The 57671-nt window shown below is 36.6% G+C and carries 55 protein-coding genes, 8 tRNA genes and 2 pseudogenes (2 of these 65 running past the window's edge); 25 read left to right on the forward strand and 40 right to left on the reverse strand.

Annotated features, from left to right (window positions below; translation table 11 throughout):
- A protein-coding gene (locus HUS24_RS14660; RefSeq protein ID WP_173912719.1) for an Ig-like domain-containing protein crosses the window boundary here: on the reverse strand, positions 1-69 show its 5' end (the start). The gene continues 8187 nt to the left of window position 1, outside the view; only the first 69 of its 8256 coding nucleotides appear in the window; it begins with the start codon at positions 67-69; the stop codon falls past the left edge of the window.
- Positions 70-222: 153 nt separating this feature from the next.
- On the opposite strand from HUS24_RS14660, the gene HUS24_RS14665 reads away from it, so the two are divergent.
- The 3 genes from HUS24_RS14665 to lon all read left to right on the forward strand — a co-directional run bounded on the left by HUS24_RS14665 (position 223) and on the right by lon (position 4023).
- On the forward strand, positions 223-642 hold the full coding sequence (locus tag HUS24_RS14665) for a hypothetical protein (RefSeq protein WP_173912720.1): 420 nt from the start codon (positions 223-225) through the stop codon (positions 640-642).
- 219 nt (positions 643-861) lie between these two features.
- On the forward strand, positions 862-1473 hold the full coding sequence (locus HUS24_RS14670) for a 5-formyltetrahydrofolate cyclo-ligase (RefSeq protein ID WP_173912721.1): 612 nt from the start codon (positions 862-864) through the stop codon (positions 1471-1473).
- 123 nt (positions 1474-1596) lie between these two features.
- Positions 1597-4023 (forward strand): endopeptidase La, encoded by a 2427-nt coding sequence (lon, locus tag HUS24_RS14675; protein WP_173912722.1) that lies wholly within the window; start codon positions 1597-1599, stop codon positions 4021-4023.
- 325 nt (positions 4024-4348) lie between these two features.
- Here lon and HUS24_RS14680 read toward each other — a convergent pair whose 3' ends face one another.
- The gene (locus HUS24_RS14680) at positions 4349-5296 is read right to left on the reverse strand and encodes a M20/M25/M40 family metallo-hydrolase (RefSeq protein ID WP_173912723.1); all 948 of its coding nucleotides are present in this window, start codon (positions 5294-5296) and stop codon (positions 4349-4351) included.
- Between the two features lie 140 nt (positions 5297-5436).
- On the opposite strand from HUS24_RS14680, the gene rlmH reads away from it, so the two are divergent.
- From rlmH to HUS24_RS14705, 5 genes are all read left to right on the forward strand, one after another.
- Complete coding sequence (rlmH, locus tag HUS24_RS14685; RefSeq protein WP_171531627.1) at positions 5437-5919, forward strand: 23S rRNA (pseudouridine(1915)-N(3))-methyltransferase RlmH; 483 nt, start codon at positions 5437-5439, stop codon at positions 5917-5919.
- A 111-nt stretch (positions 5920-6030) separates the two neighbouring features.
- Entirely contained in the window at positions 6031-6807 is a 777-nt protein-coding gene (locus HUS24_RS14690) for a dioxygenase (protein ID WP_173912724.1), read from the forward strand.
- A gap of 144 nt (positions 6808-6951) precedes the next feature.
- Entirely contained in the window at positions 6952-7731 is a 780-nt protein-coding gene (locus HUS24_RS14695) for an META and DUF4377 domain-containing protein (protein WP_173912725.1), read from the forward strand.
- 93 nt (positions 7732-7824) lie between these two features.
- On the forward strand, positions 7825-8256 hold the full coding sequence (locus HUS24_RS14700; protein WP_173912726.1) for an META domain-containing protein: 432 nt from the start codon (positions 7825-7827) through the stop codon (positions 8254-8256).
- Between the two features lie 84 nt (positions 8257-8340).
- Positions 8341-9090 (forward strand): META domain-containing protein, encoded by a 750-nt coding sequence (locus tag HUS24_RS14705; RefSeq protein ID WP_173912727.1) that lies wholly within the window; start codon positions 8341-8343, stop codon positions 9088-9090.
- 61 nt (positions 9091-9151) lie between these two features.
- On the opposite strand, the gene gdhA is transcribed toward HUS24_RS14705, so the two are convergent.
- On the reverse strand, positions 9152-10495 hold the full coding sequence (gene gdhA / locus HUS24_RS14710; RefSeq protein ID WP_173912728.1) for an NADP-specific glutamate dehydrogenase: 1344 nt from the start codon (positions 10493-10495) through the stop codon (positions 9152-9154).
- Between the two features lie 315 nt (positions 10496-10810).
- On the opposite strand from gdhA, the gene HUS24_RS14715 reads away from it, so the two are divergent.
- The 3 genes from HUS24_RS14715 (at position 10811) to HUS24_RS14725 (ending at position 12870) form a co-directional block, all read left to right on the forward strand.
- Complete coding sequence (locus HUS24_RS14715) at positions 10811-11605, forward strand: RnfABCDGE type electron transport complex subunit B (protein ID WP_173912729.1); 795 nt, start codon at positions 10811-10813, stop codon at positions 11603-11605.
- A gap of 2 nt (positions 11606-11607) precedes the next feature.
- Complete coding sequence (gene nth / locus HUS24_RS14720) at positions 11608-12294, forward strand: endonuclease III (protein ID WP_173912730.1); 687 nt, start codon at positions 11608-11610, stop codon at positions 12292-12294.
- A 114-nt stretch (positions 12295-12408) separates the two neighbouring features.
- Positions 12409-12870 carry an N-acetyltransferase gene (locus HUS24_RS14725; RefSeq protein WP_173912731.1) on the forward strand — a complete coding sequence of 154 codons (462 nt, stop codon included), beginning with the start codon at positions 12409-12411 and terminating at the stop codon, positions 12868-12870.
- 1 nt (position 12871) lies between these two features.
- Here the strand turns inward: HUS24_RS14725 and HUS24_RS14730 are convergent, their stop codons facing one another.
- From HUS24_RS14730 to HUS24_RS14750, 5 genes are all read right to left on the reverse strand, one after another.
- A complete protein-coding gene (locus HUS24_RS14730; RefSeq protein ID WP_254433874.1) occupies positions 12872-13231 on the reverse strand; it encodes a hypothetical protein in 360 nt (119 codons plus the stop codon).
- A gap of 15 nt (positions 13232-13246) precedes the next feature.
- Positions 13247-13465 carry a hypothetical protein gene (locus HUS24_RS14735; RefSeq protein WP_173912732.1) on the reverse strand — a complete coding sequence of 73 codons (219 nt, stop codon included), beginning with the start codon at positions 13463-13465 and terminating at the stop codon, positions 13247-13249.
- Between the two features lie 103 nt (positions 13466-13568).
- Positions 13569-14219: an adenylate kinase gene (gene adk / locus HUS24_RS14740; protein WP_217424362.1), complete on the reverse strand. Its 651-nt coding sequence runs from the start codon at positions 14217-14219 to the stop codon at positions 13569-13571.
- A 75-nt stretch (positions 14220-14294) separates the two neighbouring features.
- A complete protein-coding gene (locus HUS24_RS14745) occupies positions 14295-15611 on the reverse strand; it encodes a hypothetical protein (protein ID WP_173912734.1) in 1317 nt (438 codons plus the stop codon).
- A 53-nt stretch (positions 15612-15664) separates the two neighbouring features.
- Positions 15665-16192 (reverse strand): hypothetical protein, encoded by a 528-nt coding sequence (locus tag HUS24_RS14750; protein WP_173912735.1) that lies wholly within the window; start codon positions 16190-16192, stop codon positions 15665-15667.
- Positions 16193-16470: 278 nt separating this feature from the next.
- Between HUS24_RS14750 and mrdA the strand changes: the two genes are divergently transcribed.
- Both mrdA and rsmD read left to right on the forward strand, forming a co-directional pair.
- Complete coding sequence (gene mrdA / locus HUS24_RS14755; RefSeq protein ID WP_173912736.1) at positions 16471-18510, forward strand: penicillin-binding protein 2; 2040 nt, start codon at positions 16471-16473, stop codon at positions 18508-18510.
- Entirely contained in the window at positions 18488-19063 is a 576-nt protein-coding gene (gene rsmD / locus HUS24_RS14760; protein WP_173912737.1) for a 16S rRNA (guanine(966)-N(2))-methyltransferase RsmD, read from the forward strand. Before mrdA ends, rsmD begins: the two co-directional genes overlap by 23 nt.
- A 47-nt stretch (positions 19064-19110) precedes the next feature.
- On the opposite strand, the gene HUS24_RS14765 is transcribed toward rsmD, so the two are convergent.
- The gene (locus HUS24_RS14765; protein WP_173912738.1) at positions 19111-19359 is read right to left on the reverse strand and encodes a hypothetical protein; all 249 of its coding nucleotides are present in this window, start codon (positions 19357-19359) and stop codon (positions 19111-19113) included.
- A gap of 303 nt (positions 19360-19662) precedes the next feature.
- On the opposite strand from HUS24_RS14765, the gene HUS24_RS14770 reads away from it, so the two are divergent.
- Positions 19663-20448, forward strand: coding sequence for a YdcF family protein (locus tag HUS24_RS14770; protein ID WP_173912739.1), 786 nt, complete (start codon positions 19663-19665; stop codon positions 20446-20448).
- A 49-nt stretch (positions 20449-20497) separates the two neighbouring features.
- On the opposite strand, the gene HUS24_RS14775 is transcribed toward HUS24_RS14770, so the two are convergent.
- From HUS24_RS14775 to HUS24_RS14820, 10 genes are all read right to left on the reverse strand, one after another.
- Positions 20498-20962 carry a DUF2750 domain-containing protein gene (locus HUS24_RS14775; RefSeq protein ID WP_173912740.1) on the reverse strand — a complete coding sequence of 155 codons (465 nt, stop codon included), beginning with the start codon at positions 20960-20962 and terminating at the stop codon, positions 20498-20500.
- An 85-nt stretch (positions 20963-21047) separates the two neighbouring features.
- Positions 21048-21123: transfer RNA gene (locus HUS24_RS14780), tRNA-Val, on the reverse strand.
- A gap of 124 nt (positions 21124-21247) precedes the next feature.
- Positions 21248-21324 (reverse strand) — tRNA-Asp (locus HUS24_RS14785).
- A gap of 57 nt (positions 21325-21381) precedes the next feature.
- Positions 21382-21457, reverse strand: a tRNA-Val gene (locus HUS24_RS14790).
- 95 nt (positions 21458-21552) lie between these two features.
- Positions 21553-21629: transfer RNA gene (locus HUS24_RS14795), tRNA-Asp, on the reverse strand.
- A gap of 32 nt (positions 21630-21661) precedes the next feature.
- Positions 21662-21737, reverse strand: a tRNA-Val gene (locus HUS24_RS14800).
- A 97-nt stretch (positions 21738-21834) separates the two neighbouring features.
- Positions 21835-21911: transfer RNA gene (locus HUS24_RS14805), tRNA-Asp, on the reverse strand.
- Positions 21912-21956: 45 nt separating this feature from the next.
- A tRNA-Asp gene (locus HUS24_RS14810) sits at positions 21957-22033 on the reverse strand.
- Between the two features lie 24 nt (positions 22034-22057).
- Positions 22058-22133 (reverse strand) — tRNA-Val (locus HUS24_RS14815).
- Between the two features lie 249 nt (positions 22134-22382).
- Positions 22383-22751 carry a YbaN family protein gene (locus tag HUS24_RS14820; RefSeq protein WP_173912741.1) on the reverse strand — a complete coding sequence of 123 codons (369 nt, stop codon included), beginning with the start codon at positions 22749-22751 and terminating at the stop codon, positions 22383-22385.
- Positions 22752-22874: 123 nt separating this feature from the next.
- Between HUS24_RS14820 and HUS24_RS14825 the strand changes: the two genes are divergently transcribed.
- The 3 genes from HUS24_RS14825 to dapE all read left to right on the forward strand — a co-directional run bounded on the left by HUS24_RS14825 (position 22875) and on the right by dapE (position 25238).
- The gene (locus HUS24_RS14825; protein WP_173912844.1) at positions 22875-23690 is read left to right on the forward strand and encodes a DUF1853 family protein; all 816 of its coding nucleotides are present in this window, start codon (positions 22875-22877) and stop codon (positions 23688-23690) included.
- A gap of 120 nt (positions 23691-23810) precedes the next feature.
- Positions 23811-23954, forward strand: a complete 144-nt coding sequence (locus tag HUS24_RS14830) for an entericidin A/B family lipoprotein (protein ID WP_323809361.1) — start codon at positions 23811-23813, stop codon at positions 23952-23954.
- A 150-nt stretch (positions 23955-24104) separates the two neighbouring features.
- On the forward strand, positions 24105-25238 hold the full coding sequence (gene dapE, locus HUS24_RS14835; protein WP_173912742.1) for a succinyl-diaminopimelate desuccinylase: 1134 nt from the start codon (positions 24105-24107) through the stop codon (positions 25236-25238).
- 46 nt (positions 25239-25284) lie between these two features.
- Here dapE and HUS24_RS14840 read toward each other — a convergent pair whose 3' ends face one another.
- The 6 genes from HUS24_RS14840 to pilG form a co-directional block, all read right to left on the reverse strand.
- The gene (locus HUS24_RS14840) at positions 25285-25746 is read right to left on the reverse strand and encodes a hypothetical protein (protein ID WP_173912845.1); all 462 of its coding nucleotides are present in this window, start codon (positions 25744-25746) and stop codon (positions 25285-25287) included.
- 9 nt (positions 25747-25755) lie between these two features.
- A complete protein-coding gene (locus tag HUS24_RS14845; protein WP_173912743.1) occupies positions 25756-30270 on the reverse strand; it encodes an Hpt domain-containing protein in 4515 nt (1504 codons plus the stop codon).
- 136 nt (positions 30271-30406) lie between these two features.
- Entirely contained in the window at positions 30407-32479 is a 2073-nt protein-coding gene (locus HUS24_RS14850) for a methyl-accepting chemotaxis protein (RefSeq protein ID WP_173912744.1), read from the reverse strand.
- A 49-nt stretch (positions 32480-32528) separates the two neighbouring features.
- Complete coding sequence (locus tag HUS24_RS14855; RefSeq protein WP_173912745.1) at positions 32529-33062, reverse strand: chemotaxis protein CheW; 534 nt, start codon at positions 33060-33062, stop codon at positions 32529-32531.
- A 2-nt stretch (positions 33063-33064) separates the two neighbouring features.
- Positions 33065-33433, reverse strand: a complete 369-nt coding sequence (locus tag HUS24_RS14860) for a response regulator (protein WP_065994145.1) — start codon at positions 33431-33433, stop codon at positions 33065-33067.
- A gap of 26 nt (positions 33434-33459) precedes the next feature.
- Positions 33460-33837: a twitching motility response regulator PilG gene (gene pilG, locus HUS24_RS14865; RefSeq protein WP_173912746.1), complete on the reverse strand. Its 378-nt coding sequence runs from the start codon at positions 33835-33837 to the stop codon at positions 33460-33462.
- 352 nt (positions 33838-34189) lie between these two features.
- On the opposite strand from pilG, the gene HUS24_RS14870 reads away from it, so the two are divergent.
- Together HUS24_RS14870 and HUS24_RS14875 are read left to right on the forward strand one after the other, a co-directional pair.
- Positions 34190-34765, forward strand: a complete 576-nt coding sequence (locus HUS24_RS14870; protein WP_173912846.1) for a hypothetical protein — start codon at positions 34190-34192, stop codon at positions 34763-34765.
- A gap of 205 nt (positions 34766-34970) precedes the next feature.
- The gene (locus tag HUS24_RS14875) at positions 34971-36686 is read left to right on the forward strand and encodes a proline--tRNA ligase (protein ID WP_173912747.1); all 1716 of its coding nucleotides are present in this window, start codon (positions 34971-34973) and stop codon (positions 36684-36686) included.
- Between the two features lie 63 nt (positions 36687-36749).
- On the opposite strand, the gene HUS24_RS14880 is transcribed toward HUS24_RS14875, so the two are convergent.
- From HUS24_RS14880 to HUS24_RS14890, 3 genes are all read right to left on the reverse strand, one after another.
- Entirely contained in the window at positions 36750-37832 is a 1083-nt protein-coding gene (locus HUS24_RS14880; protein ID WP_173912748.1) for a hypothetical protein, read from the reverse strand.
- Between the two features lie 173 nt (positions 37833-38005).
- Complete coding sequence (locus HUS24_RS14885; RefSeq protein ID WP_173912749.1) at positions 38006-39349, reverse strand: hypothetical protein; 1344 nt, start codon at positions 39347-39349, stop codon at positions 38006-38008.
- A gap of 242 nt (positions 39350-39591) precedes the next feature.
- Positions 39592-39918: a hypothetical protein gene (locus HUS24_RS14890; protein WP_173912750.1), complete on the reverse strand. Its 327-nt coding sequence runs from the start codon at positions 39916-39918 to the stop codon at positions 39592-39594.
- A 319-nt stretch (positions 39919-40237) separates the two neighbouring features.
- On the opposite strand from HUS24_RS14890, the pseudogene HUS24_RS14895 reads away from it, so the two are divergent.
- Positions 40238-41459, forward strand: a pseudogene (locus tag HUS24_RS14895) (IS3 family transposase).
- Between the two features lie 43 nt (positions 41460-41502).
- Here the strand turns inward: HUS24_RS14895 and HUS24_RS14900 are convergent.
- The 5 genes from HUS24_RS14900 to HUS24_RS14920 form a co-directional block, all read right to left on the reverse strand.
- On the reverse strand, positions 41503-43788 hold the full coding sequence (locus HUS24_RS14900) for a DUF6160 family protein (RefSeq protein WP_173912751.1): 2286 nt from the start codon (positions 43786-43788) through the stop codon (positions 41503-41505).
- A gap of 51 nt (positions 43789-43839) precedes the next feature.
- Positions 43840-44484: a hypothetical protein gene (locus HUS24_RS14905; protein WP_173912752.1), complete on the reverse strand. Its 645-nt coding sequence runs from the start codon at positions 44482-44484 to the stop codon at positions 43840-43842.
- A gap of 10 nt (positions 44485-44494) precedes the next feature.
- Positions 44495-45892 carry a hypothetical protein gene (locus HUS24_RS14910; protein WP_173912753.1) on the reverse strand — a complete coding sequence of 466 codons (1398 nt, stop codon included), beginning with the start codon at positions 45890-45892 and terminating at the stop codon, positions 44495-44497.
- Between the two features lie 349 nt (positions 45893-46241).
- A complete protein-coding gene (dcd, locus tag HUS24_RS14915; protein ID WP_173912754.1) occupies positions 46242-46811 on the reverse strand; it encodes a dCTP deaminase in 570 nt (189 codons plus the stop codon).
- 113 nt (positions 46812-46924) lie between these two features.
- The gene (locus HUS24_RS14920; RefSeq protein WP_173912755.1) at positions 46925-47518 is read right to left on the reverse strand and encodes a LysE family translocator; all 594 of its coding nucleotides are present in this window, start codon (positions 47516-47518) and stop codon (positions 46925-46927) included.
- Positions 47519-47876: 358 nt separating this feature from the next.
- On the opposite strand from HUS24_RS14920, the gene HUS24_RS14925 reads away from it, so the two are divergent.
- On the forward strand, positions 47877-48416 hold the full coding sequence (locus HUS24_RS14925) for a DUF2062 domain-containing protein (protein WP_173912847.1): 540 nt from the start codon (positions 47877-47879) through the stop codon (positions 48414-48416).
- Here the strand turns inward: HUS24_RS14925 and HUS24_RS14930 are convergent.
- From HUS24_RS14930 to HUS24_RS14945, 4 genes are all read right to left on the reverse strand, one after another.
- Entirely contained in the window at positions 48404-49216 is an 813-nt protein-coding gene (locus tag HUS24_RS14930; protein WP_173912756.1) for a hypothetical protein, read from the reverse strand. The two genes, HUS24_RS14925 and HUS24_RS14930, sit on opposite strands and share 13 nt — an antisense overlap.
- Positions 49217-49356: 140 nt before the next feature.
- Positions 49357-49713: a hypothetical protein gene (locus HUS24_RS14935; protein WP_173912757.1), complete on the reverse strand. Its 357-nt coding sequence runs from the start codon at positions 49711-49713 to the stop codon at positions 49357-49359.
- 72 nt (positions 49714-49785) lie between these two features.
- Positions 49786-51066, reverse strand: a complete 1281-nt coding sequence (gene apbC / locus HUS24_RS14940) for an iron-sulfur cluster carrier protein ApbC (RefSeq protein WP_173912758.1) — start codon at positions 51064-51066, stop codon at positions 49786-49788.
- Between the two features lie 229 nt (positions 51067-51295).
- Complete coding sequence (locus HUS24_RS14945) at positions 51296-51787, reverse strand: hypothetical protein (protein ID WP_173912759.1); 492 nt, start codon at positions 51785-51787, stop codon at positions 51296-51298.
- Between the two features lie 253 nt (positions 51788-52040).
- On the opposite strand from HUS24_RS14945, the pseudogene HUS24_RS17075 reads away from it, so the two are divergent.
- A pseudogene (locus HUS24_RS17075) lies at positions 52041-52264 on the forward strand (DUF6500 family protein).
- 18 nt (positions 52265-52282) lie between these two features.
- Here the strand turns inward: HUS24_RS17075 and HUS24_RS14950 are convergent.
- From HUS24_RS14950 to HUS24_RS14960, 3 genes are all read right to left on the reverse strand, one after another.
- A complete protein-coding gene (locus tag HUS24_RS14950; RefSeq protein ID WP_173912760.1) occupies positions 52283-52783 on the reverse strand; it encodes a hypothetical protein in 501 nt (166 codons plus the stop codon).
- A gap of 85 nt (positions 52784-52868) precedes the next feature.
- Complete coding sequence (locus HUS24_RS14955) at positions 52869-53492, reverse strand: hypothetical protein (protein WP_173912761.1); 624 nt, start codon at positions 53490-53492, stop codon at positions 52869-52871.
- Between the two features lie 85 nt (positions 53493-53577).
- Positions 53578-54417 carry a hypothetical protein gene (locus HUS24_RS14960; protein WP_173912762.1) on the reverse strand — a complete coding sequence of 280 codons (840 nt, stop codon included), beginning with the start codon at positions 54415-54417 and terminating at the stop codon, positions 53578-53580.
- A 191-nt stretch (positions 54418-54608) separates the two neighbouring features.
- Here HUS24_RS14960 and metG point away from each other — a divergent pair, with 191 nt between their 5' ends.
- The 3 genes from metG to HUS24_RS14975 all read left to right on the forward strand — a co-directional run.
- Positions 54609-56678 (forward strand): methionine--tRNA ligase, encoded by a 2070-nt coding sequence (gene metG / locus HUS24_RS14965; protein ID WP_173912763.1) that lies wholly within the window; start codon positions 54609-54611, stop codon positions 56676-56678.
- An 85-nt stretch (positions 56679-56763) separates the two neighbouring features.
- Positions 56764-57249: a hypothetical protein gene (locus HUS24_RS14970; protein WP_173912764.1), complete on the forward strand. Its 486-nt coding sequence runs from the start codon at positions 56764-56766 to the stop codon at positions 57247-57249.
- 136 nt (positions 57250-57385) lie between these two features.
- On the forward strand, positions 57386-57671 hold the 5' portion of the coding sequence (locus HUS24_RS14975) for an MBL fold metallo-hydrolase (RefSeq protein WP_173912765.1). It continues 689 nt past the right edge of the window; 286 of the gene's 975 nt are visible here — the first part of the coding sequence; the start codon lies at positions 57386-57388; the stop codon falls past the right edge of the window.

Raw genomic sequence — 57671 nt, forward strand, 5'->3', positions numbered from 1 at the left:
TTTTATTATATTAGACTCCACATTAACTTTCTCAAGTGAAGACTTATCTATTAACGTGATTTTTTGCATTTTAAATGCCCAATTATTAGTAACAATTGGTAAAGTATATTATCAGAGCGATATTTTTTGTACAATCAACAATACATATCAATATAATTTGTATTTTACTATTTGGTAAAATATTAATCATCGATATTTAAATTTTTCTAACAGGATACTACTATGCTTAAGAATGCCTTCATTTCCATTGCAGTGATTGCTTCTCTGTCTGCTTGCACACAATTAACAACTGTAGGTGAAAAGAACAAACCTAAAAATTTATTATTTACAAACAAAGAATTAAACACAAAACCCATTCATGTTCAACGTGATCATAAGCTTTGTGATGAAGAAAAAGACAACAATAAAGACTGTCCTATTAAATTCTACATTGATGATTTTAAGGCTGGTGATTTCTATGTAAACAATGCAACAACCTACTATTTAAAACCAAATGAATATGTACTATCTGTTAAAAATTGCAAAGAAGAATGTAAAACATATCACACAAAACTCATTATTAATAAACAGTTTCAAGGTGTAAATATTGTATTATCTTTAGATAATGAGAATCGTCCCTTTATTATTAATAAACAATCATAACTTATAAAACATACCCGATTTATTTTATAAATTGGGTATGTTTTAAAACCAATTTCGTTAATATTATTAGTTATTCTTAATAATACACATCAAAATAAAATAAACACTTTAAAATGATTTTATTTTAGAGTATTTATTCAATTTATATATTTTATTCTTTATATTACCAATTTATATTTGCTAATATTTAGTGATGTAATTAACATTTATTAAAGTATTATGTCTAAGCAAACCTTACAACTTCGTAAAAACTTAAGAACTCAGCGACGACAACTATCAACATTTCAACAACGACATAGTGAACAAGCTGCCTTTAACCAGCTTAGAAAAAGCCCACAATTCAGAACTGCAAAAAAAGTTGGCATTTATTTGGATGGTTTTGGGGAACTGCGAACCCGCAAAATAATTGAATATTGTTTTCAACAGCATAAACAGGTTTATCTGCCGATTATCTGCAACATGAATAACACCTTAGTCTGGGTAAAAATTTCAAAGTACCAATATCGCAATAAACGCTTTGTCATGCACAAACTCGGTATGCTTGAGCCTATGCGTAATCGAGGACTACATGTTTCGCATTTAGATATTCTTTTAATGCCTTTATTGGCATGTGATCAGGTCGGCACACGAATGGGCATGGGCGGTGGTTTTTATGATCGTACTTTGGCTTCTGCACCTTATAAACCCTATCGCTTAGCACTTGCTCATGATTTTCAGTTGTTAAATACTAAGCTGCATCGCAATCCTTGGGATCAGGCATTAGATGCGTTAATTACCCCTAAAAAATATACGTGTTTTAAGCGTCAACTCAGCCAATCGCACATTTTATGATGTTTTATTTATCAGTTACTTGACAAATTTTATGCAAATTATTTTGTGAAGCCCTTGTAATTTTAAAAATACCCATCACTATAAAAAACATGGCAACACCGTTGTCACTCATTAGGAGTGCCCATGTCTGAGATTATTATGAATCAAGAAAACTTAGAGCCACAGGTTCCAAGTGTATTACCGCTTTTAGCGTTACGTGATGTCGTGGTTTATCCACACATGCAAATTGCGCTATTTGTAGGTCGTGAAAAATCGATCAATGCAGTTGATGTGGCTCGTAACAGTGACAATTTAGTATTTGTAGTTGCGCAAAAAGATTCGCTTACAGAAGAAATTGATCACGACAACTTATATCAATATGGTACTGTCGCTAAGATTGTACAAGTTGTGAATCATGAAAATGATGAAAACTGTATAAAAGTATTAATTGAAGGTTTGCATCGTTCTAAACTGGTCAAAATCATTGAAAATAATGAATATTTATCAGCAGAACATGCACTAAGCCCAATGACTGTATCTATCGATGAAGATACACAAAAAACACGTGTCGAAGAATTACGTGCCTTATTTGCCCAATATGCAGAAGCAAAATTACGCAATGCACGTGAGTTGATTGCAGCAGCAAATAAAATTGATGATTTACTGCAATTGTTGTTCTTTGTTGCAACCCGTGTACCTTTGAATATTGACGTAAAACAAAAATTCTTAGAACACGATGAGTTTGAAGCACATTTACAAGAGTTAATGACTTATTTGCTACAACAGTCTGAAGAACAGCAAATTGAGCAAACTTTGCATGACTCTGTAAAACGCCAAATGGAAAAGAATCAACGTGAATACTTCCTCAATGAAAAGATGAAGGTCATTCAACGTGAACTTTCTGACATGAATGGCGGTGCGGAAGATGACGTTGCAGAAATTGAAAAACGTTTAGCAGAAGCTGATTTACCTGAGCACGTGCGTAAAAAAGCTGATGCTGAGTTCCGTAAATTAAAATCAATGCAACCTGCATCAAGTGAAGCGGCTGTGGTGCGCAACTATTTAGAGGTGATCTTAGATACACCTTGGAATAAAGCCAGCAAAGTCAGCATCAACTTGAACAAAGCGCAAGAAATTTTAGATGCAGACCATTATGGTTTGGATGAAGTCAAAGAGCGTATTGTTGAATACTTAGCTGTTCAATCGCGTGTGAAAAAACTTCGTGGTCCGATCTTGTGTTTGGTTGGCCCTCCAGGTGTTGGTAAAACTTCGCTTGGTGAGTCGATTGCTAAAGCGACAGGTCGTGAGTTCGTGCGTATGGCACTTGGTGGTGTACGTGATGAAGCTGAGATTCGTGGTCACCGTCGTACCTATATCGGTGCGATGCCAGGTAAGATCGTGCAGTCATTGACGAAAGTCGGTGTCAAGAATCCATTGTTCTTGCTCGATGAGATCGACAAGATGGCACAAGACTATCGTGGTGATCCTGCTTCTGCTTTGCTTGAAGTACTTGATCCATCGCAAAACGGTAAGTTTAACGATCATTACCTTGATCTTGATCTTGATTTGTCTGAAGTGATGTTCATCTGTACTGCAAATAGCATGAACATTCCTGAGGCTTTGCTTGACCGTATGGAAGTGATTCGTCTTCCAGGTTATACCGAAGAAGAGAAAGTCAACATTGCTGACCGTTACCTTGTTCCGAAAGCAATCAAGAACAATGGCTTACGTGCTAAAGAGTTGACTGTGCATGAAGAAGCGATTCGTGACATTGTCCGTCGTTATACACGTGAAGCAGGTGTCCGCAGTTTAGAACGTGAAATTTCTAAAATTGCACGTAAAGTCGTGAAAGAATCCGTAAGCAAGAAAGCTAAAAACTTGCAAATTAATGTCACGGCTGAGAACTTACCTGATTATTTAGGAGTACATAAGTTCGACTACGGTATGGCAGAAGAAGAAGCACAAGTGGGTCGTGTCAATGGCTTAGCTTGGACTTCTGTGGGTGGTGAATTACTCACGATTGAAGTTGCTGCTGTAAAAGGTAAAGGTAAATTTATCACTACGGGTTCACTCGGTGATGTGATGAAAGAATCGATTACTGCTGCAATGACCGTTGTACGTACCCGTGCAGATGAACTTGGCATTGAATCTTCTCGCTTTGAAGAAACCGATGTACACGTGCATTTACCTGAAGGTGCAACACCAAAAGATGGCCCTTCTGCTGGTTTAGCACTCACGACTGCACTTGTGTCAGCATTCACAGGCATTGCGATTCGCCCTGATATTGCTATGACTGGTGAAACCAGTTTAGGTGGTCGTGCAATGCGCATTGGTGGCTTAAAAGAGAAACTTTTAGCAGCACATCGTGGTGGCGTGAAACTGGTGTTCATTCCACAAGAGAACGTACGTGACTTAGCTGAAATTCCACAAAACGTGAAAGAGGGTTTGGAAATTAAAGCTGTGAAATCGATTGATGAGATTTTACCTCTTGCTTTGGTTGAACAACCTAAACCGTTGGTTAAAGCACCAATCGTAAAACCTGTCGATGAAGGCAAAGCTGCCCGTCATTAAACTATAAAATGCTTGATCTTCAAGTTTGAAAAAGCGCCTTAGGGCGCTTTTTTATTGATGTATCATATAGTTAAAATATTGAATAAAAAATAGACAAATCACCCTCTAATCATGTTATATTTTTAGTGATATTCATTTGAACCAACACTTGAAATAATATCAATTACCCTCATAAATTTAATATAGATTCGATCTTAGATCGTTTCGTTAACATCAATCTGTATCTCCAGATGGATTGGTGTTAGAACGCAGTCCTAGCTCCTTTAGGACTGCGCTTTTTTTATACCATTAAAATTTATACCATTAAAAAACGAAAAATTGACCATTACTGCATGGTTTCTAGCAATGTATAAGCTAAGCCATTGACGACATCTGCCATTTTATCCACATTTAGTTTATCCACTGTATCTTGCGCAGTGTGATAGTGTTTATTTCTAAAAAATGCGGTATCTGTAATCATGATTGCAGGAATTTCCATTTTCCAATAATTTAAATGATCTGAAAAATCTGTACCTGAAATGAATGCTGGTGCAATCAATCGCTGACAATCTAATTTCTTAAGTGTTTGCATTGCCTTACAATAATTCTCACTCAACGTCCGTGAGTTAAAATTACTGACTGCTGCAATAAAATTGCCATGTTCAGGATAAAACAATGCTAAACCTGTTGGATAATCTTGCACTGCATGTGCATCAAAATAACCAATCATTTCCAAAATATATACTGCGGTGATCTGATCTTTCTTATTTAAAATAGATTTTGCATGGACTGCACTGCCCATGTGTTCTGTACGAAAATACGGTGGTTCTTCTAAAGTGTAGAATACCAGCTCAATATTTTGCTTTAAGTTAATTTTATTTGCCGCCAAGATTCTCGCAATTTCAATAAGTCCTGCAACACCAGAAGCGTTATCATCTGCGCCTTTAAAATTTCCATAAACATCGTAATGTGCGCCTACAATGACTTTTTTGGCATTGCCAGTTTGTAAACCACAGACCACGTTACGATAAGTTTGCTTTTTCACTTGATAGGTTTGATACTCACACGGCACGCCAAACTGTTCGACTTGTTGTTTGATATACGCTGCCACACGATCCAATTCCTCAATATTTTTATGGTTTCTAAAAGCTGTTGGATGAATAATTTGCGCCATATAATTGCTTAAATTTTTCGAATCAGCCTGTGGTTCGAGTAAGCTTACAGCATGAGTTGCATGACTCAATGACTGTAAGAAAATCAAAATTAAGAGCAAATAGCTGAGTTTTGCAAACATAAGTATTTTAAATTCCCTTCATTTATTCTTAAACATATTCAATTTATTTGTTTTACATCCTGAGAAATATCACACACGACCTGAGAACATTTCAATATAGGGTTATAATATAGACTGCTAGATGACAATATTAGTTTTTTATGAAAATTCGCATTCTTACCATTGGTCAAAAAATGCCTGCATGGGTTTTAACGGGCTTTGAAGACTATTTCAAACGCATTCAACCCTTTGTACAAACTCAAATCATTGAGTTACCGATGGCAAAACGTGGTAAAAATGACTCCGAAGCAGATATTTTAAAATATCGTCAAATCGAAGGCGATAGCATTTTGGCACAGCTCAAGCAAAATGAAGTTTTGATCGCACTTGAAGTCGGCGGACGTGAATTTAGTACTGAAAAATTGGCTGAAACCATGAAAGGCTGGATGCTCGAAGGCAATGATGTTGCTCTAGCGATCGGTGGACCAGATGGTCATTCGGAAGCTGTGCGTAAAGCCGCAGCTTGGCATTGGTCATTATCTAAACTCACCTTGCCACATCCATTGGTTCGTGTCATGTTAATCGAACAGCTTTATCGTGCGATGAGTATTAACCACAACCATCCTTATCATCGTGCAGGCTAAAACCATTAGCGTTCTATTTTCGAAACAAAATGTTGAATAAATTAGGCTTATATTGATGGCTATTTTTTGTCATGATTTTGCTTTAATTGTTTTCGCTTAGGTGAATCTCATATGAATTTACAAACATTACCAGGTTTATTTATTTCTCATGGTTCACCTATGCTGGCTTTAGACCCTGAGCAAGTTGGACCTGCATTAAACCGTTTAAGTTTAAACCTGCCGAAACCACAAGCGATTGTGGTGATGTCAGCACATTGGGAAAGTAATGCCTTAGAAGTAAGTACTGCAATACGTCCAGAAACTTGGCATGATTTTCGTGGTTTTCCACCAGAACTGTATGACATACGCTACCCTGCATCTGGCAATCCAGAATTAGCCGAAGAAATTTTACATTTGCTTGCAGAAGCCCATTTGCCAGCGCATGCGAACAGTACACGCCCTCGTGATCATGGCGTGTGGATGCCATTGTTACATATGTATCCTGATGCCGACATTCCTGTAGTGGAAATTTCTCTGCCGATGCATATGAATGCAAATGATATTTATAAAATCGGTCAAGCTTTAGCACCTTTGCGTGAAAAGCAAATCTTACTGATCGGTTCGGGCAGCATTACCCATAATTTAAGAGAGTTGTCTTGGAATGGTGATGCGAGTCAAGTCCCTGAATGGGCATCAACTTTCCGTAACTATGTGGTGAATAAACTCACGCATAGTGATTATGATGCTGTTTTAGATTGGTCAAATATTCCATTTGTACAACGTAATCACCCAACTTTAGAACATTTTGCACCTTTGTTTTTTGCAATGGGCACAGGCACTCGTTTTAGTGTGGTGCATAGTAGTTTTTCAATGGGTGCATTAGGTATGGACATCTATCGTTTTGATTAAACGATAAAAAGTTTTTATAAAATAACAATTATAAATTTATGGATACATTTTGAAACTGAAATTGCCAAAATGTATCCATTCTTTTGGCAGCTAAATCAGTTATGCTAAATGCTATGATTTAAATCAAGAACTTGCAGAATACTCATGAAATTAAGATATATTGCCCTCGCCCTATTTCCGCTTACTTTAGCTGCCTGTCAATCAAGTGATCTTCAAAAAGCTGGAGACATTGCTGTGTCTATTTTACAACAACAAAATGCAGATAAAACTTTAGCTGCGTATCAGTGGAGTGCCAATACGCCTGATGCGCCAAAACCATTGGTTTTAAATTTTAGTGACAAAGGTCGACTCGGTATTTCAACCAGTTGTAACAGTATGAGCACGACATGGAAAGTTGAAAATAATCAAATTATCACAGGTAATCTTGCTGCAACACAAATGGCATGCCCTGCTAATGCTATGGCACAAGAAGCTTTGGCTGCTCAAATTTTTGAAAATGGTAAAACGGCATTTTTATTAAATACCAGCAATACTCAAAGTCCAACCCTGACCATTACTTCAGCAAAAGGTGAAAAATTCGTTTTCACAGGAAAAATGACACCTGAAACACAATATCAGGGACAAGCTGAAACTATTTTCTTAGAAATTAGCCCTGAAACCAAAGAATGTACTGCTGGCGTGATGAAGAAACAATGTTTACAAGTACGTGAAATTAAATATGCAGACAATGGCGTTAAAACCCAAGTAGATAAAGATTGGACGCTATTTTATGACAACATTGATGGTTTTACCCATACCGCAAATGAACGTCAAGTAGTGCGTATCAAACGTTATGAAATTAAAAACCCAGCCGCAGATCAGTCTAAATATGCGTATGTACAAGATATGATTATTGAACGTGAAGCGATTAAAGGCTCTCTTTAATCTTTAAATGATCAAAAATAAATTTAAAACCGATGTTTAGGCATCGGTTTTTTAGTATTAAATTTCTATAATTCGAATAAGTGAGATGTTCTCATGAAAATTAAAATAATAATACTCGCATTGTTGTGTACAGCATGTCGTGAAAAACCACTATCCGTAGAAGAAACTCAAAACTTACTCCGTCAATATACATGGTCATACACACCACCAAATAGTGATACGCCAATAGAGTTAAGCTTTCAGGAAGGTCAAATTGGAGGATATTCTTACTGTAATGCTATGGGTGCACCTTATAAAATTATAGGACAAAAGATGACTGCACCACTTTTCATGAGTGATGCAAGGGGATGTGCACCATACATCATGCAACAAGAGACATTTATAAAAAGTTTTTTTGAACCACCTGTGCCATTTAAAATTAAATATACTTCAAGTAAACATCCAAAACTCATATTTGAAAAAGGTCAAAAGCAATATATTTTTATCGGTACAAAACTTACAAATAAAAGCACGCATGGAGAATAAGTCTTGAGAATCCATATATTTTTATTTTTCAGTGCGATTTTATCTATCTCAGCATGTCAAAATATAACCTCTGAAAATCAATCAGTGCCCCTCGCTGTTTTATCTTCATATCAACTTAGTGAAATCTTACAACAATATACATGGGCATATACACCACCAAACAGCACCATGCCCATCCTCGCTAATATTTCCTCTCAAGGTACGGATATTTATAGTGGCTGTAATCAAATCTCCAAGACACATACACTCAATGGCAATCACCTCAAAACTAATCCTGTCCAGATTCAAACTTTGATGGGATGCGGCGGTTTACAAAGTCAAGAAGCATTAGCTTCTCGAATTTTCACGGATTCAAATTTAGAAATTCAAATATCCTCTAATGACCAAAAATATTTAAAAGTATCTTTAAAAAATGGGGCTGCATATAGCTTTCAAGCCATTCCTGCTATTTCTGATCTAAAAAATTATGATGCAGAATTATTGAAAAAATTTACATGGCAACACATATCAGATGAGCCAAGCCCTGACCAAATTAAAAGCTTGCTTATCAACTTCACAGCCGATCGGATGCTCTTTTTTGCAGGCTGTAATCGTAAAAGTCAATATTATGCGATTGAAAATAAAACTCTAATTCCAAAAGGTGACTTTAGAAGCCAAGTAAAGTTTTGTGGCAATACACAACTTGAACGACAAACCAGTCAAAGCATGTCCAAACCGATGAATATCCGATTTGATTTTTCAACTTCTTTTCCAAAATTAATTTTAGAATCTAAATATCAACCGAATATGATCTTTCAAGCGATTCCACGAAAAGAAGACCTTAAATCACCTTAATTCAAGTTCATAAAAAAACCGATGCATTTGCATCGGTTTATTGAGTATTTTAAGCTAAAACTTAGAATACACCTTGCGCTAACATTGCATCAGCAACTTTTACGAAACCAGCAATATTTGCACCATTTACGTAGTTGACTGTGCCATCTTCTTGAGTACCGTATTTCACACAGTTACGATGAATCTCTTTCATGATCGCATGTAAACGCTCATCAACTTCTTCAAATGTCCAACCCAAACGGATTGCATTTTGCGACATTTCAAGACCAGAAGTTGCAACACCACCTGCATTAGATGCTTTACCTGGTGCATAAAGAATTTTCGCTTCTACGAATTTCTCAACCGCTTCAAGTGTCGAAGGCATATTTGCACCTTCCGCCACACAGATCACACCATTCGCCAGTAATGTTACTGCATCTTGTTCGTCTAACTCATTTTGAGTTGCACATGGCAGTGCGATGTCGCATTTGATTGACCAAGGGCGTTGACCTTCAAGGTATTCAAATCCATGTTTAGACGCAAACTCAGAAATACGACCACGTTTGACGTTTTTAAGCTCCATCACTTCACATAAAAGCTCATTGGTAAAACCATCTTTCACGTATACTGTGCCGTTTGAGTCAGAAAGTGAAACCACTTTTGCACCCAAATACATTGCTTTTTCAGCAGCGAATTGTGCAACGTTTCCTGAACCTGAAATCGTAACAGTTTTGCCTTTGAAGCTATCACCACGTGTTTTAAGCATTTCTTCAGCAAAATACACTGTGCCGAAACCTGTTGCTTCAGGGCGAGCCAAAGATCCACCAAAAGATAAACCTTTACCTGTAAATACGCATGAAGTGTCATTGCTGAGCTTCTTCATCATACCTGCCATATAGCCAACTTCACGACCACCAACACCAATATCACCCGCAGGAATATCAGTATTTGAACCAAGATGACGATAAAGCTCAATCATTAATGCTTGGCAGAAACGCATAATTTCTCCTTCAGACTTTCCTTTAGGGTTAAAGTCTGAACCGCCTTTACCACCGCCCATAGGCAACGTCGTTAAGGCATTTTTAAATGTTTGTTCGAAACCTAAAAATTTTAAAATTGAAAGATTTACAGATGGGTGGAAACGCATTCCCCCTTTAAACGGTCCAATGGCAGAATTATATTGGACACGGAAAGCACGGTTAACTTGAGTTTGACCTTGATCATCTACCCAAGAAACACGGAATTGAATTGCACGTTCTGGCTCTACTAGACGTTCAAGTAATCCATGATCTGCATATTGTGGGTTCTTTTCAATGAATGGCCACAAACTGGTCATTACTTCTTCCACAGCTTGTAAAAACTCTGGTTGATTTGGATCACGTGCTTTTACGTAATCAAGAAAGTCATTCAGGCTTGTATATTTCAACGCTCAATCCTCAGCAGAAAGGTGTTACAAAATTGGTCAAATTTTCATGACAATGATAAATTTTGGCGCAAAGTATTAAATATCTTTTGTAAAGAATCTACAATACTTTTTCTAATGTTTTTTCAAATAACATTTAAATTCAAGATTATATTTTATAATCAAACCTGTCATTTTTGCCAAAAACAACATACTTTAATTTGCTAATTATGCGCTATTTTCGCACAATTTACGACCTAAATTAGAGCAAACAATTCTCTCTAGATTCATGCTAAAATTTAGCGACTTAACTGGCAGATTTTTATACTTTTAAATTACATGACGCTTTCTATTTCCCTCATACAACAAATCGATGCTCTTCTACCTCAAACACAATGTGGTTTATGTGGTCATCGAGATGGATGTTTACCTTATGCTAAAGCGATCGCTGAGGGAGAAGATGCCAATAAATGTGTCCCTGGTGGACAACCCGTAGCTGATGCTTTGGCAAATTTACTACAACGTGAAACATTAGCAGCAGAACCAAGTGTTTGGGCTATTCAAAGTGATGGTCGCCCACAGCGCATGAAAGCGGTGATCCGTGAAGATGAATGCATTGGGTGTACCAAATGTATTAGTGCCTGCCCAGTCGATGCCATTATTGGTTCAGGTAAGCTGATGCACACGGTTTTAACTGACTTATGTACAGGGTGTGAGCTTTGTATTCCACCTTGTCCAGTAGACTGTATTGACTTAGTGGCAGATACTCAGCCGATACCGACAGATTCACAACGTATTGCCGAACAAGATGATTTACGTCAGCGTTACTATGCACATATTCAACGTGAGGAAAGTCGTCGTCTGCACCGTAAAGGCCCTGTGGTACGTGCTGAAATTGATACGGAATTATTTGCACAATATACTGAACAAAATCAACAACTCCCTGCAATTGAGGTCGTCGAAAAATTAGAACAAGCCAAGTTAGTTATGGATGCTAAAAGCACCATTGAACTTGCCAAAATTCGCACACAAATTAAGAAATTAGAAAAACAATTAAGCGTACGTGCAGATGAGAAAAAACAACAGCAATTAGATGTACTTTTACAGCAATTATCTGATTTACAAGGGGCTTAATCATGGCTGTAAAAAATATGACTAAAAAACAAATTCAAATATTTTTTGAACGCTTACGTGAGCAACGCCCAAATCCTAAAACTGAACTTAATTATTCTTCACCTTTTGAGCTTTTGGTGGCTGTAACCTTATCTGCACAAGCGACAGATGTGAGTGTGAATAAAGCTACAGACAAGCTTTTCCCTATTGCCAACACGCCTGAGGCAATCTATAACTTAGGTGTAGAGGGATTAAAGGAATATATCAAAACCATTGGTTTATATAATTCTAAAGCTGAAAATGTCATAAAAGCTTGTAAAATGCTAATAGAACTGCATAACAGTCAAGTTCCTGATAACCGAAAAGATTTAGAAGCGTTGCCGGGCGTAGGACGTAAAACAGCCAATGTTGTACTCAATACCGCATTTGGACAAGCAACGATGGCTGTAGATACACATATCTTTCGTGTAGGCAATCGTACAGGTTTAGCTGTTGGTAAAAATGTTTTAGAAGTCGAACATCGACTGGTCAAAGTCATTCCAAAAGAGTTTATTATTGACTCGCATCACTGGTTAATTTTGCATGGGCGTTATACCTGCATTGCACGTAAGCCTAAATGTGCAGAATGTATCGTTTCTGATGTATGCAATTGGACAGATAAGTATGAGTTTGGTGCAGCCAAAGAAATTAAAGTGAAGAATGTAGAGTAAAACTATCTGTTTTTATTCTATAAACTCGACTTTTATAGATACAAATACCTATATTAAAATTAAAAATTTTTCAGTATTACCATTCAGTCTAATCATAAATTACTAACTCAAAAAATGACTGAAATTCTCATTCGACAACTGAATGATAATGATGTGCATGACTTTAGAGCCATTCGTTTGTCCGCACTTCAAAATTCACCTGAAATGTTCGGTGCAACTTATGCCGTTGAAGTCACACGACCATTGAGCATATTTTTAGACGTTATTTTCAACAATGTTGTTTTTGCTGCTTATCATCATGAGCGAATTATTGGTGTACTTATTTTTCAACAAAATATAGACCAAGCCAATTTATATGGTTTTTTTGTTGAGCCTGAATATCGAAATCAAGGAGTCGCACAACAACTTTTACAAACCACGATTGATTATGGTCAAGCATATGTAAGACAGGTCATACTGTCAGTGGTTGCTACAAATATTCCCGCTATTCATTTATATCAAAAACTTGGTTTTCAAATAGTGACTCAAGCTGTAAAAAATAATGAACATGAAATCGAGATGATGCTCTTTTATTAATTTATTTTACAACGACGAGATCATATTCTTTACGAAAATGAATATTTCCACCATATGCATCTCGTGTCACTCCCTCTAAAACAATATGATATGTGCCTGTTTGGGTAGGAATGCCTCTAATTATAATTGTATGATCACTATAAGGCACCACACCTACATGAGAAATACTTAATCCAGAATTTTTCGCTATTGTGCTATCAAAATACAAACCATCAATCAATGTTACTTTTTCAATCTCAATTTTCGTATCGTAATATTGACCCACCACGGCATTAGGTAGAACTTTAGGTGTAATCAGAATTTCTTGAGTACAAGCCATTAAAAACATGCTGATTAATAAACATAATGATTTTATTTTCATAAAACTCTAGATGCACTATTTATTTTTATTTTCCAAATCTCTTTTCATTTGTTCTAATCTTTTCCACTCTTCAGCCACTTGCGGATGCATTTGATAGTTGCCAGATTTTCGCATTTCTCTACGTTCTTGTAATTCCTCTTTTTGTGCTTTGCGCAAAAGTTTAAAACTCATAAACAATAATCCAAGTAAAACAATCACGCTTAAAACAACCAAACCAATAAGTGCAATTTTCATTGTCTATCGCCCATAAAAAAGAGCCCTAATATGAATGAGGACTCTTTCTTTGTCAAAGATTTCTAAGACTGCTTACAATCTAATCTTAGGCATCTTTTAATACTTAACCAAGAATAGCAAATAAATCAGTTTGAACTTCTTCTATAGGACGAAGACCATTTAATTTATTATAAGTTGGTGCATTTTCACCAGAATTCGCACGACCTTGATAGAAACCAACCAATTGTTCAGTTTCAGCATGGTACGAACCTAAACGTTTACGAATCGTTTCTTCTTGGTCATCAGGACGTTGAACAAGGTCTTCACCCGTTTCATCATCTTTACCTTCCACTTTTGGCGGATTGTAAATGGTGTGATAGACACGACCAGATGCAGGATGTTGACGACGACCTGAAAGACGTTTCACGATTTCTTCATCAGGTACATCAATTTCGATAACATGATCAATTGCAATCCCTTCTTTTTCCAAAGCTTCTGCTTGAGGAATAGTGCGAGGGAAACCATCAAAGATACAACCATTGACACAATCAGGTTGTGCAATGCGTTCTTTCACTAAACCAATAATCAGTTCATCTGATACTAATCCACCAGATTCCATGACATTTTTAGCTTTAAGACCTAATTCAGTACCTTCACGAATTGCAGCACGGAGCATATCACCGGTTGAAATTTGTGGGATATTGTAGCGCTTACAGATCAACTGAGCTTGTGTACCTTTGCCTGCTCCAGGTGGTCCGAGTAGGATAATGCGCATAAAAAACATCCTCTTTTAAAACAATATGTATGATACCTACGGCTATCCCATCTATTGGGAATCACGGGCATCTATTTATAAGAAAGCAACAAACAAATGTATTAAACCTGCTAAAAATCCTGTGACACCACCCAAAACAATCAAAAGCCATTCATCCTCTCTAAAGGCTGGACGCAATAGATTTTGGAACTCTGTTGGTGTTAATTCACGAATACGCTCTCTAAACATTTGAAAGATTTTCTGTGCACGGCTCGCATTAAAGGCTGGGTCGCTTACAGGCACCATCGTAATTTCAATGGAACGATCAATCAAGTCCGTTTTAAGTTTAGCATATTCCGAAGGACCAATAGAAAGTTGTAAAGCAGTTCGTATTAACGGTGTTTCCATGATGCTATTCACATGGCGTTTAATAATACGGCGTGTTTTGTCTTTTCTTGGTCCATACATCATTTCAGTCATGATAGATTTTAAAGTAATTAAGTCTTCTGTGACTACACTTGCAAACACATCTGACACTTCATCTTGACGTTTCATGAATGCACCTTGCACATTATATGTGCCGATGCGAGGAATCACAGGTTTTACCCAAGGAAATTTACGGTCTTTGGTAAACTCAAAAAACTGCGGATAGCGAATATAATGTGGCTCTACAGGGTTGAAAACCATCCAAATTGCAATCCAGTTGGTTAAAAAGCCCCAAATCGCAGCAAACACAGGCACAGTACGGTGGTCAGGAATCAAGATATATACTGCCATTTGGAAAATACCAAAAAACATTCCAATTAATGCACTGATATGCCAAATGAAGTTAATTTCTTTTTGACCCACTTTTAAGAACATACGTACCATTAAACGGCGATCACCTTCCATTTGACGTACAACCATTTCTCGCATGTCAACCAATGACTCAACGTTCATGGTCAACTCAGTCACCAAGCCTTTTAAAATATCAGGCATTTGTTGATGCGCTTGTGCATAGATTCTACGTTTTATGGAATAAGGCAGATTTTCCCAAAGCACTGCATTACGATCCATCATCACTTCATCAATGAGATGTTCAAGTTCAAAACCGACCTGCTCACCAATGATCCGTGCCATGTCATCTGGTTCCATGGCATTTAGGAACTCGTTTAATGAACCTAGTTTAGATAAGGTATTATCAGTAATAATCCCAGAAATACGCCCTGCTTTACGTGGAACGATCCCCTGCCAACCTACAGGCAATGGACCAATATGAAAACCCCAGAACTTAATTGGGTAAAACACCATTTTTAGTGCCATCCATACATGTATCCACGTCACAAAAGCCGTTACTGGAACGATACTTAAGATTGCTAAATGATCAGGTCGACTAAAAAAAGCTTGCCACAAATCGCTAACGTATTCCAACATGCATGACTCTCATATTTATTTCTATTCGCGGTCTAAAAAGTTACATCTACAACTTAAAGTCCAAAACTTAAACTATAAGCAAATTGAATCTGTGGCTTAGTTTCTTCAATCATATTGCCATCACGATCATGTAATTCACTACCCGCACCTATACCTACACTAAAAGTACTAATGCGTTCTTTATTTAATAAAACATAAGCCAAGTCTACGCCTGCCCCATATTGAACTTCGTCACCATTATCTACTTTTTTGCTTTTCAGTGAACCGCCATAAACGCCAACATAAAAGCCATTTTTGTCAGTACCATTTAAATACGCTGGATAACGAAAGCCAATTTGTCCACCTAACTCGTGATCGCCATTGATAAATGCGCCTAATTTGGCATAAGCAATGCCATAAGGTGTGACCCACTCGCCGTTTAGGTGTGCTAATTTTTGTGTTAGACCTGCACCTACATTAAAAGTTGCAGCATCGCTTGATTTTAATTTTGCTTCAGGTAATTCAGGTAAATAGTCTTGCCACTCGGCATGTGCAACATTCCCTAATCCAAACAATAATATAAAGGGAAAGATTTTTTTCATTATTTTCTCCATTGTCCCTAATTTTGGGTCAAACATAATCTTCCATATTGTTCTGACTTTAACAGAATTATCCACTAAGGCATATGCAAAACACTAGAAATTTAATGTCGCTAAAGTCAACACTTAACGAGTATGTTTATAGCATTTATATAAAATAAACTCGCATTTTTGCAGATTTTATGCAGTAAAAAAACGAATATTTTCATTCTTGATGCAATTCTAAGGTAAAATGGCTGCCCGCACTATTTGCCAATTTAGCCTAGTAAGTCGACTTTCATATGAAACAACAGTTTCCTTTAAAAAATGTTCAACAAGAAAAGCGTATTTTTCGAAGTCGCATTTTTTTTTCGATCGGTATTGTTTCATTTTTTCTACTCTTACTTGTCGCTCGTTATGCTTATTTACAAATTTTTCATTTTGAAGAGTTTAGCCAAGCTTCTGATAAAAACCGTATCCGTTTACAACCGATAGCCCCTGCACGTGGTTATATTTATGACCGTAATGGTATTTTACTTGCAGATAATTACCCTGTGTTTACAGCAACACTGAGTAAAGCCGATGTAGACGATGTCGAGGATACTGTTAAGCGACTAACACCTATTTTAAATTTAACCGAAGAAGATATCGAACGTTTCTCTAGTCGAATTAAAACCTCTAAAAAAACTGAACGTGTCACATTAAAACTTAACCTAACCGAAACAGATATTGCACGTTTTAGTGAAGTGAAGTTTCAATTTCCCGGTGTAGACATTGAAACGCAAATGACGCGTTTTTATCCGCATGGTGAATTGTTTGCGCATGTGATTGGTTATGTTGGACGTATCAATGATAAAGAACTCAAAGAAATTGATAAAGATTCTTATGCAGGTACCAACTTAATCGGGAAAATTGGGGTTGAAAAATCCTATGAAGATTTACTGCACGGTAGTCCGGGTTATGAATCCATTGAAGCGGATGCACACGGGAATGTTTTACGTCATTTAGGTCGAAAAGATTCTACTCGGGGTAATGATCTATTTTTATCTTTGGATTATGGCTTGCAAACTGTTGCCGCTGAACAATTGGCTGGTCGTCGTGGTGCGATAGTAGCGATAGATCCACGTACAGGTGAGATTTTGGCTTTGGTGTCGAGTCCAAGCTTCAATCCAAATCTATTTGTAACGGGAATTGGGCACGCAGACTATAGTGCATTGCGTGATAACTTAGACCAACCTTTATATAATCGTGCAGTACAGGGAACTTATCCACCGGGTTCAACTATTAAGCCGATGGAAGCCCTCGGCGGCATCCATTTTGGTACGGTTGATTGGTCAACTACGATTTCCGATCCGGGTTATTTCCATTTACCCGGCGACTCACATAAGTTTCGTGACTGGAAAAAAACAGGTCATGGCAGTGTGAATATGCATAAATCCATTGTCGTATCTTGTGATACTTATTTCTACATTCTTGCCCATCAAATGGGTATTGAAAAAATGAATGAATGGATGCGCCAGTTTGGTTTTGGTGAAAAAACTGGGGTTGATTTACCGAGTGAAAGCACAGGTCTATACCCAAGCCCTGAATGGAAAATGCGTACCCGTAAATCCAAATGGTTAAAAGGTGAAACCATTTCGGTCAGTATTGGTCAAGGTGCTTTTACTGCAACCCCATTACAGTTGGCAATGGCGACTGCAATTACTGCAAATCATGGGGCACATGTCACGCCACACGTACTGCGTGAGTCCAAAGGCGCAAAACCCCATACCGTTTTAAATGCGCCAGATGGTAAAATCCATTTTAATGGCACAGACCAAGACTGGATCAAAATGCGAGATGCCATGGTCGATGTTATTCAGTCAGGTACTGGTCGTGGTATCAAAACCTCTCAATATCTGATTGCAGGGAAAACAGGAACAGCTCAGGTCAAAAGTATTGCACAAGGTAAACGCTATAATGAAGCGCTGCTTACAGAGCGCCAACTCGACCACGGTTTATTTGTCGGTTTTGCACCTGCTGAAAATCCAGAAATTGCGATTGCAGTGATCTGGGAAAATGGTCGTCATGGCGGTTCTGCAGCACAGATTGCTCGTCCAGTGTTTGATTATTGGCTATTGAAACGCCAGAAAAATCCAATTATTCCTCAAAATCATCAAATTAGTGGGGGACTAATGACGGCAGGGATTAAACCGGGTGAATTACCAAGTGGTGATGTTGCCTTGTCAGCCGACCCAAGTGCGATGCCGAAACCAAAACCAAATAGCACTGGACAAGCTTCAAGCCAGACAACACCTGCACCACAAGCAGCAACTCAGCATGGGACACAACCTCGTGAATAAAGTTAAAAATCAACTTCGTATTATTGGGGGAGAATGGAAACGTCGTGTTTTACCCTTTGCAGAGATTGAAGGTTTACGCCCTACTCCTGATCGTGTCCGTGAAACATTATTTAACTGGTTAATGTGGGATGTGCAAAATAGTAAAGTTTTAGATTTATGTACTGGTTCTGGTGCATTAAGTTTTGAAGCATTATCACGTGGTGCTGCTGAAGTGGTGATGATTGAACCAAATTTGACTCAAGCTAAATTTCTTAAAAATAATATCCAACTTTTACAAGCAAAAAATTGTCAGCTTAAAATGATGACGGCACAACAAGCATTAACACAACTCCAAGGTGAATATGATTTAGTTTTTCTAGATCCACCTTATAGCTTAAATTTATGGAATGAATTAGCAATATCAGTCGATCCCTTTCTGAAAAATAAAGCTTATATTTATGTTGAAGCAGATAGAGGATTAAATAGTTTAAACTTACCTACAGATTGGCATTTACTCAAACAAACCAAAGCAGGTGTCGTTCACGCAGGCTTATTTCAAAAAATCAGTAAATAATAAAAAAGCTTAGATCAAGTATCTAAGCTTTTAAACTATCACTAATTTTAACGATTATTTCGCCAATCACGATGATCTCGGTCTTTGTTCCAGTCAGGTCGATTTGGTCTATCTTTATGCCAATCTGGTCGGTTCGGACGATCTTTATTCCAATTTGGGCGATCTCGATCATGATTCCAATGTGGACGATCACGATCATAACCAGAATGATGTCGACCATTGTCATCATATGGCGCAACTATACATCCTGTTAAAGAAACACCGAGTAATCCCAGCAATAGTATTTGTTTAAGCATAGCATCTACTCACTTAATTTATTTTGTCTATCTACAAGATAATGCTTTGCGATGTAGAGCTACTGAATGCTTTGTCTAAGTCTTGTATAAATTATACTCATTATTCATTCACATTTAAGACTCTTAGTTCAACAGTTTTTGTCTTAAACTTATATCTAGCATTAAATTATTTAGATTCTGCAAACTAAAATATGATGCTTGTTTTTTTACAAGAGTCATTACTTTACAATTTCAATGCTTAAAAAACCTAAAGCTTTGCTAAAATATTACGATATCTTGTTAAAAATGATGAAAATAACTGGAATGAAGTTTTCTATTTTGCTACGTAGCCTACTTTTTATTTTTGGTTTAATTCTATTTGCAGATGGCTTGATTCTTATTTTGCAAAATAAGATCCATCTAGGTACTATTCTTCCGTTTTTAATCGGTTTATTCTTTCTTATTTATACATTTAATTATACAAAAATTCAGAATTTCTTAGCAAAACATTTAAAATTACAAAAAATTTGGCGAATAACTTGGGTGCTGTTTAGTATCTGGCTTAGTAGCCTATTGGCTTTTTTTATTTATTTACATCAACACACCCAATCAAGCAATGATGTCCCCTCTATCGATGCCATCATCGTTTTAGGCAGTGGTATTATTCAAGGAAAACCGTCACCAACATTGGCTTTACGCTTAGATACTGCGGCACAAATTGCCAAACAACAACCACAAACATGGATAATAGTAAGTGGTGGATTAGACTATGGTGAAGTAAAAACAGAAGCTGATGCCATGTTGACATATTTACAAGAAAAACATCAACTAAATGCTGCAATGATCTTAAAAGAAGATCAAAGTACCAGCACTGAATTAAACCTTAAAAATAGTCAAAAAATTTTAACTGCACATAAGCTTGGTCTTGATTCAAAAATAGCGATAGTCACCAGCGATTTCCATACCTTACGTGCTGCTGCCATCGCCCAAAAGCAAGGCTATAACAACTTTATTACTGTAAGTGCTGAAACTCCGTTAGCGACGCGCTATAACGCTTGGCTACGAGAGTATTTTGCCTATCTCAGTGGTTGGCTACTGAATGAGTACTAATAAAATAAATCAGCAGCACCGCAAGTTACTATTCATATTTTCTGAAATATTAACTGTGAATTCTGATTTTACGCGGTAAAGGCAAGCGATTATTTTCAAATAATTCTGGTTGATTTAAATATAAGTGATACAAATATTTTTTAATTTCAATCAGAAACTTACTACCCGACACCAAGATATTCTGTCCCTCAGGTGTTAAGTTAATTGAAAGTAAGGTATTGTTTTCAATAATAAATGGAATAACTTGCCCAATAAAAGCAACCAAATCAATTTCTTTTACTGAGTATCTTGCCCAATTGTCTTTAATTAAAAGTTGCGTCAGACTTTTGCCTTGCCAAACAGGAAATGCTTGCTGCCCTGTCGGGGTCGCACACAATGCCCAACCTTCATGATATAAGGCATAAACTTTGGCTTGATTGACAATGGTTTCAATAAAGTTTTTATACTGATCTTCAGGGGATAACGTAGCTTTCTGAATATTCGACGCAGACTTGCGTTGATAAGGATTTCTCATATTTTCATAATATAATTGAATTAATTATCCAAATATACTACATCAAAAATATGGATTTTAAAATAGAGAGGATGAGGAGAATATATGGTGGGCGCTGACGGGATCGAACCGCCGACATTCTGCTTGTAAGGCAGACGCTCTACCAACTGAGCTAAGCGCCCTGAGTGAGGATTAACAAAACAACGTTTTGTCCGAACGCAAGTGAAAAATCTATGATTTTTCAGGTTCAATCCTATAAAACTAAAACTCTTTAGTTTACATTTCCAAGATCAGGTATCAAGGAAATGGCGCAGCGGACGGGACTCGAACCCGCGACCCCCGGCGTGACAGGCCGGTATTCTAACCAACTGAACTACCGCTGCACTACGGTACTTTACATTTGCAGTAAAGTAAGGTCTTTTACAATTTACAACTAAATCTGGTGGGCGCTGACGGGATCGAACCGCCGACATTCTGCTTGTAAGGCAGACGCTCTACCAACTGAGCTAAGCGCCCTGAGGAATAAAAATAGCAATGCTATTTTTATGACGCAAGACAAACGCAGTGCGTAGTCTATGCTTAAACACTTCCAAGATCAGGTATCAAGGAAATGGCGCAGCGGACGGGACTCGAACCCGCGACCCCCGGCGTGACAGGCCGGTATTCTAACCAACTGAACTACCGCTGCATAACGGCATTCATACACTTCTGTATAAATCATGGTGGGCGCTGACGGGATCGAACCGCCGACATTCTGCTTGTAAGGCAGACGCTCTACCAACTGAGCTAAGCGCCCTGAGGAATAAAAATAGCAACACTATTTTTATGACGCAAGACAAACGCAGTGCGTAGTCTATGCTTTAAAACACTTCCAAGATCAAGCATCAAGGAAATGGCGCAGCGGACGGGACTCGAACCCGCGACCCTCGGCGTGACAGGCCGATATTCTAACCAACTGAACTACCGCTGCATTTATACAATATTACTATTGTAACACAAACAAACTAAGAAAAAGTGGCGCAGCGGACGGGACTCGAACCCGCGACCCCCGGCGTGACAGGCCGGTATTCTAACCAACTGAACTACCGCTGCACTTATATTCTTAACGTTAAAGCTTGGTGGGCGCTGACGGGATCGAACCGCCGACATTCTGCTTGTAAGGCAGACGCTCTACCAACTGAGCTAAGCGCCCTAACGACTTCATCGTTTGTGAGGTGCATTATAGAGAATCTTTACCAAGTGTCAAACGCTTTTCTCTATCATTTTAAGTTTTCGTGTTTGAATGATTAAAAAATAGATCATTTTGTGGTGTTTTTCATTTTTTTGCTTATTATTTATCTATTTATCGTTATTTTAATACATTCATTTTATATATTATTTTTCTTATAAAAAAGCTTAGAAATGTCTTCTAAATATTTATTCGGTAAAATATCAAGTTTTCTTATAACTTTGTATCTGATTCTGGTCGCATCCAAAGCCAAATTGCAACGATCAACATGGTCAAATTGGTAAAAATTTTCACTGCTACAGGCGCTGTAGTAAATAACATCAGCACTGCACTGCCTGTCATCATGAGAGTGGCGAACCATTTTGCTTTACGAGGAACGGTACCATTATCACGCCACGCTCTCAAAGTTGCACCATATTTCGGATGATTGAGTAATTTGTCATGTACTTGCGGCCAGCCTTTGGACGCTGCCCATAATGCTAAAATCAAAAAAACTGTTGTTGGCATACCGGGTAATAATGCACCAATAAAGCCTAGCACAATAAAAATAATCACTAGGCTTCGCCAAAACAAAACTCGCATAGGTCAACTCAATCCCCAGAATTCGGTTAGTATATATGTTTTATGGTTGAACACTGTATTTTTCTTATTGGGTGAATAACTTTGAGTACGACAGTAGCTACGAATTATTTTGAACCTTGGTTAATGTTTAAAACCCCAATAGTTCGACAGTTGGCTTTTGTTATTGCTAGTCCCAATATTCTTTGTAAAATTCCTGACGCTTTATCAATTCAGCATCCTTTTGAATTACACCCAAATAAAGTTTGGCAAGCGTTATATCAACAATATGAAATACGTTTACATCAATTAGATCAAGATCCAACTGATTTGGAAAATTTTATTACTGAGCTTAAAAGTACGCGTCTAGGTTTGCGTTTTGAATATCTCATGTGGTTTTGGTTGAAAGATAATGCATTTCATCATTTTAAATTGCTTGGACATAGCATCCAAATGTTTCATGCTCGGCAAACATTAGGAGAAATAGATTTTCTTATTCTCAACCAACATACACAGCAGGTTGAGCATTGGGAAGTGGCTTTAAAATATTATTTAGCTGAAGCAGATTTTCAATTGCAGCATTGGTATGGTTTAAATCGGCAAGATACATTGCTTAGAAAACTCAGACATTTTACAGAAAAACAGTTCCAATTCAATCAAGTACAAGATTACGAAATTCACAAACGTTATGCCGTATTAAAAGGACAACTTTATTATCCTGCCCATCATTTTCCTCACAATACTCATAATTGGGTCAATACACGCCGTCGTTTGGGGCAATGGGGACGGCATATTCCCTCATCAGAATATTATTGTTTAAAACGCCATGAATGGATTTGCCCAGATAAATTACCAAGTTCAAAGCCCGCAATTTGGTGGACAAATGGATTATATAAACACTCAACTTCTCAAGACTTTTTTATGTATCGTCAACCTCCTATGATTCATAAAAATGTGTATTAAATGTAAAAATCAACTATAAAATATACAAAATATAACTTAGAAGTTATAAAACCATCATATTCAAATCACTCTAATTTTTTTAATCTAACAAGGCATCAAAATAATTTTAATTGGAGATCAATGATGAAAAAAATTTTAGCTGCTTCGTTGTTATTAACTTTTGTTTTAACGGGTTGTAATACAATTAAAGGCGCAGGACAAGATGTTTCAAAAGCGGGTGATGCTGTAACTAATTCTGCAGAGAGAGTTGAAAATAAACTTTAATCTGCGCACCAAAATTAGCCTTATCTTTTGATAAGGCTTTTTTATACTTTGTTCTTATGCTTACAATACAATAAATTCAACTTTTTAAGTTTCCATTCAAAATATTCTTCTCTATTATATTCCGCTCATTTAATACTTTATTTTGCCGCCATGAATGCCTCAGAAACTTTAGCGCTTAGCCTAACGCTTTTACGTCAACCCTCAGTAACGCCCGTTGATCACTCTTGTCAAACCATCATGGCGGAGCGTTTAGCTGCTGTCGGCTTTAATATTGAAAATATGCGCTTTGAAGATGTTGATAATCTTTGGGCACGACGTGGCACAGAAGCGCCAGTTTTTTGTTTTGCAGGACATACTGATGTTGTCCCTACTGGTCATTTAGACGCATGGGAATCAGATCCTTTTTTACCTGAAATTCGTGACGGTAAATTATATGGTCGTGGTAGTGCAGACATGAAGACTGCATTAGCGGCTATGGTAGTTGCCTCAGAACGCTTTGTAAAAAAACATCCAAATCATAAAGGCTCGATTGCCTTTTTAATTACCTCAGATGAAGAAGGGCCTTCTATCAATGGTACGGTTAAGGTGGTTGAGACACTTGAAGCACGTAATGAAAAAATGACATGGTGTTTAGTTGGTGAACCTTCTAGCACATCCACGCTTGGAGATATCATCAAAAATGGTCGCCGTGGCTCTTTGAATTGCGTATTAACCGTTCAAGGTAAACAAGGACATGTGGCTTATCCTCATTTGGCAATCAACCCTATTCATACCGCATCAAAAGCATTGGCAGAACTGTGTGAAACAGTCTGGGACAATGGGAATGAATATTTTCCAGCAACATCATTTCAAATCTCTAACATCCAAGCAGGTACAGGCGCAACCAATGTTGTACCAGGTACAATGACCGTGACTTTCAACTTCCGTTACTCAACGGAAGTCACTGCTGAGCAATTAAAAACACGCGTTTTAGAAATACTCGATCGCCATCAAGTCGACTATACAACTGAATGGACTTTATCAGGTTTACCGTTTTTAACGCCAGTTGGTGAATTGGTGAATGCTGCAAGCACTGCTATTAAAAATGTCACAGGTACAACTGCTGAACTTTCAACCAGTGGCGGTACTTCGGATGGTCGCTTCATTGCACCCACAGGTGCACAAGTTCTTGAATTAGGTGTATTAAATGCAACAATTCACCAGATTAATGAACATGTAAATATTGATGAATTAGATCCATTGACCGATATTTATGAACAAATTTTAGAACAATTATTGACTTAAAATAGAAAAAAATAAGGAATGTCTAGACATTCCTTATTTTATCAGCTTAGGCCGTTAAACCTAATGTTTGTTGAATTTTAGCTAAATTAGGGACATGAAATTTTTCATCGCCGACCCGTACCATATATAAGATTGTTTCATCTTTAGATTGGTTTTCTTCATCCACAACCTCAGAAATACGCAAACGAATCGAACGTGGCATTTCATTACATAATAATGCAAAACGCTCATTTGCTGATTCCCCTTCAACCACCAAGGCAACACCTAAGGTTGTATTCGGATCACTGACTCGAAAAGCAGGCAATTTGTGATCATGCCATTCCACTGTTTTTACTTGTGTTGGGCTATCGAGTGCAGATATCACAATGTTTTGTGGCAGTAACATCGCTGCTTTATCATAACAATCAATAATATATGCATCGATAAAACCTGTAGACACCGTAATGAGATGTTGAAGTTCCTGTGTATTGGTTTGATCTAAAATCGAACCTTTTCCATTTTGAGACATCATCACTCCTTATTGTGCAACCAATAAATTCTGAATATTTTCTAATAAATCAGCTTCTTGGAATGGTTTACCCATATAGTTAGTTACACCTAAACTAAATGCGCGTTCACGATGTTTTTCCCCTGTTCTAGAGGTAATCATGATAATTGGTAAATCCTGATGGATTTCATGGTGACGTATCCAATTGGTTACCTCAAAACCATCCATTCGTGGCATTTCAATATCAAGCAACATCAAGTCAGGTTTGACATTTTCCAATTGTTCAATCGCATCTACACCGTCTTTTGCTGTGATCACATCAAAATTGTGACGCTCAAGCAAGCGAGAAGTTACTTTACGTACAGTCACCGAGTCATCGACAATCATGACTAAATGACGTTGGTCACGATTACGTGTTAACTCACGTTGATCTTTAGCCACTTGTCGTTTGCTACTTAAAGTTTGACGAGCGATATTCTGCGCATCCAAGATCAAACAAACTTGACCATCACCTAAAATCGTCGCACCAGCTACAGCACCAATTGATGTAAATTGCTTACCGATTGGTTTCACCACAATTTGTGAACGTGAACCAATCAATTGATCCACTAACAATGCTGTGTTTTTACCCGTATTATTTTTAATCAACAATACTGGTAAGGAGTGTGCAATGCCTGAAAAACGAGGCATAGCTTGGTGTGCAACAAACTCTGACAAATAGCGTAAGTTATACGGTTGTTGGTCAATAACAAAATCTTGTTTTTGACTATTGAAATACTCTTCCAATGTACTCGGTGCAATTCGTACGATACGATCAATTTGCGATAATGGTACAGCAAATTGCTGATCGCCCGCTTTCACCATCAAGGCATCACTAACTGCTACTGTTGTTGGTACACGAATAGTAAATGTAGAGCCTTGACCTAATATCGAAGAAACACTGACTTGACCACCAAGTGATTTAATTTCACTTTGTACAACATCTAATCCAACACCACGTCCTGAAATTTGCGTAACTTGCTGCGCTGTACTGAAACCATGATGGAAAATATATTGCAAAATTTCTTCATCAGTGAGATTTTGCTCTTGCTGAATTAAACCTTTTTGCAATGCTTTGGCTTTAATCACTTTTGGATCAATACCCTTACCATCGTCTTTAAATTCAACCAGTACATCCGTACCTTGACGGCTAATATTTAACTCAATACGCCCCGTCAATGGTTTATTTAAACGCTGACGTATTTCAGTTTCTTCGATACCGTGGTCAACTGCATTTCGTAGCATATGCTCTAAAGGCGACATTAACTTTTCAAGAATATTTCGATCCAACTCACCTTCTGTATTATGAACAATCAGCTCGGTTGGTCGATTCAAAGTCGAAGAAGTTTGACGCACTAAGCGTTGCAAGCGTGGTAATAAACGGGTAAATGGCACCAAACGAGTACGCATTAAACCTTCTTGAATTTCAGCTTGAATACGTGCTTGTTGAAGTAATAAGCCTTCTGTGTCTCGAATTTTTTCTGCAAGAGTTGTTTTGAAATCCACCAAGTCTGATGCAGACTCTGCGAGTGATTTAGACAGTTGATTTAATGATGAATATTGATCCATTTCGAGTGGGTCAAAATCAGCATAACGTGAATTTGAATCGCCATGTTTTGCAATAATTTGGGATTCTAACTCCCCTTCCATTCGGCGTAATTGGTCAGCCAGACGTTTTATTGCCAGCTCCATTTCCACCAAAGTATTACCAAACTGCCCCAAATCCATCTCAATACGAGAACGGTTAATGGAGTTTTCACCCGACAAATCAATCATTTTTTCTATTAAATCTGCCGAGATACGAATCATCTCATTATTGTTTTCATTGAATTCAACTTGTCCCCACTCACCCAACATAGATGGCGGTTCACTACCATCACCTTGAATAAACTCAACAGCTTGGTTATCCCAAAGAACATCTCCACTGGTCAGTTTTTCAGGCAATTGAGCAGAAACATCTACATACTGAATATTTTTCAAACTCGATTTAATTGAATCAAAATGCGTATATTCATTTAATAAAATTGCATTTTTCAACCAATTAAAAGCTTTTAAAATCAGCTGATCATAAGCATTTGAGTTAAAGTTATGTAAACCAAAACGTTCAAATGTATTTTCTAATTCATACGCAATTTCAGAAACTTGCGTATTATTAACCATTTTTGCCCCACCTTTTAAGGTATGGGCAATACGTTGTAATTGTAATAACAAACTACGATTACTGCGCTCATCAAACCATTTGCCTAGAATCTCATTGGCACGAATTAACAATTCATCAGCTTCTTCCGTAAAAGCTTCTTGGGCAATGCTTTCAGCAATCTGCTCATCGCTCATTTCATCTTCAGCACTTGAAACTGTTTCAGATGAACTTAGAGTATCTTGAGCAGTTTCAGAAGGTATCGGTTGCTCGATTTCAACAGATTCTGCTTGCTCCACAATTGATTCTTCTATTGTTGGAGCTGCACTAAGAACACTGTCAATCGGCTGTTGCTTTTCAATCGCCTGCAAAATTTCGATGACATGCGTTGCAGGATAATCAATACCTTGCTCACGAATAACTTGAATACGCTCTGCAATCTCATCCTGAATCATACGAATAGTTTGCATCAAACCCGTATTGACTGTGATTTGCTGCTTAATAATTCGCTCATAAATAGATTCTAAATGGTGGGCAATCGAACCAATATGTTCTGCCTGCACCATATTTGCACCACCTTTTAAAGTGTGCAAATAACGCATCAAATTATTTAATGAAGTTAGATTTTCAGTATCAGCAAACCAAGCTGATAAATCTTGATCGATTCCCACCAAAAGCTCATCAGCTTCCTCAAGGAAAATATCCAAAACTTCCGCATCAAAGTCTTTAAAACTTTCAGCCGAATGAAGATATTGCTGATCTTTTATAATCAATGTATAGATTTGATTACTATTAAACTCAGCCTCTACTGCTTGCTCTACTGGCTGTTCAACAGATTCAAGCGCAATATTTGTTTCAGTTTCAGCAGCCAACAACTCTAGATCTTGTGTTACATAATCATGTAATTGTTCTAAAATTTGTTTACTATGCTCTGATAATACAACACGTTGCCCTGATGCTAAGGCATCGAATAAATGAATAAACTCTTGATGTGCCTGATTAAACAACTCAAAAGCATAATCTGTATTTAATAGATTTTTTTCAGCTAAAATATGCTCATATGCTGTTTTTAAAGCCAAACTAATATCATGAATACCTTGAGCAGCCCGATTATCTGTATGTTCAATTAATACGTTGGCTTCTTGCAATAAACTTTCAAAATATTCTGGATAATCTGTTTTAGCTCTTTGATCAAAATCAAACTCAGCATCTAACAAATGTTCGATGTTTAAATCCACCAATTGTGAGATTAAATCTTGCTGCTGTTCATTTGGCTCTAAACATTCAGTTTGGAAATCATAACGTTCCCAAGCATCATTAAACTTTTGATAAATGGCTTGTTGCTCAGTAGCATTGTTCTGAGTCAGAGTATGTAAATAATCACGAACAAATTCAGTATAATGCGTCAATAGAGCATTTTCATTGGTACTGTGTTGTGTATCATCTTTCAACAAGACTTTAAACAACTGCTCAACTTTACTACTGGCATGGAACACATCATCCACATGCGCCATCGCAGAGCTACCACGAAGCGTATGTAATGCACGAATGAGTCGATTATAATGGTCCGAAGTATGTTTTTCGAGGCTTAAGAACGTGTCAATTGCCGCCAAATGTTCTTCAGACTCTTCAATAAAGATTGCAATAGTCTCGGCCAGAAATCGACGATCCTCAGCTTCTTCAACCGCCTCCTTATTCTCATCACGTGAAGTAGGCATCGGCACAACTTCGGGTTGGATAGGAGGGGTAACTGCTGCTGGTGCAATTACATCTTCACTTGAAGCCGGAAGCTCTTCGACTTGAGCAACTTCAATTTCAGATACATCAATAATAGTATCTGCTGAATCTTCTAAGCCCGTGATCACATCAGGACTATTTAACTGCTCTGAAAGTACCAATAACTCTTCAAGCGCAGGCTCAATACTTAAATTTTGTTGAAACTGCTGTCCCAACAAAACCAATGGTCGTAAATCTAATTGATGTGCTTGTACTTTTGCAAAGTCAGTATACAGTTTAAATTTATAAATATTAAATACTGCATTTACATAGCGTTGGATCGAAGAAGTTAAATCAATACTTTTTGAAATAACACGATTTAAAGTGTCTTCCACAGCCCAAGCCAACTCACCTGACGACTTTGCTCCAACCATACGACCAGAACCTTTTAAGGTATGGAAGTTGCGGCGAATCACCGTCAAAAGTTCTGCATCTGAAGGATCATTTAACCATTGATTTAATAATGGCTGTATATTTTCAATAATCTCTTCAACTTCTTCCACGAAAATTTCTAAAATTTCTGGATCCTGATCCACAAACTCATCTTCGGGAAGATTTATGTTTTCCACTAAATCTTTTAATATTTTTTTCATAGCTCAGGCTTCTATACTAGTTCCTTTGAGGGACTAAAACCTATCAACATCTTAGTTTGAGTCAAATTAAGTGATCTAAGCGTCATTAATACCATCAAGGAATATCTAAGTTAGATATCCCTTGATGATCACTGATTTATTGCTCTGGTAATTTAAAGTCAGATACAGATTGACGTAATGAATCTGCCATATTTGCCAACTCAGATACCGAACGTGCAGTATCGAACGTTGCAGTTGTAGTTTGAGAGGTAATCTCTTGTACAACGTTCATCGTATTCGCAATATGACCTGCTGAAGCTGACTGCAATTTGGCAGATTCAGAGATGTTTTCAATCAATTTCGCCAAATTACTTGATACGTTTTGAATCTCATCCAAGGCAACACCAGCATCTTTTGCCAAGTTAGCACCACGAACAACCTCAGAAGTCGTTTGCTCCATTGAGATAACAGCTTCGTTGGTATCGGTTTGAATAGTTTTTACCAATGTTTCAATCTGCTTGGTTGCTGATGCTGAACGTTCAGCGAGACGCTGTACCTCATCGGCTACCACCGCAAAGCCTCGACCTGCTTCACCTGCCATCGATGCTTGAATCGCAGCATTTAATGCCAAGATATTCGTTTGGTCGGCAATATCGTTAATCAATGAGACAATGTTACCAATCTCTTGTGAAGACTCACCCAAACGTTTAATACGTTTAGATGTTTCTTGAATTTGCTCACGAATAGTATCCATACCTTCGATAGAACGGTTTACCACCTCAGCACCATTTGATGCAATTTGTACAGAACGTTGTGCTACGTCTGCTGATTCGGTTGCATTGGCAGATACGTGTTCAATAGATTGTGCAATTTCATTAATTGCTGAAGAAGCACCAGCAATTTCTTGCGCCTGATGCTCAGATGCTTCTGCAAGCTGGTTAGTAATAGACTGTGTATTTTGGGTATAGCTTGCAACTTCTTGAGAAGTTTCATTGATTCGAGATACCAGATCACGTAACTGGTCGATCGCAAAGTTAATCGAATCGGCAATTGCTCCCGTAAAATCTTCCGATACTGTTGCATACGAACTTAAGTCACCATCTGCCAAGTCCGCAATTTCATCCAGTAATCGTAAAATCGCATTTTGGTTACGGTCATATTCATCTTGTAAGCGTGTTACACGAACTTTATCAGCAGCACTACGCAATGTTAAAAGTTTAAATACAGAGAATAAGAAAACGCCTAACGCAATTAACAAGATTGCACCGAGTATGAAACTCAATACACTTGAACTACCACTTAAATTATTTAAATCTTTTAAAAGTTGATCAGATTTTGTAAAAATATCACTAGATGCTTGACGTACTTTGACAATTTTTGCTGAGTTTTGTGAAATGTTATTTGATGCTGTTTTTAACACATCATTATAATCAGTTTTAATACTTTCTAATGACTCACGCATAGACGGTTGATCAATACGAGCAACACCAAGCTCTGTATTTCCGTTGAGTTGAGCTTCTAGATATGCACCAAAAGTATCAGTATCAGCATTAAAGTCATCTGCCATTGCACTCGCATTTTCAGAACCACTCAATACTGAAGAAATAGAACGTAAAATACGTTCAGCAATGAATACTTGGTTTTTTGCGATAACCACCTGAGAACTCGGCATATTTTCGCTGGTCATTTGATTGACCATCAGGTTGTATTCTGCCTGAATCCCTGGAATAGCCTCACTCATGGTTAAGTTAGTATCATACAACTTATTAATTACTTTTTGTTCTGATGCAATCAAAGTAATATCATTAGATACATCAAACCATAATTTCTCAACTTTTTCCATTTCTGCATTTGATGAGTGAATATCTTTCACTGTTTCCAAGTTTTCATCAAATTTCTTTTGTGAAGCAACAAGTTCTTTAATCGCCTCTTCTTTACCTGAGGCTGTAGCTTCAGTTGCTTGGCGTGACATCGTTTGTGAAAGTAGTTTTAACTCACCAATACTACGTGTTAAGTCGTTGTTTCGTGGAACACTATATAACAATGTAAGCAAACAAATGACAGCAACTACCATCGTTACAAAAGCTGCAATAATATACGGCTTGGATTTATCGCTTTCACCAAATAACTTAGAAAACTGATCCAATCGTGCTTGCAACTTAGATGCTGCAGCAGGATTGTTCTTCTGCGTGTTTTCAGATGTGTTTTTCTTTTTTAGCTTAAAGCCCATTCAGCTTCTCCCCGAAACGCGTAACTTAACATTAAGCGTAGAAATTCGTTTATATAAATTTTTCCGATGCATTCATGTACTTAGGATCTTTCAACAACTGACTAAATAAGAATATATTCCATGCACGATTATGCTGTTGGAAATACCCTTGACAGTAGGTTTGTAGTTTTTTCTCTAAATTGTTATTTTCTGAAAAAAAACCTTTCTTATTAAAATGTTGAATCCCCAAAACCTGATCTACAATCAACCCCACATAATGATCATTATGGCTGATGCATAAAACTTTTTGTGTTGGTGTAAACTGACTTCTTTGTCCAGAAATAAAATATGTCAAATCCGAAACAGACAGTAAACGCCCCCGAATATTTGCTAATCCTTTCACCCAGTTTTGCACATTTGGAACTGAGGTACATTTGGGTGGATAAATTACTTCGGTGACTTCACCTAGTGGAGCAACAAAATATTGCCCCATCATTTCAAATGCAATGCCTGACCATCTATTTACTTCACTTTCTTTATCAACGTAGTTTTGATTTCCACGTTTTGATAATCGAAGTAATTCGATAAATCCATTTGCTGCCATAATTATCCCGCAGTGAGATGTTGTTTAATCACATTGATTAAAACATTCTCATCAATAGGTTTAGTTAAGTAATCACAAGCCCCTTGGCGTTTTCCCCAAACACGGTCTGTGTCTTGATCTTTAGTACTTACAATAACAACAGGAATATGTTTGGTTGTAGCACCACGTGCAATCTGTCGAGTTGCCTGAAAACCATTTACCCCAGGCATCACCACATCCATTAAAACCAAATCTGGCTGTTCAGCTTGCGCTAAAGTTACCCCATCTGCACCATTATTGGCTTCTAGAACATCATAACCGTGTTTACTTAAGATTTCTTTGAAACGATACATCTCTGTAGGAGAGTCATCAACAATTAGAATTCGTGTCATTTTATTCCCCCATTCAGAATTTAATCTTAAACATGTTTCCGAATAGCATTTAATAATTCATCTTTACTGAACGGCTTAGTCAAATACTCGTCAGAACCTACAACTTTACCTTTCGCCTGATCAAACAAACCATCTTTACTCGATAGCATAATCACAGGAATATTTTGGTAATTTTGAGAGTTTTTAATGAGTGCACAGGTTTGATAACCATCCAATCGTGGCATCATAATATCAACAAAGACGATATCAGGATTCGCATCAGCAATTTTTGAAAGTGCTTCAAAACCATCTACCGCAGTGATGACATCACATCCTTCACGTTGTAACAGCGTTTCAGCCGTGCGACGAATCGTCTTGGAATCATCAATGACCATGACTTTTAAATTTTGGAATTTTTCTTCCATCTAATGCCCTTCCCCATAACGTCAGAGTTGTTGAGACTCCGAATACATTTATTTTTCAAATTTAATTTATCAATCCTATTTAACATAGATTTGCGCTATTTATCAATCTCGATTTCACAGAAACTTCGGATTGGTGCTGAAATACGCTACAAATCACCAATAAGTGTCAATTTATAGTTGATAAAGCAACTTATATTTTTAAAATGCATGATTAATCTGTAAACTATTTATCTATGCTATAAAAATTATTAAATTAATGTTGCAGTTTTATTTGGGGAAAAGAATGCTACAAACGGTTTCAAAGCATTTAAAATTTGCAAAATATTTTAAAATGTTTTGCAAAACTTGTTTTATGGGCGGATTAAATTTCATCATGCTCTCAACAAGCATGGCTGCTGATGCGCAGCCTAAAGCCGTTTGGTATCGTTATTATGATAAAGGTGTAGCAAATATCAGCAGTACGGTCACTCCTGCACATATTCGTCATGGCTACGACGCTCTAGATGCCAACATGCAGGTCATTCGTCGAAATAAACCCTATGATGCTGAAAAAGATGCTCAACAATCTACGGTACGTGCAGCCCAAGCCAAACAATATGAGCAAGACGCTCGCCTAAAGCGTGCTTATGGCAATAGCTCAGTTGCTATCAATAAACGCAATGAACAACTTGCTAGCATTAAAAAGCAAATTTCTCTACAACAAGCCCAAGTAAAACAATTACAGAGTGATCGTTTGTTATTAAAAAGACAGGAAATGGAACATTTTCGCAAAGGCTCAACCGTGCCTTTTGAGTTAAAACAATCGCTTAAATACAACAGTGATCGAATTGCTCAAACCAAAAACAATATTGAGAATTTGCAGAAAAGTTATCAGAATACGCAAACTTACTACAACAACATTATTCAGCGTTTACAAGCGATGGAATGAATAATGTCTTGGTTATTTTCACCTAATAAAGTTAAGCATTTACTAATCTAGCTATAAACCTTTCACACAAACACTTTAAAGATTTAAAGCCTTCCCTTCTTATTTCTTTGAATAATTTTTTTGTAAAAGCACATAATCAAATGTCCCCTTGTGGGTTTTATCGTATAATCTGCCTTTTAATGCTTAAAATTTTAGGATAGTTTCCATGCGCGCGAGTCGCTTTTTATTTGCAACGTTAAGAGAAACCCCAAACGATGCTGAGGTTATTTCACATCAGCTTATGTTACGTGCGGGAATGATTCGTAAATTGGCTTCAGGTTTATACACTTGGTTGCCGATGGGTGTACGTGTGCTCAATAAAGTTGAAGCGATTGTTCGTGAGGAAATGAATCGTGCAGGCTCTTTAGAAGTGTTAATGCCAGTTACTCAGCCTGCAGCATTGTGGGAAGAGTCGGGTCGCTATATCCAATATGGTCCTGAACTGTTACGCTTTAAAGATCGTCACAATAATGATTTTGTTTTAGGTCCAACACATGAAGAAGTCATTACTGATTTAGCACGTAATGAACTGAAAAGTTATAAGCAACTTCCTGCAAACTTTTATCAAATACAAACCAAATTCCGTGATGAAATCCGCCCACGTTTTGGTGTGATGCGTTCACGTGAATTCATCATGAAAGATGCCTATTCTTTCCATGTCGATCAAGCTTCTTTACAAGAAACCTATGACGTGATGTACGATGCCTATTGTAAAATTTTCACACGTTTAGGTTTAAACTTCCGCCCTGTTCAAGCAGATACTGGTTCAATCGGTGGTTCAGGTTCTCATGAGTTCCACGTACTCGCATCAAGTGGTGAGGACGATATCGCTTTCTCTACAGAGTCGGATTATGCTGCTAACGTTGAAATGGCAGAAGCGGTACTTGTAGGTGAGCGAGCTGCACCGACACAAGAATTAAAAATCGTAGATACACCAAACCAAAAAACGATTGATGATGTTTCTGCTTTCTTAGGAACTGATCCTGCGCATTCAGTCAAAGCGTTGCTCGTACAAGGTATTGCTGATGACAAAGGTCATGTGCCTGTGGTGGCACTATTCCTTCGTGGAGATCATGAACTCAATGAAATCAAAGCAGAAAAACACCCTTTGATCGCAGCACCTTTAACATTTGCAACTGAAGCCCAACTTCAAGAAAATGGTTTAACAGCAGGATTCTGCGGCCCTCAAGGTTTGGTTGAAAAAGGTTTAACCGTAATTGTAGACCGTGCTGCTTCTGTGCTTTCAGACTTTGTTGCTGGTGCCAACGCAGTGGACAAACACGTAACTGGTTTAAACTGGGAACGTGATGCACAATTCACTGAAGTGTCTGATTTACGCAATGTGGTTGAAGGTGATCCATCTCCAGATGGTAAAGGTACAATCCTCATCAAACGTGGTATTGAAGTCGGTCATATTTTCCAACTTGGTCAAAAATACTCTGAAGCACTTGGCTGTAAAGTTTTAGGTGAGGATGGCAAACCATTGGTAGTGACAATGGGCTGTTATGGTATCGGGGTAACTCGTGTTGTCGCTTCTGCGATTGAGCAAAATTTTGATGACAAAGGTATCATTTGGCCTGCTGCGATTGCACCTTTTGTAGTTGCAATTGTGCCAATGAACGCGCATAAGTCTCCTCGTACTTTAGAGGCTGCTGAAGCTTTATATGCTGAGTTACAGGCTGCTGGCTTTGATGTGTTACTTGATGATCGCAATGAGCGTCCAGGGGTAAAATTCTCTGACTTAGAGCTTACAGGAATTCCGCATCGTATCGTGATCGGTGAAAAAGGTTTAGACGCTGGAACTTTTGAATATAAAGGTCGCCGTGATGCTGAATCGGTCAATCTTTCCAAAGAGGAACTCTTGGCAAAAATTGCAAAATAATTTTAAATGAGAATAAAAAATCCCGTTGAATGCGGGATTTTTCATATTCAGATATTTAAGAAATCAACAGAATTTAAGAGAGCCGTAGCAATTTTTTGCAGGACTTTGTCCAAAGTCAATTCCCTGAATATTAATTGGAGAACTAAATGCAATATTACCAATTGCTGTTGTTAAAGGTATCTCAATTTTTTGAGTAATTACAGGGTTTTTAATAGATACTTCTGGCAAGGCTAACCACCAACCTTTTTGCGCCGCAATATTCCTAAAGCCTCCTTTTGCAATAGAAGGCCAATAAATATCTTGCTTTTGTAAACTTAAAGAGAAATCTTTTGTTCCATTACCATTTCCATCCTGCAACAAAATCTCATGAATTGCTCTTGCAGGCTGATCTACAAGATGAACATTAGTAAGAGTCAAAGTAAGCCCTAATAATAATGGTACACTCGCTCGGGCTGTTAATGGACCAATATCACTAACAACAGAAGTCCTATTTAATACCAATGGAATCCTTGTATCGTCAACTGTTGCTGTAGCTGAAACCCCACCCAAAAGACACCCTAAAACACATACACCAATATTTGTAATCTTACCACCAGTTAAATTGATAGCAAGATCACCTGAAATTGAATTAATTCCCGTATCATCAGAAATATTGGATGTATTATTATTTGAGCCTAAAGATAGCTTTCCTAATGCTTCTAGTGAACCAAAACGAAAACCTGATATTTCTCGAGTTGCACTACTATCTGCATTTTTTACAGCAAACTCGATAAATGGATTCTTTAAAATTGCATCGCTTGCTGCATATTCTCCGTTCACTGGATTTATACCTGTTAATGCAACATTATCGATATCAATATCGCAACCCGCACCTTTAGATCCACCACAACCAAGCTGTAATTTTTTAATATTCGCATTAATCGCAATTTCAGCCTCCATTCCTAATCTGTAAAAACTAAGACCTTGGCTAGAACTATCTGTTCTGGTCAGATTGTACAAAGCTTGTCCTTGCGTTGCAGATAATTCCTCATCCGTCATTTGAACTAATTGTGTATTTTGATGATTTGAATCAACAGAATTTTCTACTTGGTTTGCATAAGTTAAAGATGCAAACATAGACAACATGAAAATAGATAGTTTTTTCATGAGCTTATCAATCCTTTCATTTTTGTTTTACATTTCTCATTTTTGAGCAATTATGTTAGATTTTCTACATAATAAAATTACCATAAAAATTTATAGTAATTATGTTTTTCAGATAAATGACATAAAAAAAGCACCATAAATGGTGCTTAAAAAAATTCCAATCAATATTAACATTAACAAAATCTAAGGGTTCCATAGCAGTTACGGTAGGGTGCCTGTAATAGCACCGCATTACCATTTCTAGCATCGTTACTATTAACAATATTTTGTACAAAAGTAGTTGTTCTATCAGAGATATTTAATTTAAATCCATTTGGAATATACATTGCCCAACCCGCAGTTACAGGCGCTTGATATCCTGGATATTGAATACTTTGCTTTTGTAAAGACAAGCCAAAAACATCAGATTTTACTTCTAGTTGATGTACATTACTCAAATTATATGGCAATTGATATGTATTATTATTTAAACTTGTGACTGAAGTATTTAAACCTTCTGCTAACTGGCTAGTAATTTTATTTCCCGCACTTGTTTTAATAAGCCCTAATACTAAGTTTAACAAACCTGATCCAAAAACATTAGTTGTTCTAGATATTTGCATTGAATCTGTAATTGACTTGACAACCCCCCCAGATCCCATTCCCAAATTAGCATTTAATACAAAAGCTTGTGATTGACGATTTCCAGAAACCGTAACAGGTAAATTCGTTCTTTTTACCCCAGCAAATTTGATCGTAAGTTGTTTAAACTGAGCACAAGCAACAATCAAAATACATTCTGTTGCATTATCTAAACCTAAATATCTATAATCTGCCATTCCCTGATATGAACTTTGACCATTTATATCAGGACATAATCCTGGGGATTTACAGGTTACAGCGACATCCTCTAAATTATTTGGTAAATTTCCAGGCATATCTCCCTGTCCTTGCATTTCTAAATCAGCAAAACCTGTTAAATATCCACTAAAAGTAGCTAAGTTTCCGAAACTTAGAGGACCTTCAACTTGGGCTGCCCCAATTCGAACTCCTACAACTTCACGAGTAGATGCGTTATCTGCATTTTTGATTGCAAACTGGAAAAATGGATTTGTTAAATTAAAATCTTTCATCTGTGATTGAGCTTGATCACCTAAAGTTGTTTCCTGAACTGCGCCATTGGGCTGACGTACATCAGTTTTAGGCAAGGTGATACAAGTTCCTGATGAATTTGCGATACAACCAAATGAAACATCAGAAATATCAATATCGCACTTATCCTTACCATTTATACCGCCACAACCTAACTGTAGGGATTTCATATTTGCATTTAGGGCAATATTTGCTTCCATACTTAATGTATAGAATGATAATCCACCTTGCTCTTGTCGATTTAAAGAATATAAGGCTTGTCCCTGCACTTCAGAAAGTTCATCATCACTCATTTTCACTAGCGTTTGAAGATTTACATCAGCTAAATCAGGAGCAATATTATTGGCTTGAATAAAATCTTGGGTTGTTCCTTCACTTACAGTCAAGTCAGTCGCATGAACACAAGTCAATGATATAAATGTTGAAAATATAAATAATACAGAAAACCTTCTCATGTGATCACCATCCTTGTTTTATCGTCCAAAACCTTTTGACAATTATTTATTTTTTACATTTTATAAAATTAACATAAAACAACAAAAATAAACATTGATTGTTTAAATTTCCGATAAAGATCACAAAATCTACTAAAATAGCATAACAACATGTATATTATTTTTATTTTTAATTAACAGAATGTTAAGCTTCCATAACAGTTGCGATATGGCGCTTGAAGCATGGTAATGTTGCCATTTCGTGCATCAGGTAAACTTGAAATATTATTGACTAAATTACTTAATTTATCATTGATATTTAGAGTAAAGGCATCTGGTAAATACATACTCCACCCTTTATTCACAGCAGAAGCATAATTTGGATATTGCAAAGACTGTTTAGATAAGGCTATTCCAAAGTTTTTAGAATCTACTTCCAATTGATGAACATTATTTAAGTTAAATGGCAGTTGATAACTATTTAACCACTGGTGAATTTGAGTAGATGAATAACCACTCATATTTTGCCCTGCGAGCCCATTTGCTAAATCTAGTTTAATTTATATCTGCCAAAGTAAGAAGATGCTAATGCTACTAGCACAAAATTGATAAATATAATAATCGCTATATTTCACTTTAAAATCACAATTATTTTTACTCGTACTTTAAGAGCTATTATCATAAAATAATAATTAAAATTCCAAACTTATATTAAAATAACTACCTACTCAACTTGTAGATTTTTTTATAAAAAAAGCGCTATCAATAGCGCTTATAATTAAATTCTGTCCCATCCTAAATAAAGTTGACACTTTTCATTGTTAAATTATGGAGAGTGTTATGACTACACTACTTAAACGAACACAGCGAGATTATAGTCTTGCCTTTAAATTGTCAGTTGTTGACCAAGTTGAAAAAGGCGAATTGACCTATAAGCAAGCACAGGATAAATATGGTATTCAAGGTTGCTCTACCGTTTTGGTTTGGCTTCGTAAGCATGGTAATTTAGATTGGAGTAAAGGAACACCTCCTTACCATTTAGGTCAAACTACTATGTCTGATACACCACTTACGCCAGAGCAACGGATTAAGGAGCTTGAACAACAACTACGTGATACTCAACAGAAAGCTGAATTCTTTGAAGCGGTTGTTGATGTCTTAAAAAGAGATTACGGAGTTAGTATTGTAAAAAAGCCACGAAGCAAGCCATCAAGGAAAAGAAAGAGTTAGGCATAAGTATTGTGCAATGTTGCCGTTATCTTGGCATAACTCGACAAGCCTATTACCAACAATGCCAACGAGATGTCTTGTGAGGTCTAAACAAGATCAAATCATCTTAGAGCAAGTCAAAATGCAAAGGATGTGCCATCCCCGTATGGGTACAAGAAAGTTGCAATATCTATTGAATCAGACCAGCCTTACTCACATTGGTCGTGATTATTTATTTGATTTACTTCGGCTTAATCACTTATTGGTAAAACCTAAACGAGCTTATCACAAGACAACTCATAGCCATCATCGCTTTCGTTGTCATCCTAACCGTTTAAAGGCAGGGAATGATCAAGTGATCGTAAAGAGACCTGAACAGTTATGGGTTGCAGACATCACTTATTTACCAACTAAAACAGGTGAAGCATATTTAAGTTTATTCACAGATGCATGTTCAAGAAAAATAGTGGGCTATCATGTTCATAATGATCTAAAAACTGATTCAGTGATACAGGCATATAAGAAAGCCTTGAAGCAACGTAAATCACAAGATGTTGTACTGACTCACCACTCGGATAGGGGGATTCAATATTGTGCTGAGAAATATCAATTCATGCATAAAAAGCATGGAGTGCAGTGTTCAATGACAGATGGATATGACTGTTACCAGAATGCTTTAGCTGAACGAATCAATGGTATTTTAAAAAATGAATATTTACTGCACAAACCTACTGATATTGAAGAAGCAATCAAAATGGTTGCTGAGTCTGTGGACATTTACAATACAAAGCGACCTCACTTTGCCTTAGAATATAAAACGCCCAATGAGGTTCATCAGGCGTTTTATAGTTGAAATAAGTGTCAACTTATTTCAGGACTAGACATTCATAGAAAATTTACCGCGGCGTGATACCAAAATTACTGCGGATCGTTCCACCAGTCATGACTATTTGCCCTAATGGCTGCGGTGGAGGTAAAGCTGCCATTGTTGAACCTGTAGCATTAACTTTTGGATATAAATTCACATCTGCTCGCAATACATTATTAGCATTCTTACTTGGATTGACTGTAACATTATTTGTTAAAGAAATTGTTTTTGCATCCATATTAACTGTACTATTTAAATGCAAATCTCCCGATAAACCATCAATACCTAATTGTGATGGAGAGTCATACGGACCACTCCCTGGTTTATCACTAATACGCAGATAGTTATTTGGAACAGTACCCGTATTTCCAGAATTCAGCGCTACAGTACCATAAATATTTAAACCATTTCCTGAGTTAGGAACTATGACTAAACTAGCATTACCATCAATGCGTGCCGCTATTCCAAATAAAACATCGTTATAAGTACTAAAGTTATTACCAGAAACAAAACAATTTGCTGTACAGTTATCGGAAACTATACGTGAGCCAGGCAACTGACCAATTGCCACTTCAGCATCTAAAGCTGCCACCAATTTTGGTACACTCAACCATAAACCAGTATCAAGTAAATTCACCGTCCCTGTTAAATTTGCAAGTAAATTAATATTTCTTAATCCGGCATAGTAGTTTACTGCTTCACCACTTTTAGAACTATTTGCACCATCAATCAGCATAATAGAGGTTGTTTTTGAACCAGTACTGTCACGACCTTCTGTACTCATTGAAAGACCAAAACCAAGACCTTGTCTATCATTTGGGTCTTTCTTACCATAAAGTCCGATATTACTATTTAAATTATAAATTGGTAATCCTAAGCCCCAAGTTCCAACATTACTTTTTTCTGAGTTGGTCACGCTATTATCCGCAACAAATGCCCCTTGACGAGCAACTGCTTGGAAATCCATGCCACGAATTGCAACGAGCAATGTATTAGCAGGTGTAGCACTAGATGAAGAATTCAATACTGTTTTTAAAGTTGAGTCCGAAAAACTTCCACTATAAACTTTATTTAAGACTGCACTTAATGGAAAGTTAACAGTATTGGTTTGGACCGCATTGATATAAACATCACCAAAATTGATATATGCCAAATCAGAATTCAATGTTGAATTACCATCTTTACGAATCTGTAATGGCGTTAAATTTCCAAAACGAATTGCATAAGCATTCTTACCAGATAATCCCAAGTCGAAATAAGTTTGTGGATCATTGACAAAGTCGGTTTTCATTTGCATATGCAAACCACCTTTGCCTGCTAGATTTCCAGTTCCTGTATTGGTAGCACCAGAAGTTGCTGACCCTAAATCACTTGGTTGTGTACCATTTACCTTGATATAAGCATTTTTTAATATACCAGAAGCACCCAAACGCCCAAAACTTAAAATATCCAAATCCGACCCAGTAGCTTTATATTCGGTGTACTCTGAACCTACACCTTGTTTATAACGTAAATCAACATTTAAACCAGGTTGTTTTTTTCCAGAGAAATCAGGATCATCAACATCAGCCAGTACAACTGAATTTGTACTGGATGTTTCACCTTTTTTATTGGTTGATAATACTAGACCATCCGTAGGGTCTAAATATAAATATCCATTTCCAGAAAAGTTAAAATTAAAGTCCTTTAATATAAGCTGATTAAATACAGGCTGACCAGTAGAAGCATTTTTACCGTTATTTAATGTATAAAAAATATTAGAATTTTTTAAACCAAAACCTAATGATGCAGGGCTACCTGCATTAAACAGACCACTTTGTGTTTCTAGTGAAAAAGTCAAATCTTTACGATTCTGAAAAGTTAAAGCACCTAATGATGGACTATTATTACAATCCGCCCCTCTACTCCCCCCAGCCGCATTTGAGCAAACAGATATGTTAGCAATATTCATGGTTGCTGGTCCTAACACAGCATTCAACAGCAGTCCATTAGATGCAGCAGCAGTTGCACCTGGTTTTCCACCAACATCGGCTGTAAATTTTGCACTTAGCCCACTAGCACCATCATAAGGAGTAGTTTTTATACCTTGCATACTTAGATTCAGCACATCATCTGTACCTGCAGATGTTTGAGTACTATCTTTCCAGTTCACTTGACCAACATCAACTTGATCTGCTTCGATTTGTAAACTAATACCGTCTTGACCTGAAATTTGACTGAGAGAGCTATCTTCCAACTCTTGTAATGCAAAGCTCTGCTGAACACATAAAATACTCAATGTTAAAATATTCAACTGTATTATTCTTTTTCTCATCACTCATCCCTACCTGTGACATTTATATATTTGATAAAATGTTGATAAACGCTAGCAGCGTGATCCACCAGAACCATTACAACCAAATACTTTTAACGTTCCTGCAAGTGCAAGGTTTCCGTGTACATTTAAACCAGTAAAACCCTTTTCTTTACCTGCATCAAATGCAGAAGTAAAAGCACTAGACACACTTGGATAATTACTTATATTTAAATAACCTTTATTTGCAGCACTAGCAGGATTCGTAGGTGTCGCACCTGAATCTTTCTCAATTTGTAATGCAGCATAACCGAAGTTACGAATTTTTAGTGGTTGTAAATAATTACCTTGATCATCTACACCAAAACGTAATTGTAAAGCTGTTTTAGTTCCATTTGCGATACTCACCCCATCTAGTTGAAATTTTTCTAGCTGCAACGTACCTTGTAATTGCTTAAACACCAACCAATACATATTTCCATTCGCATCTTTGCGGTTGCTGGGTGAAATCGCCAAACGACAATAAACCGCATCAGTACATTCATATTCATTAGATAGTGAACCATTTGTTGTTGCCTTATGGTTTAAAGACAATGTCCAGTTTAAATCAGCACCACCTTGACCATTAATCTCACCCAACTGCTCATTATTCAAACCCACTAAACCTGCATGAACCGAAGATGCCAAAAGCAATAAAGAACCCAATATCATTTTCATATTTAAGCTCCTATAAACCTGTCGTTGAAATTTTAAAATGCTGAATAAGTAAACCATCTATAGCAGCAGAACCTAAATTTACCTCAGATGTACCATTTTTCATTACAATGCCTGTAGCACTGGCACTTTTATCTGCAATCAACGACTTATTATCTGCTGAAAAACCAACTTTACCAATCGCAATACTACTGTGAGTAGCACTTGAACCTTGATATGCAATATTATTAATGCTTGTTGTATCAGAACCACAGTAACGCACATTACAGGTAGAACCTTTATAACTGGTATCCGCTCCCGAATAATCCGTATAAATATTCTTATAAACATTTGGCTGATTTGGGATACGAGTCACTTCAAGACTTAAGTTCTGCCCATCTGTCGTATCAATAATTAAAGGCTGATAAATACTTCCTAAAACCAAGTTAATGTTTGGACTATAAATATAAAGACCTTCTTTATCACGAAATTGTGCTGCACTCGTACCACTAATAGCTGGTGTCGTTAAATCCTTAACTGTACCCGTAGTTTCCTGGGTACTAATTCTTAAGACTTTATCGTCATTATTACCACCAAGATCTGATAGATAATGGGTATTCAGTCGAAGCAATAAACCCAAGCCCAAAGTCTTATTATAACTGGTAGACATCCCACCTGTAGAGCTTGTAGCCCCACCTAAAGTTTGAAAAACTCTTAATTTTGAGCCATCTAGATATAAACCGTTTGCAATCATTTGAAAACGTAATTTTTCATCCAAGCCTGCCAATGTAGATGGCGCACCCGTTAAAAAATTTAAAGCAGGAGAAGCAACTGTTTGGTTACGAGCAAATAAATCTCCCCATAAACCCAATTTCATTGTGTCATATCTTAGCGGTTGTGATTGGGTTGCTAAAGGCGCTTCTAATTGTAAATAGCTCAAATTATTAGTTGTCGATACACCAGCAAAATCTGGTACTGTTGCAGTTGCAACATTCAATATCCACGGATTATTTTCACTCCCCAAATTCACGCCGCTTTTTGTGGCATCTCTTGGATCAGCCGCATTATTAAACCGTGAATTCGCATCCAAATCTGCTTGCGATAGTGCTAAACCATATATAAAAATATCGGCTTTTTTCGCACCTGCACTGGCAGCAACAGGTGTTAAAGGACCCACAGGGATAATACGAATCAAGCCAGTATCTTTAGCACGATCTCCCCATGATGCTTTAGGGTCAGCAACGCTATCTTCAGCTTTTTGAAAAACCATCTTGAAATTTTCTGGTAAAAAAGCAATACCCTCACCCGTAGACTCACTTAAGTTTTCATCCGTTAATGCTTCTAAGGCAAAACACGTTTGTGACAAACTAAGTCCTAGCAGTGAAGCCAGTGCCGTTTTTTTAAACTTTACCGTATAACCGAGCTTAGTCATCTTTGACCTTCCTATGTATACGATGCTCCGCACCATATTTTATTTTTCTAAAACTGCATATTTTTGGACAAATGAACATTCATAACTCTTGTCCAAATACGGCAAAAATCCAAATTTGCCAACCTATTCTCATTTTCTATTATGCTTAAAATTTTATCAAATGCAAAAAAAATACCGTGTGTTTAATGTATTTCCGATAAAATGCTGCTGATATATATTTTTTTATTATAAAAATGAATAGCTTATTTTTTAGGAAAAATTGTTTCAAAATTCTTAAAATTGTTTTCAATAATTTAAAATAAAAAAGCGAGTAATTCACTCGCTTATCTTTAGTACCACATTGAATAGTTTAGGCTTTTGGCAAAGTAACACCTGTTTGCCCTTGGTATTTACCACCACGATCTTTATATGAAGTTTCACATACTTCATCAGATTCAAAAAATAGCATTTGTGCAACACCTTCACCTGCATAGATCCGTGCAGGTAAATTCGTGGTATTTGAAAACTCAAGGGTGACATGCCCTTCCCACTCAGGTTCTAAAGGAGTGACATTTACAATAATACCGCAACGTGCATAGGTAGATTTGCCCAAACATACCGTCAACACATTTCGAGGAATTCGGAAATATTCAACTGTACGTGCTAAAGCAAATGAGTTCGGCGGAATAATACAAACGTCAGACTCAATATCAATGAAGCTTTTTTCATCAAAGTTTTTAGGATCCACAATCGCAGAATGCACATTGGTAAATACTTTAAACTCACGTGCGCAACGAACATCATAACCGTAGCTAGACACACCGTAAGAAATCAGCTTTTCACCATTTTCATCATAACGAACTTGGTTTTCAGCATACGGTTCGATCATGCCGTGTTTTTCGCTCATTTCACGAATCCAGCGATCAGACTTAATTGCCATGTATTTTTCCCAAAATGCTTAACTCAATAACTGAGCGTACTTTAACTGAAAATGCAATTGATTGAAATGTTAAAGCAAGTAAAAGTCAGGATTGTGCTCAACCCATCTAACAATTACAAACTCAAAATTGCTGAATAACCAATAGGTACAGAAAAGCCAACCAATATTAAAGATGCAGTGCGTTGCATATTAAAAGGATTTAGCCAAGAGATTTTATTTGAGCTTAATTTTTTACCCAAAAATATCCAGAAAAATGCAATCGGAATAATCAGAATCAAAAAAGTCAGCATATGCGAAATATAAGCTGATAGGTTATGCCATACAAAGCTTGGAAAAATAGCCGAAGCGAAAAGTAATGCTTTAGGATTGAGCAAGGTTGCGCAAAATAAAGCTTTAGCGCTAATGGTCGCCTGAGTATAATCCTGATGTGGTTGTGCTTTATGCCAAAGTTTAAACGCTAAATAGATAATAAATGCAGCACTAAATAATTTCAAAATGATCGGAATCATCGGAAATTGTTTCGCTAAACTTCCGATTAAAGCACCCCAAATGGTAATCGAAATAAAATACCCTAATGCTTCTGCTGGAATCAGACTCAGCGATTTACGAACACCAACTTGTATGCCCGAAGATGCTAATAATGTATTGGTTGGACCAGGTGTCAGCAAAATCGTAACAATGAGTCCGATAAAAAACCATGAAATCATTAAATGACCTCACTAAATCATTGAGCGCAGATTAAAACAGTTCATTTCAGTTATCAAAAAAATAATTGTAAAAAGAAATATAACTTTTTGTTATTTAATAAAAATAATATTAACAATCAATCTCTTAAAAAATAAAAAGAAAATTATACTTTCAAGTCATTTAATTGTAATACTTCAAATAAGCTGTTCATTTTAAATATTTTTTGCACAAAATTATAGAAATTTCATCTTAAAATTTAAGCTATTTTTCAGTAAGTAATGATATTTTTTAGAGGCTGTGTCATTTGGCGCATTTATTTTGCTATTGTTTTTCTAAGTATTCATGCAAAATATCCCTCTAACTTTTAGTCCAAAAATTATGGCAAAGCAATTTTTTCAAGCATGGCTTCCTTCTCCTGAAAAAGTCAACAACATGAAAATAATGAAGATTTTTGGTCATCACGCCTTAAGTCCACAGCTTTGGTATGTCAACCGAAAATCTATTTCTAAGGCAATATTCATAGGAACTTTTTGGGGAATATTACCGATTCCATTACATAGTCTATTGATTATTTTAACGATACTTATTTTTGAAGCGAATTTGCCTGTCGGTTTGCTGATGGCATGGATTATGAATCCTTTCACCATCGTACCGATTTTATTTTTTGCGTTTTGGATTGGTTCTAAAATTTATCATGTGCATATGATCAATACTGATATGTTACTCGGTGTTTTCCATCAAATTGTGCATTGGATCGAAAATTTTGGGCATAGTCATATTGATTTTAGTTTGGCGAAAATTTTAGCAACTGGGCTTATGTTTGAAGCTCTATTTTTTGCGTTTCTATTTTTTATTGCGATGCGTTTATATTGGCGTTGGAGTGTGATAAAAAAATGGCGTCAGCGTCATTCAAGATGACAACTTTGTTTATCTATCCTCACCTGACTTAATAACTCATTATTTCTTGAAAATAACAACTGATTAAAGACCATTCCTGCATCAAAAAAATCACGGGCATAAGTTTGATGACAAAATTTATCTTTAACTGCGGTTTCAATCTGCATATGTATATTGGCTTTTTCTATTTCGCTAAACGAATAGCGATCTACAAAAACAAATAAATTTATTGCATTATTTTCAGTATTTATTCGCTCTAAAACCACCCCTTGTTGAAGTTGATAAGGCACATGCAAAGCCAACGCGAAAGCAGTCATATCTAGCTGATATGGAAAACTTTTTTGAATCGTCTGTGTACATTCTACTGCCTTGTCATAATATTCATTTTGTTCAATTATTTTATATATTTTTTGCTGATCTTTTTGAATTGTCATATTAAATTTTGTATCAAGAAAACATTTGGAATAAATATAACGATCAGCAGTAATCTTATAAGTTTGCTCATTGATTGGAATAATTTTTATATTTGAAAATTTTTCAAAGGCATAATGAACTTTTCTTAACGCTAAAATCTCGTGAATGTTATTTAAAAATTCATCATGATTTATATTTAAAACGACTTGATTTTCCGCTTGTATCTCATGCATTTTAAGCGACATATTATCTGCATAAAAACGAACGTAATTTTCTGAGAATTGATTATATTCTGTTTGAAAATGTTCAAAAAAATCTAATATTTCTTTGTCATTATTTAAAGCAAATGTATGTTGCATTCCACTACACAGCATAAGACACAGATATATTTTGTTTAATATAGACATGATTTCCCCAATTTTTAAAATTTAAATTTTATTTTTTCTTTTGCAAATCATGATATACAGATTTAATCTCTGAATCATCTGATTTAAATGACTCAGAGCATCATATTTTTGTTTTTATTTTTATTGAGAAAAATCTTAGTTTAATTTAACACGACTTCAATCAGCTCTGAATGTCCTGTCGATAAATCTCCATTTAACCATTGCCAATCCTCAACCAACTTGATGACATCATTTTCTAGTAATTCTATTTTGGTTTTACATTGTCCAGTACGTAACTCGCCTGTAAGCGTTAAATGTTGATAGCAAATCTCAAAACTATCATCTGTCAACATTTGCCCAATGATCGAACCGATTTGCACGACACCACCTTCATATTTTGCAGTAATCACTTTGCCATTTTGAGTGTAATAAAAACGTGTTGCAGCATTCACATCGCCATTTGCTGTATTGGCAAGACTCATGAAAATTTTATTATTGAGTAAGTTTAGATTTTTCATTTATTTTCCACGCTATTGTTTTGGTTTATTTCCCTCCTCGTGAAGCCGAAGAGGGATTTTAAAATGACAATATCAGAAAATTCGATGTGGGTCTTTTTCGACTTTAGTCAGAGATTTTTTTATTTTTTCAGCAATCGCGATATAACTCTCGGCAGCATCATCACCAGCAATCACAGAGGGTCTACCTGCATCGACATTTTCACGGATATTCACGTTTAAAGGTAAACGTCCAAGCAGTGGAATATCGTATTGTGCGGATAGTTGATCACCACCACCTTGACCAAAAATTTGCTCTTGGTGACCACAGTTTGAACAGATATGCGTTGACATATTTTCAACTACACCAATAACGGGAATTTGTGCTTTATTAAACAGTTCAATGCCTTTGACAGCATCCATTAACGCAACATTTTGTGGTGTCGTCACAATCACTGCACCAGTTACAGGAATACGCTGTGCCATAGTCAGTTGAATATCACCTGTGCCCGGTGGCATATCGATCATAAGTACATCTAAGTCTGGCCATAAAGTTTGGTTAAATAACTGCATCAAAGCACCTGTTGCTTTTGGACCACGCCAAGCCACTGGTGTATTTTCTTTTCCAATCAAATGTCCAATCGAAAGTACTGCCATACCGTAGGCTTCAAGCGGCACAAAATTTTCCGCTTCAATCATAGGTGTACGTCCAGCATTTCCAAGCATGGTCGGAATACTTGGACCATAAATATCAGCATCCAATACACCAACTTTTAAGCCCATTTTTTGTAAAGCCAGTGCCAAGTTCACAGTCGTCGTTGACTTACCTACACCGCCTTTACCAGAAGATACCAAAATCACATTTTGAATGCGTGGATGCTTGGGTACATCACGTTGCTGTGGCGCAGCTTTTTGAATCGGTGGATTATTTGGATCTTGTTCTATTTTAGTCTGTGATGAAGCATCTACCACAGGAGGTAACTTTTGGCTTTTACTTTGAGTGTGAGATTCAGTTTTCGGTTGAGATGAACAACTATGTCCTGCTTGACCATGTTCGTGGCTTGAACAACTTTGGCTGTGTGAATGAGCATGTTGAATTTTTTGTTGAATCACATGCATATTGAGTTCTTGGATGCCGCATTTTTCTAAAGCATCCGCTAAATCATCATGAATCTTTTGTAAATGATCGGCTTCTTCAGGGAAAGTATTGATGGTGATTTGTAAGACGCGTCCTTCAACATTGACTTGGGTAATGCGATCTTTTAAAGCGTTATTTGAATTTGGCAAAATATAATTTTGAAGCACGTTTTGGATTTCTTGCTCTTTCACCTCTTGTGCAGGAGAAAAAACCGATTTTAAAGAAGAAAGCCACGACATATGTTTGCTCCAAAAATGGAAATACACTTAAAGATATAGTTTAGCTTTTATTTGCAGTTAGGTTAAGTCTAGTTCTATCAAGCTTTCTGAATGTGCTTATAAATCTTAGTCATTTAGTTGGTTTTAGGCTTTGATATGCTTAAAATAGTTTATAAATAACAGTTTTTCTCATAAAAAATGCGCTTTATGGTCACATAAAACGCATTTACATCATTTTAAATCCATCTATTTAGACTTGCTGATCTTTATCTTGTTCATCTGTTTTTACAGTATCATCTTTTTTAAAGGCATTAATTTTTTCAGTCGCTACTTTTTTAAGTTCATCAAACTTGGTCGTTGCTTGTGCTTTTAGTTCATCAAACTTAACTGCAGCTTCTTGTTTCAGTTCGTTTGCTTTGATTTTAGCTTCTTCAAGTTTATGACTGGCTTCAGTTTTTAAATGATCAAACTTTTCTTGCGCTTGTTGCTGCGCATCACTCCATTTGGCTTTAGCATCATCTAGCCCTGAATGTGAAGTATCTGTATGCTCTTCTGTCTGAGCATCTTTTTTCAATTCATTGAGCTTTTTTTCAGCCTCAAGTTCTGCTGCTTTTGCATCATGCTTTACATCATTAAGAACTTTTTCGCCTGCAAGTTTTGCCTCGCCAGCTTTAATTTTCAGATCATCACCCAATTCAGATGCTTTTGTTTTTAAATCTTCAACTTTATTTTCTATTGTCATGTCATCACCCTCTTTGTCAGGTTATTGTGAATCAAATTTAAGCTTCACGGAGCTTGATGATTCAGTTATACACCGATTTTTTATTGATAAATTATTTCACTGCAATTTGCAATAAATACCATACGCAATGTTACGAACGAACATTTATGCCAACTTTATTATTTATAAACGTATTTTAAATAGTGTACGAATCATTTATACAGATGATCTATTTCAGTATAGTAATAAGTATAGGATTTAATAAGTTAGGACTATGTCATCCCAAATCATTGAAAAAATACTACATATTTGTGATGAGAAAATCAGCAAAAAAGTGAAAATGTTGGATTATCTTTTTATGCATTTTTCGCCAATCAAAATGATGATCCAGCAACACTCATGCAAGTTGCAACATGGTGGATTCAAACGCATCAACTCGATCATTTCGAAAAAGCTATAAAGATCAAGACAATGATTGAAGCTGAATATCGACAATAAAAATCGTTAACAGACTGATCAGAGTGGATGATAGGGCTGTTTATTAAGTTTACTTTTAAGGCTTATTTTGATCATTTTTTGCGTATTTAAATACATATAATTGCCACTCCATATTCCAATCAATAAGGGAATCGAGAATATACTTAGGCTAATGATGCCAAACAATACACTTTCTGCGATTTCTCCCATTCGTCCATCGAGGAATTGAAAGAGAAAAATTAAGAAAAACCAAAATAGGGCAAATAAACGTATGACTTTAAAAAAACGCTGTATTTCAAATAATTTTTTAGGTGCGTTTAAAAATCTAAAAATAAACCAATAACTTATAAATGCTATTAATATCAAAAATGGCGTGAGATAAAGCATAACTTCAATCCCACGATAAGCAGTTCGTTCAGATGCAGCAACAAATAAATCACCCTGATAAAAACTTAAAAATAGACAAAAAGGAATTACAAGACTTGAAACAGCAGTCACACTGGCAAAGATTGCCGAAAAAAATAATGTCCAAGATCGCACTCATATTCTCCTTCTTCGATCTTGGTTGTATTTTGAATAATTCATTTGTGATTTATATGAGAGATTTGTGAAATTTGAGTGAAGTTTAATCCGAATTATAGTGCTTAAAATTCACCATGAAAATTTGATGTGATTGACTCAATGCAAGTTCAGTTTGGTCACGTTGATCATTTTGACGCTCTATAATTGCAACCCGAAATTTCCTATTGGAGCAGACTTGTTCGATTTTGTGTAGATGCTTATCAGAACCATAAATCAAAAATGAATTATCGTCAGAATACATCCGACCTACATAATGCCTTGAAATACGAGGAAATAACCATCTTGTACTTCTAGTCGGCTCAATACATTGTACTTGGCTCTCATCTATATCCGCTGAGGTTGGAATTTTATTTAAATATTGTTCTGCTTGAATCATTTGTGCATCAGTCAACTCGTAGCTGAGCACATATTCATATGCACCTGAATGTGGGCGTTTTCTAAACTGTAGAATTGGCTTTTGATTCACTGCTAAAAAAGGAAATATGGTCGCACTACTCTTTTGGACAGAAACAAAACTCTCTTTTAGATCCTTTATTTTCTCATAACTAAAAGTAGTATATAAAATGAAAATACACGGCAGTACAAAAGCACATACACACACAACACCTTTTAGGATATATAGAGTAAAAATACTCAAATATCTTAGCCATTCCCAATTTATAAACATATCAATCATCTAACTCTAAATAATTGATATCCTAAAAAATGCCTTTGAAATTCTTTTGTTGTTTATGTGAGTTTTAAGTGAAATATCACTTTGATGATCTTAACATTCCCATAAAACTCACCGCACTAAACAACCAAATCCACAGCACAAAACAACGTCCTTGATTAAAATGATTTAAATCAGTGCCATGTAACATATTATGACGAGTCGCTGTCACAGTCGAACTATTGTCCATTTTATAAGCAGCTAATTCTAAAAAATACGGATTCAGTTCATGCGCAATTTTGGCTTTATGCCACAAACTTTTAATTTCATGACCTTTTAATCCTGGCACGATTTTATAAACATCAACAAATTTTGTGTCTTGTTGCTTTAAATAGCCATGTTGAATCAAAATATCAGTGAGCAAACCTTCCAGCTGAGCATACAAAATCGGCGCACAACCTGCATAAAAACCCATTTCATACAGTTTAAACGCTTCTTCAATTACCTTTTTACGTAAGGTCTTATTTTCACCGATTTTTAATGCATCAAAAGCCTGAAAAAATGCAGTTTGAAAACGCTGACCATTCACTACATTTAACAGATTAAAACTTTTTAAATCTTCAACTTCATGAATCTCTTGCCAAACATATAGTAAATGCAAAGCATCATTAGCGACTTTGGCATCTAATTCTTGGTTTAATTCATCAGCGAGTACAACAAAATAAGGCTCTTGTTCTGCCAATTGATGTAAGGTTTTTTGCAAATAACGATGTTCATCTTCCGTAATATCTTCAAGATAGTATTGTGCTTCTTTTAAAATATTTTTTCCAAGTTGTTGCTGACAGCCTTTGTTTTGCCGAATACGGGTGACTTCACGATCAAATTCATCATCAAAACTGTCATCTTGAGCACCATTATCAAAGGTATTGTTATGAATCATGTTTAGATCACTCTCAGCAATTACAGGTTTGGAAATAGACAATAACATTCTAGCTGAATGAACCATTCAAAATGTGAAATTGTATAAAAATCTACATTTTCAAAGAATTCACCTATTCTATTGTGCATCTTCATAGCAATTACGCTAAAATCAATGCCCTTGCATTAACTTTGAGAAAGAGAGTTATATCCGTGCGAAATATTTTAGTCACTAACGCCCTTCCATACGCAAATGGTCCAATTCATATGGGTCATTTACTCGGTTACATCCAAGCAGATATCTGGGTTCGTGCCATGCGTGCAATGGGTCATAACGTGACTTATGTCTGCGCGGATGATGCACATGGCACAGCGATCATGCTGCGTGCGGAAGCGAATGGTATTACACCTGAAGCACAAATCGCCAATGTTCAAAAAGAACATATTCGTGATTTTGATGGTTTTGCTGTGCATTTTGATCACTATGACTCGACCAATAGTGACGAAAACAAAGCACGTTCAGAAGAAATTTATATTAAAAATCGTGAAGCAGGCAATATCGCCATTCGTCCTGTGACACAGTTATTTGACCCTGAAAAACAAATGTTTTTGTCTGACCGCTTCATCAAAGGCACATGTCCAAAATGTAAAGCGGAAGATCAGTATGGCGACTCCTGTGAAGTTTGTGGAACAACTTATAACGCAACTGAACTGTTAAACCCACGTTCTACTTTGAGCGGTGCAACACCTGTTGAAAAATCATCAGATCATTACTTCTTTAAACTGCCGAACTTTGCAGAATATTTGCAAAAATGGACACGTGATGAAGGTCGTTTACCTACTTCTATTGCCAATAAGCTGGATGAGTGGTTTGAAAATGGCTTGAATGACTGGGACATTTCTCGTGATGCACCTTATTTCGGTTTTGAAATTCCAGATGCGCCAAATAAATATTTCTATGTTTGGGTCGATGCGCCAATTGGTTATATGTCAAGTTTTGAAAACTACGTCAAAACCAAACGTCCTGATCTAAGTTTTGATGATTATTGGAAAAAAGACTCTAAAAATGAAGTCTATCACTTCATTGGTAAAGACATCGTGTATTTCCATGCGCTGTTCTGGCCTGCAATGCTTGAAGGTGCAAACTACCGTACCCCTACAGGCTTGTTCGTCAATGGTTTCTTGACTGTGAATGGTCAAAAGATGTCTAAATCTCGTGGTACGTTTATTAAAGCTGAAACGTATTTACAGCATTTAAATCCTGAATATTTACGTTATTACTTTGCTTCTAAGTTGTCTGATAAAGTTGAAGATTCTGATTTGAATCTTGATGATTTTGTGCAGAAAGTGAATTCAGACTTGGTCGGTAAAGTAGTGAATATTGCCAGTCGTTGTGCAAAATTCATTAACACCAAATTTGACAATAAACTCTCTGCGACTTGTGCTGAACCTGAGTTAGTGCAAAGCTTTATTGATGCAGGCGATTCGATTGCCAAAGCTTATGAAGCTCGTGAGTTCTCAACGGCTATCCGTGAAATCATGGCACTTGCTGATAAAGCCAACCAATATATCGATGAGAAAAAACCATGGGCTTTAGCCAAAGTTGAAGGCGAAGAACAGCAAGTTCATGATGTTTGTTCTGTTGGCATTAATTTGTTCCGTCAGTTGGCTGTATATCTTGCGCCTGTGCTTCCTACACTTGCGGCACAAGTTCAAGACTTCTTAAAACTTGAATCTTTCGACTTTGCATCTGCAAAAACTGTTTTAGTTGATCATGAAATTGCTCAGTTCCAACCGTTGATGCAACGTGTCGATCCAAAAGCAGTTGCTGCAATGGTGGATGCTTCTAAAGATTCTTTAGCTGCTGCTACCGAAGTACCAAAAGCAGAGAAGAAGAAAGAAAAAGTCAAAGAAAAGAAAGCTGAACCTAAAATCGGTGAAGCTGCTCTTAACACAAGCACTATTACGATTGATGACTTTATGAAAGTTGATCTTCGTGTGGCTGAAGTTTTAGATGCTGCAATAGTTGAAGGCTCTGACAAATTGCTTCAATTGACTTTAAATCTCGGTGAAGCTGAACCTCGTAATGTATTTAGTGGTATCCGTGAGTTTTACCAACCTGAAGACTTAAAAGGCAAATTGGTAGTGATGGTGGCAAACCTTGCACCTCGTAAGATGCGTTTTGGAATCTCAAACGGCATGGTACTCGCTGCGGGCAATGGCGAAGGTGTTTGGGTGATTTCACCTAAAAGTGGCGCTAAAGCGGGTGATAAAGTGTCTTAAGCCTAAGTTTTTTTAAATGAAAGCCTCTACTGATGTAGGGGCTTTTTTATGGTATAACGCTTAAAAATCAATTTATAAAAATGATATGAAAATCTTAAAAAAATTTATCAATCAAAAATCAGCATTCAGTGCAATTGGTCCATTCATTGGAACATTAATTGTTATTATCACATTTCACTCATTTATGTTTGCTGATAATCCATCTCGTTTTATACAAGGATTAATCACACCTCATATTATTTTCCCAATGCTTTTTGCATTTGTATGTATATTGCCTTTTGGATATTTAATAGGATTACTCCCTTCAATCATTAGTAAGCTATTATTTGAACATTTTTATGCAGTTAAAATTAATTCAGCAAGTGTAAGTCGTGCGACTCTATACGGCTTCTTTTTAGGTTTGATGTGGTCGCCATTAATCTTAGTGATTTGTTTAGCAACAGGTGCAGATTTTAAGTTATTTTTATATGTAGAATTTGTTCTGATCCTTCCAGTTTGTATAGTTTGTACTTGGATAGAATGGAGAAAAGCAATGAAATCAATATCCCAATCATTAAAAACTACTGAATGAGTTTTTCTGTAATTTAACCTTAAAACAATGATAAAAAATCAATTGAAGTGATTAAACTATTTTTCCTCAACAAAAAAACCAAAATTTACTCCATCCATGCTAAAAATTAAGCAACACAACAAATCTGACTTTAACAATGAAAAAATTAATCACACTGTCTACAGTATTATTTTGTTCTACCCCATTTATCACATATGCAGAAACGACGAAAACTCTGCCAATTATTGAACAACAACCACAAGTCGCAGGCTACTATCAACACCAAGTCGACAATACACAAATCACTGCCCTGCTTGATGGCACAAATTTCATGTCACCGACCTTATTCAAAGACATTTCCCAAGACCAAGTCCATGATATTTTAAAGAAATACCATGCTGACCAAGCCAAAGGCGTGCAAACTTCGATTAATGCCTTTTTGG

Origin of the sequence: Acinetobacter sp. Marseille-Q1618 (genome assembly GCF_902809855.1) — a bacterium.
Lineage (GTDB): Bacteria > Pseudomonadota > Gammaproteobacteria > Pseudomonadales > Moraxellaceae > Acinetobacter.

Bases quoted from the DNA above. Each gene is read 5' to 3' on its own strand.
- HUS24_RS14930 (WP_173912756.1), bottom strand. From the start codon at position 49,216: ATGTCTATATTAAACAAAATATATCTGTGTCTTATGCTGTGTAGTGGA.
- HUS24_RS14925 (WP_173912847.1), top strand. From the start codon at position 47,877: ATGGCAAAGCAATTTTTTCAAGCATGGCTTCCTTCTCCTGAAAAAGTC.
- HUS24_RS14935 (WP_173912757.1), bottom strand. From the start codon at position 49,713: ATGAAAAATCTAAACTTACTCAATAATAAAATTTTCATGAGTCTTGCC.
- HUS24_RS14875 (WP_173912747.1), top strand. From the start codon at position 34,971: ATGCGCGCGAGTCGCTTTTTATTTGCAACGTTAAGAGAAACCCCAAAC.
- HUS24_RS14920 (WP_173912755.1), bottom strand. From the start codon at position 47,518: ATGATTTCATGGTTTTTTATCGGACTCATTGTTACGATTTTGCTGACA.
- HUS24_RS14725 (WP_173912731.1), top strand. From the start codon at position 12,409: ATGACTGAAATTCTCATTCGACAACTGAATGATAATGATGTGCATGAC.
- HUS24_RS14695 (WP_173912725.1), top strand. From the start codon at position 6,952: ATGAAATTAAGATATATTGCCCTCGCCCTATTTCCGCTTACTTTAGCT.
- HUS24_RS14750 (WP_173912735.1), bottom strand. From the start codon at position 16,192: ATGAAAAAAATCTTTCCCTTTATATTATTGTTTGGATTAGGGAATGTT.
- HUS24_RS14840 (WP_173912845.1), bottom strand. From the start codon at position 25,746: ATGTCTCAAAATGGAAAAGGTTCGATTTTAGATCAAACCAATACACAG.
- HUS24_RS14845 (WP_173912743.1), bottom strand. From the start codon at position 30,270: ATGAAAAAAATATTAAAAGATTTAGTGGAAAACATAAATCTTCCCGAA.
- HUS24_RS14820 (WP_173912741.1), bottom strand. From the start codon at position 22,751: ATGCGAGTTTTGTTTTGGCGAAGCCTAGTGATTATTTTTATTGTGCTA.
- rsmD (WP_173912737.1), top strand. From the start codon at position 18,488: ATGGGACACAACCTCGTGAATAAAGTTAAAAATCAACTTCGTATTATT.
- HUS24_RS14910 (WP_173912753.1), bottom strand. From the start codon at position 45,892: ATGACTAAGCTCGGTTATACGGTAAAGTTTAAAAAAACGGCACTGGCT.
- HUS24_RS14890 (WP_173912750.1), bottom strand. From the start codon at position 39,918: ATGAGTGGTTATTCATCTACTCAAATTCACCAGTGGTTAAATAGTTAT.
- HUS24_RS14765 (WP_173912738.1), bottom strand. From the start codon at position 19,359: ATGCTTAAACAAATACTATTGCTGGGATTACTCGGTGTTTCTTTAACA.
- HUS24_RS14870 (WP_173912846.1), top strand. From the start codon at position 34,190: ATGGGCGGATTAAATTTCATCATGCTCTCAACAAGCATGGCTGCTGAT.
- HUS24_RS14770 (WP_173912739.1), top strand. From the start codon at position 19,663: ATGAAGTTTTCTATTTTGCTACGTAGCCTACTTTTTATTTTTGGTTTA.
- HUS24_RS14825 (WP_173912844.1), top strand. From the start codon at position 22,875: ATGTTTAAAACCCCAATAGTTCGACAGTTGGCTTTTGTTATTGCTAGT.
- HUS24_RS14830 (WP_323809361.1), top strand. From the start codon at position 23,811: ATGATGAAAAAAATTTTAGCTGCTTCGTTGTTATTAACTTTTGTTTTA.
- dcd (WP_173912754.1), bottom strand. From the start codon at position 46,811: ATGGCAATTAAGTCTGATCGCTGGATTCGTGAAATGAGCGAAAAACAC.
- HUS24_RS14955 (WP_173912761.1), bottom strand. From the start codon at position 53,492: ATGTTTATAAATTGGGAATGGCTAAGATATTTGAGTATTTTTACTCTA.
- HUS24_RS14665 (WP_173912720.1), top strand. From the start codon at position 223: ATGCTTAAGAATGCCTTCATTTCCATTGCAGTGATTGCTTCTCTGTCT.
- HUS24_RS14775 (WP_173912740.1), bottom strand. From the start codon at position 20,962: ATGAGAAATCCTTATCAACGCAAGTCTGCGTCGAATATTCAGAAAGCT.
- HUS24_RS14715 (WP_173912729.1), top strand. From the start codon at position 10,811: ATGACGCTTTCTATTTCCCTCATACAACAAATCGATGCTCTTCTACCT.
- dapE (WP_173912742.1), top strand. From the start codon at position 24,105: ATGAATGCCTCAGAAACTTTAGCGCTTAGCCTAACGCTTTTACGTCAA.
- pilG (WP_173912746.1), bottom strand. From the start codon at position 33,837: ATGGAAGAAAAATTCCAAAATTTAAAAGTCATGGTCATTGATGATTCC.
- lon (WP_173912722.1), top strand. From the start codon at position 1,597: ATGTCTGAGATTATTATGAATCAAGAAAACTTAGAGCCACAGGTTCCA.
- HUS24_RS14905 (WP_173912752.1), bottom strand. From the start codon at position 44,484: ATGAAAATGATATTGGGTTCTTTATTGCTTTTGGCATCTTCGGTTCAT.
- nth (WP_173912730.1), top strand. From the start codon at position 11,608: ATGGCTGTAAAAAATATGACTAAAAAACAAATTCAAATATTTTTTGAA.
- HUS24_RS14850 (WP_173912744.1), bottom strand. From the start codon at position 32,479: ATGGGCTTTAAGCTAAAAAAGAAAAACACATCTGAAAACACGCAGAAG.
- HUS24_RS14880 (WP_173912748.1), bottom strand. From the start codon at position 37,832: ATGAAAAAACTATCTATTTTCATGTTGTCTATGTTTGCATCTTTAACT.
- HUS24_RS14730 (WP_254433874.1), bottom strand. From the start codon at position 13,231: ATGAAAATAAAATCATTATGTTTATTAATCAGCATGTTTTTAATGGCT.
- HUS24_RS14855 (WP_173912745.1), bottom strand. From the start codon at position 33,062: ATGGCAGCAAATGGATTTATCGAATTACTTCGATTATCAAAACGTGGA.
- HUS24_RS14735 (WP_173912732.1), bottom strand. From the start codon at position 13,465: ATGAAAATTGCACTTATTGGTTTGGTTGTTTTAAGCGTGATTGTTTTA.
- HUS24_RS14690 (WP_173912724.1), top strand. From the start codon at position 6,031: ATGAATTTACAAACATTACCAGGTTTATTTATTTCTCATGGTTCACCT.
- HUS24_RS14745 (WP_173912734.1), bottom strand. From the start codon at position 15,611: ATGTTGGAATACGTTAGCGATTTGTGGCAAGCTTTTTTTAGTCGACCT.
- HUS24_RS14860 (WP_065994145.1), bottom strand. From the start codon at position 33,433: ATGACACGAATTCTAATTGTTGATGACTCTCCTACAGAGATGTATCGT.
- adk (WP_217424362.1), bottom strand. From the start codon at position 14,219: ATGCGCATTATCCTACTCGGACCACCTGGAGCAGGCAAAGGTACACAA.
- mrdA (WP_173912736.1), top strand. From the start codon at position 16,471: ATGAAACAACAGTTTCCTTTAAAAAATGTTCAACAAGAAAAGCGTATT.
- HUS24_RS14945 (WP_173912759.1), bottom strand. From the start codon at position 51,787: ATGACAATAGAAAATAAAGTTGAAGATTTAAAAACAAAAGCATCTGAA.
- HUS24_RS14970 (WP_173912764.1), top strand. From the start codon at position 56,764: ATGAAAATCTTAAAAAAATTTATCAATCAAAAATCAGCATTCAGTGCA.
- rlmH (WP_171531627.1), top strand. From the start codon at position 5,437: ATGAAAATTCGCATTCTTACCATTGGTCAAAAAATGCCTGCATGGGTT.
- HUS24_RS14680 (WP_173912723.1), bottom strand. From the start codon at position 5,296: ATGTTTGCAAAACTCAGCTATTTGCTCTTAATTTTGATTTTCTTACAG.
- HUS24_RS14700 (WP_173912726.1), top strand. From the start codon at position 7,825: ATGAAAATTAAAATAATAATACTCGCATTGTTGTGTACAGCATGTCGT.
- HUS24_RS14960 (WP_173912762.1), bottom strand. From the start codon at position 54,417: ATGATTCATAACAATACCTTTGATAATGGTGCTCAAGATGACAGTTTT.
- HUS24_RS14670 (WP_173912721.1), top strand. From the start codon at position 862: ATGTCTAAGCAAACCTTACAACTTCGTAAAAACTTAAGAACTCAGCGA.
- apbC (WP_173912758.1), bottom strand. From the start codon at position 51,066: ATGTCGTGGCTTTCTTCTTTAAAATCGGTTTTTTCTCCTGCACAAGAG.
- HUS24_RS14900 (WP_173912751.1), bottom strand. From the start codon at position 43,788: ATGAGAAAAAGAATAATACAGTTGAATATTTTAACATTGAGTATTTTA.